The 57671-nt window shown below is 44.9% G+C and carries 53 protein-coding genes and 1 pseudogene (2 of these 54 cut by a window edge); 31 read left to right on the forward strand and 23 right to left on the reverse strand.

Annotated features, from left to right (window positions below; all coding sequences use genetic code 11):
• The 8 genes from tkt to L865_RS0106650 form a co-directional block, all read left to right on the forward strand.
• On the forward strand, positions 1-313 hold the 3' portion of the coding sequence (gene tkt / locus L865_RS0106615; protein ID WP_028772510.1) for a transketolase. Its footprint begins 1682 nt before the window's first position; 313 of the gene's 1995 nt are visible here — the last part of the coding sequence; the start codon falls outside the window, past its left edge; the stop codon is at positions 311-313.
• A gap of 130 nt (positions 314-443) precedes the next feature.
• Positions 444-1466, forward strand: a complete 1023-nt coding sequence (gene epd / locus L865_RS0106620) for an erythrose-4-phosphate dehydrogenase (protein WP_028772511.1) — start codon at positions 444-446, stop codon at positions 1464-1466.
• 94 nt (positions 1467-1560) lie between these two features.
• Entirely contained in the window at positions 1561-2736 is a 1176-nt protein-coding gene (locus tag L865_RS0106625; RefSeq protein ID WP_028772512.1) for a phosphoglycerate kinase, read from the forward strand.
• Between the two features lie 164 nt (positions 2737-2900).
• Positions 2901-3965 carry a class II fructose-bisphosphate aldolase gene (gene fba / locus L865_RS0106630; protein ID WP_028772513.1) on the forward strand — a complete coding sequence of 355 codons (1065 nt, stop codon included), beginning with the start codon at positions 2901-2903 and terminating at the stop codon, positions 3963-3965.
• Between the two features lie 262 nt (positions 3966-4227).
• Positions 4228-4968 (forward strand): DUF481 domain-containing protein, encoded by a 741-nt coding sequence (locus L865_RS0106635; protein WP_028772514.1) that lies wholly within the window; start codon positions 4228-4230, stop codon positions 4966-4968.
• A gap of 298 nt (positions 4969-5266) precedes the next feature.
• Positions 5267-6001, forward strand: a complete 735-nt coding sequence (locus tag L865_RS0106640) for a winged helix-turn-helix domain-containing protein (protein WP_028772515.1) — start codon at positions 5267-5269, stop codon at positions 5999-6001.
• A gap of 4 nt (positions 6002-6005) precedes the next feature.
• On the forward strand, positions 6006-6518 hold the full coding sequence (locus L865_RS0106645; RefSeq protein ID WP_028772516.1) for a hypothetical protein: 513 nt from the start codon (positions 6006-6008) through the stop codon (positions 6516-6518).
• Positions 6519-6663: 145 nt separating this feature from the next.
• A complete protein-coding gene (locus L865_RS0106650; protein WP_028772517.1) occupies positions 6664-8055 on the forward strand; it encodes a hypothetical protein in 1392 nt (463 codons plus the stop codon).
• A gap of 24 nt (positions 8056-8079) precedes the next feature.
• Here L865_RS0106650 and L865_RS0106655 read toward each other — a convergent pair whose 3' ends face one another.
• From L865_RS0106655 to L865_RS0106685, 7 genes are all read right to left on the reverse strand, one after another.
• Complete coding sequence (locus tag L865_RS0106655; protein WP_028772518.1) at positions 8080-8424, reverse strand: hypothetical protein; 345 nt, start codon at positions 8422-8424, stop codon at positions 8080-8082.
• 197 nt (positions 8425-8621) lie between these two features.
• A complete protein-coding gene (locus L865_RS0106660; protein ID WP_051484486.1) occupies positions 8622-10835 on the reverse strand; it encodes a diguanylate cyclase in 2214 nt (737 codons plus the stop codon).
• 171 nt (positions 10836-11006) lie between these two features.
• A complete protein-coding gene (locus L865_RS0106665) occupies positions 11007-11606 on the reverse strand; it encodes a TatD family nuclease-associated radical SAM protein (RefSeq protein WP_028772520.1) in 600 nt (199 codons plus the stop codon).
• Positions 11607-11707: 101 nt separating this feature from the next.
• Complete coding sequence (locus tag L865_RS0106670) at positions 11708-14842, reverse strand: efflux RND transporter permease subunit (RefSeq protein ID WP_028772521.1); 3135 nt, start codon at positions 14840-14842, stop codon at positions 11708-11710.
• Positions 14842-16044 carry an efflux RND transporter periplasmic adaptor subunit gene (locus L865_RS0106675; RefSeq protein WP_028772522.1) on the reverse strand — a complete coding sequence of 401 codons (1203 nt, stop codon included), beginning with the start codon at positions 16042-16044 and terminating at the stop codon, positions 14842-14844. Before L865_RS0106675 ends, L865_RS0106670 begins: the two co-directional genes overlap by 1 nt.
• A 465-nt stretch (positions 16045-16509) precedes the next feature.
• The gene (srmB, locus tag L865_RS0106680) at positions 16510-17742 is read right to left on the reverse strand and encodes an ATP-dependent RNA helicase SrmB (RefSeq protein ID WP_028772523.1); all 1233 of its coding nucleotides are present in this window, start codon (positions 17740-17742) and stop codon (positions 16510-16512) included.
• Positions 17743-17851: 109 nt separating this feature from the next.
• Positions 17852-18559, reverse strand: coding sequence for a tRNA1(Val) (adenine(37)-N6)-methyltransferase (locus L865_RS0106685; RefSeq protein WP_028772524.1), 708 nt, complete (start codon positions 18557-18559; stop codon positions 17852-17854).
• A 442-nt stretch (positions 18560-19001) separates the two neighbouring features.
• Here L865_RS0106685 and brnQ point away from each other — a divergent pair, with 442 nt between their 5' ends.
• From brnQ to recJ, 4 genes are all read left to right on the forward strand, one after another.
• Positions 19002-20342, forward strand: coding sequence for a branched-chain amino acid transport system II carrier protein (gene brnQ, locus L865_RS0106690; RefSeq protein ID WP_037470679.1), 1341 nt, complete (start codon positions 19002-19004; stop codon positions 20340-20342).
• A 97-nt stretch (positions 20343-20439) separates the two neighbouring features.
• The gene (xerD, locus tag L865_RS0106695) at positions 20440-21345 is read left to right on the forward strand and encodes a site-specific tyrosine recombinase XerD (protein WP_028772526.1); all 906 of its coding nucleotides are present in this window, start codon (positions 20440-20442) and stop codon (positions 21343-21345) included.
• 164 nt (positions 21346-21509) lie between these two features.
• A complete protein-coding gene (gene dsbC / locus L865_RS0106700; protein ID WP_028772527.1) occupies positions 21510-22241 on the forward strand; it encodes a bifunctional protein-disulfide isomerase/oxidoreductase DsbC in 732 nt (243 codons plus the stop codon).
• 624 nt (positions 22242-22865) lie between these two features.
• Entirely contained in the window at positions 22866-24590 is a 1725-nt protein-coding gene (recJ, locus tag L865_RS0106705) for a single-stranded-DNA-specific exonuclease RecJ (protein WP_028772528.1), read from the forward strand.
• A 73-nt stretch (positions 24591-24663) separates the two neighbouring features.
• On the opposite strand, the gene rpiA is transcribed toward recJ, so the two are convergent.
• Positions 24664-25320, reverse strand: a complete 657-nt coding sequence (gene rpiA, locus L865_RS0106710; RefSeq protein WP_028772529.1) for a ribose-5-phosphate isomerase RpiA — start codon at positions 25318-25320, stop codon at positions 24664-24666.
• 295 nt (positions 25321-25615) lie between these two features.
• Here rpiA and L865_RS0106715 point away from each other — a divergent pair, with 295 nt between their 5' ends.
• Positions 25616-26542, forward strand: coding sequence for a DUF808 domain-containing protein (locus L865_RS0106715; RefSeq protein ID WP_028772530.1), 927 nt, complete (start codon positions 25616-25618; stop codon positions 26540-26542).
• Positions 26543-26637: 95 nt separating this feature from the next.
• Entirely contained in the window at positions 26638-27282 is a 645-nt protein-coding gene (locus tag L865_RS0106720; RefSeq protein WP_028772531.1) for a peptidylprolyl isomerase, read from the forward strand.
• A 137-nt stretch (positions 27283-27419) separates the two neighbouring features.
• On the opposite strand, the gene L865_RS0106725 is transcribed toward L865_RS0106720, so the two are convergent.
• Positions 27420-27839: a CBS domain-containing protein gene (locus tag L865_RS0106725; RefSeq protein ID WP_028772532.1), complete on the reverse strand. Its 420-nt coding sequence runs from the start codon at positions 27837-27839 to the stop codon at positions 27420-27422.
• 320 nt (positions 27840-28159) lie between these two features.
• Here L865_RS0106725 and L865_RS0106730 point away from each other — a divergent pair, with 320 nt between their 5' ends.
• Together L865_RS0106730 and L865_RS0106735 are read left to right on the forward strand one after the other, a co-directional pair.
• Positions 28160-29932, forward strand: a complete 1773-nt coding sequence (locus L865_RS0106730; RefSeq protein ID WP_028772533.1) for an alkaline phosphatase D family protein — start codon at positions 28160-28162, stop codon at positions 29930-29932.
• 264 nt (positions 29933-30196) lie between these two features.
• Complete coding sequence (locus L865_RS0106735) at positions 30197-30757, forward strand: phosphoribosyltransferase (RefSeq protein ID WP_028772534.1); 561 nt, start codon at positions 30197-30199, stop codon at positions 30755-30757.
• A gap of 62 nt (positions 30758-30819) precedes the next feature.
• On the opposite strand, the gene L865_RS0106740 is transcribed toward L865_RS0106735, so the two are convergent.
• The 7 genes and pseudogenes from L865_RS0106740 to L865_RS0106770 all read right to left on the reverse strand — a co-directional run bounded on the left by L865_RS0106740 (position 30820) and on the right by L865_RS0106770 (position 37746).
• Positions 30820-31035, reverse strand: a complete 216-nt coding sequence (locus tag L865_RS0106740; RefSeq protein ID WP_028772535.1) for a coiled-coil domain-containing protein — start codon at positions 31033-31035, stop codon at positions 30820-30822.
• 211 nt (positions 31036-31246) lie between these two features.
• Positions 31247-33880 carry an aminopeptidase N gene (pepN, locus tag L865_RS0106745; protein WP_037470681.1) on the reverse strand — a complete coding sequence of 878 codons (2634 nt, stop codon included), beginning with the start codon at positions 33878-33880 and terminating at the stop codon, positions 31247-31249.
• 102 nt (positions 33881-33982) lie between these two features.
• The gene (gene lpoB / locus L865_RS0106750) at positions 33983-34576 is read right to left on the reverse strand and encodes a penicillin-binding protein activator LpoB (RefSeq protein WP_028772537.1); all 594 of its coding nucleotides are present in this window, start codon (positions 34574-34576) and stop codon (positions 33983-33985) included.
• Positions 34577-34690: 114 nt separating this feature from the next.
• Positions 34691-36057 (reverse strand): annotated as a pseudogene (locus L865_RS23265) (COG3014 family protein).
• Positions 36054-36539: a peptide deformylase gene (gene def, locus L865_RS0106760; protein WP_245608405.1), complete on the reverse strand. Its 486-nt coding sequence runs from the start codon at positions 36537-36539 to the stop codon at positions 36054-36056. Before def ends, L865_RS23265 begins: the two are co-directional and overlap by 4 nt.
• 29 nt (positions 36540-36568) lie before the next feature.
• Positions 36569-36781 (reverse strand): SlyX family protein, encoded by a 213-nt coding sequence (locus L865_RS0106765; protein ID WP_028772539.1) that lies wholly within the window; start codon positions 36779-36781, stop codon positions 36569-36571.
• 14 nt (positions 36782-36795) lie between these two features.
• Complete coding sequence (locus tag L865_RS0106770; RefSeq protein WP_028772540.1) at positions 36796-37746, reverse strand: WD40 repeat domain-containing protein; 951 nt, start codon at positions 37744-37746, stop codon at positions 36796-36798.
• Positions 37747-37970: 224 nt separating this feature from the next.
• Here L865_RS0106770 and fkpA point away from each other — a divergent pair, with 224 nt between their 5' ends.
• Positions 37971-38753 carry an FKBP-type peptidyl-prolyl cis-trans isomerase gene (fkpA, locus tag L865_RS0106775; RefSeq protein WP_028772541.1) on the forward strand — a complete coding sequence of 261 codons (783 nt, stop codon included), beginning with the start codon at positions 37971-37973 and terminating at the stop codon, positions 38751-38753.
• Positions 38754-38893: 140 nt separating this feature from the next.
• Complete coding sequence (locus tag L865_RS0106780) at positions 38894-39271, forward strand: YacL family protein (protein ID WP_028772542.1); 378 nt, start codon at positions 38894-38896, stop codon at positions 39269-39271.
• Positions 39272-39326: 55 nt separating this feature from the next.
• Here L865_RS0106780 and L865_RS0106785 read toward each other — a convergent pair whose 3' ends face one another.
• Positions 39327-39956, reverse strand: a complete 630-nt coding sequence (locus L865_RS0106785; RefSeq protein WP_028772543.1) for a response regulator — start codon at positions 39954-39956, stop codon at positions 39327-39329.
• Between the two features lie 138 nt (positions 39957-40094).
• The gene (gene narQ, locus L865_RS0106790) at positions 40095-41801 is read right to left on the reverse strand and encodes a nitrate/nitrite two-component system sensor histidine kinase NarQ (RefSeq protein ID WP_028772544.1); all 1707 of its coding nucleotides are present in this window, start codon (positions 41799-41801) and stop codon (positions 40095-40097) included.
• A gap of 246 nt (positions 41802-42047) precedes the next feature.
• On the opposite strand from narQ, the gene nrfA reads away from it, so the two are divergent.
• On the forward strand, positions 42048-43451 hold the full coding sequence (gene nrfA, locus L865_RS0106795; protein ID WP_028772545.1) for an ammonia-forming nitrite reductase cytochrome c552 subunit: 1404 nt from the start codon (positions 42048-42050) through the stop codon (positions 43449-43451).
• Between the two features lie 55 nt (positions 43452-43506).
• Here the strand turns inward: nrfA and L865_RS0106800 are convergent, their stop codons facing one another.
• Complete coding sequence (locus L865_RS0106800) at positions 43507-44049, reverse strand: isochorismatase family protein (RefSeq protein ID WP_028772546.1); 543 nt, start codon at positions 44047-44049, stop codon at positions 43507-43509.
• A 248-nt stretch (positions 44050-44297) separates the two neighbouring features.
• Here L865_RS0106800 and L865_RS0106805 point away from each other — a divergent pair, with 248 nt between their 5' ends.
• From L865_RS0106805 to aroG, 5 genes are all read left to right on the forward strand, one after another.
• Entirely contained in the window at positions 44298-44636 is a 339-nt protein-coding gene (locus L865_RS0106805; protein ID WP_028772547.1) for a P-II family nitrogen regulator, read from the forward strand.
• A gap of 11 nt (positions 44637-44647) precedes the next feature.
• Positions 44648-45898, forward strand: coding sequence for an ammonium transporter (locus L865_RS0106810; RefSeq protein ID WP_028772548.1), 1251 nt, complete (start codon positions 44648-44650; stop codon positions 45896-45898).
• Between the two features lie 92 nt (positions 45899-45990).
• The gene (locus L865_RS0106815) at positions 45991-46329 is read left to right on the forward strand and encodes a hypothetical protein (RefSeq protein WP_037470683.1); all 339 of its coding nucleotides are present in this window, start codon (positions 45991-45993) and stop codon (positions 46327-46329) included.
• 83 nt (positions 46330-46412) lie between these two features.
• Positions 46413-47576, forward strand: a complete 1164-nt coding sequence (locus L865_RS0106820) for a tetratricopeptide repeat protein (protein ID WP_157577479.1) — start codon at positions 46413-46415, stop codon at positions 47574-47576.
• 379 nt (positions 47577-47955) lie between these two features.
• Positions 47956-49008: a 3-deoxy-7-phosphoheptulonate synthase AroG gene (gene aroG, locus L865_RS0106825; protein ID WP_028772551.1), complete on the forward strand. Its 1053-nt coding sequence runs from the start codon at positions 47956-47958 to the stop codon at positions 49006-49008.
• A gap of 65 nt (positions 49009-49073) precedes the next feature.
• Here the strand turns inward: aroG and L865_RS25430 are convergent, their stop codons facing one another.
• On the reverse strand, positions 49074-49250 hold the full coding sequence (locus tag L865_RS25430; RefSeq protein ID WP_157577481.1) for a hypothetical protein: 177 nt from the start codon (positions 49248-49250) through the stop codon (positions 49074-49076).
• Between the two features lie 339 nt (positions 49251-49589).
• Between L865_RS25430 and L865_RS0106835 the strand changes: the two genes are divergently transcribed.
• Positions 49590-51365: an ABCB family ABC transporter ATP-binding protein/permease gene (locus L865_RS0106835; RefSeq protein WP_028772552.1), complete on the forward strand. Its 1776-nt coding sequence runs from the start codon at positions 49590-49592 to the stop codon at positions 51363-51365.
• Positions 51366-51455: 90 nt separating this feature from the next.
• The gene (locus L865_RS0106840; protein WP_028772553.1) at positions 51456-51719 is read left to right on the forward strand and encodes a hypothetical protein; all 264 of its coding nucleotides are present in this window, start codon (positions 51456-51458) and stop codon (positions 51717-51719) included.
• Between the two features lie 32 nt (positions 51720-51751).
• Here the strand turns inward: L865_RS0106840 and L865_RS0106845 are convergent, their stop codons facing one another.
• Entirely contained in the window at positions 51752-51955 is a 204-nt protein-coding gene (locus L865_RS0106845; protein ID WP_425423617.1) for a hypothetical protein, read from the reverse strand.
• A 118-nt stretch (positions 51956-52073) separates the two neighbouring features.
• Entirely contained in the window at positions 52074-52586 is a 513-nt protein-coding gene (locus L865_RS23270; protein ID WP_051484487.1) for a phosphoglycerate mutase family protein, read from the reverse strand.
• A gap of 174 nt (positions 52587-52760) precedes the next feature.
• On the opposite strand from L865_RS23270, the gene L865_RS23275 reads away from it, so the two are divergent.
• The 3 genes from L865_RS23275 to L865_RS0106865 all read left to right on the forward strand — a co-directional run bounded on the left by L865_RS23275 (position 52761) and on the right by L865_RS0106865 (position 54798).
• Entirely contained in the window at positions 52761-53360 is a 600-nt protein-coding gene (locus tag L865_RS23275; RefSeq protein ID WP_037470686.1) for a DUF5610 domain-containing protein, read from the forward strand.
• A gap of 90 nt (positions 53361-53450) precedes the next feature.
• Positions 53451-54197: a ferredoxin--NADP reductase gene (locus L865_RS0106860; protein WP_028772555.1), complete on the forward strand. Its 747-nt coding sequence runs from the start codon at positions 53451-53453 to the stop codon at positions 54195-54197.
• A gap of 10 nt (positions 54198-54207) precedes the next feature.
• Complete coding sequence (locus L865_RS0106865; protein ID WP_028772556.1) at positions 54208-54798, forward strand: glutathione S-transferase N-terminal domain-containing protein; 591 nt, start codon at positions 54208-54210, stop codon at positions 54796-54798.
• Here the strand turns inward: L865_RS0106865 and L865_RS25435 are convergent.
• Complete coding sequence (locus L865_RS25435; RefSeq protein ID WP_157577483.1) at positions 54795-55283, reverse strand: hypothetical protein; 489 nt, start codon at positions 55281-55283, stop codon at positions 54795-54797. The genes L865_RS0106865 and L865_RS25435 overlap by 4 nt on opposite strands.
• A 236-nt stretch (positions 55284-55519) precedes the next feature.
• Here L865_RS25435 and L865_RS0106875 point away from each other — a divergent pair, with 236 nt between their 5' ends.
• Complete coding sequence (locus L865_RS0106875) at positions 55520-56527, forward strand: Fe(3+) ABC transporter substrate-binding protein (RefSeq protein ID WP_028772557.1); 1008 nt, start codon at positions 55520-55522, stop codon at positions 56525-56527.
• A gap of 180 nt (positions 56528-56707) precedes the next feature.
• Positions 56708-57671, forward strand: the 5' portion of a protein-coding gene (locus L865_RS0106880) for an ABC transporter permease (protein ID WP_028772558.1). The gene runs 665 nt beyond the window's last position; 964 of the gene's 1629 nt are visible here — the first part of the coding sequence; the start codon lies at positions 56708-56710; its stop codon lies off the right edge, out of view.

A 57671-nucleotide genomic window follows, 5' to 3' on the forward strand; every position in this document is an offset into this window, starting at 1 on the left:
AGTGCAACTTGCACTTGATTCAGCGGCTACGCTTACTGAACAAGGCAAGCAGGTACGTGTTGTTTCTATGCCATCAACCAATGAGTTTGATAAGCAAGATGAGCAATATCGTCAATCAGTACTACCATCAAGTGTCACTAAGCGTGTTGCTATTGAAGCCGCTCACGTTGATTTCTGGCACAAGTATGTTGGTTTTGACGGCGCAGTCGTTGGTATGACAACCTTCGGTGAGTCTGCACCAGGTGGCGCATTGATGAAGCACTTTGGCTTCACCGTTGAAAACGTAGTAGCAAAAACTAACGCGATTTTATAAATCGGGTTAATATCGCATGGGCAACCTGAGTGTTGCCTATTGATAGAACGACTTATCAGCTATTTTGCTGATAAGTCGTTGTCATATTTTAAGTAAGCTCGATGGCTAACATAGAGGATATACGCCTTTAATGATCAGAGTTGCTATTAATGGATATGGCCGCATTGGCCGTTCAATTCTTCGAGCCCTGTATGAGTCGGGCAAACGCGATCAGATCCAGATCGTGGCCATTAATGAACTCGCTAAACCTGAAGCCATGTTACACCTGACTCAATACGATACTACCCATGGCCGTTTTCAATCTTCTGCCCAATTAGCCGGTAATAAGATGCTTGTTGGCGATGATAGCATTACCTTGTTGCATCAAGCCGACGCCAGTCAGTTACCTTGGGCTGACATGGATATTGATATTGTCTATGAAGCCACCGGCGCACTCAATGATCGCGCCGCATGTGAAGCACATATTCAAGCGGGCGCTAAGCAAGTACTTATTAGCCATCCATCATCAAGTGATGTCGATGCCACGATTGTTTACGGCGTGAATGATCATACTTTGCAGGCGCATCACAGTGTCATTTCCAACGCATCGTGTACGACTAACTGCATTGTGCCGGTGATTGAAGTACTCGATCGTGCATTTAGCGTAAAAAGTGGTGCAATAACCACGATTCATTCGGCAATGAATGACCAGCAGGTTATTGATGCCTATCATGATGATTTACGCCGTACCCGAGCGGCAGGGCAATCAATTATTCCCGTAGATACTAAGTTAGCGCGTGGCATTGAACGTATACTTCCAACAATGAAAGATAAGTTTGAGGCTATTTCAGTGCGCGTGCCCACGATTAATGTAACCGCAATCGATTTATCGGTGACATTAGCCAAGCGGGTCGATATCGACACCATTAATCAAGCGTTGTCCGGCGCAGCAGCGGGCCTGTATCAAGGTGTTGTTGGCTTTACTAATGCGCCATTGGTCTCTTGTGACTTTAACCATGATCCACGCTCTAGCATTGTCGATGGCACGCAAACCAGAGTCAGCGATGGTCACTTAGTTAAGTTACTTTTATGGTGCGACAACGAGTGGGGCTTCGCCAATCGTATGTTAGATACCAGTTTAGCGATGATAAAAGCCAAGCAACAACAGCTTTAGACACAAATTTTAGCCTGCAGTTGGTGTGTTGCCCTTACTGTAAGCCGTGGAGCCAGTTTTTAGTTTTAACATTAGCAAAGAGGAAATATCACAGATGGCAATTATCAATATGTCAGATATCGATCTTCAAGGTAAGCGAGTGCTTATTCGTGAAGACCTTAATGTGCCTGTCAGCGACGGTGTCGTGACGAGTGATGCACGATTACGCGCATCTCTGCCTACCATCAAGCTAGCGCTTGAAAAAGGGGCTGCGGTGATGGTGATGTCACATTTAGGGCGCCCGACTGAAGGAGAGTTTAACGCCGAGTTTTCAATGCAACCTGTTGTTGATTACTTGAACAAAGCCCTTGATTGCCCAGTAAGACTTGCTGCGGATTATCTTGATGGTGTGCAAGCCAACGTTGGTGAAGTGGTGGTGTTTGAGAACGTCCGCTTTAACGTCGGCGAAAAGAAAAATGATCCTGAGCTATCAAAGCAACTGGCAGCCCTTTGCGACGTTTATGTGATGGATGCATTTGGTACAGCACACCGTGCTCAAGCTTCAACCCATGGGGTTGGACAGTATGCACCAATTGCCTGCGCTGGCCCATTGCTAGCAGGTGAGTTGAGTGCTTTAGGTAAAGCGATGGACAATCCAGCTCGTCCATTAGTGGCGATTGTCGGTGGCTCAAAAGTATCGACTAAGCTTACGGTATTAGAAAGCCTATCAGGCATCGTCGATCAACTTGTCGTTGGTGGCGGTATTGCTAACACCTTTATTGCTGCAGCAGGCCACGAAGTAGGTAAGTCGCTTTATGAGGCTGACTTAATCGATGAAGCTAAGCGCTTAGTGGCTAATGCACAAAGCCGAGGTGGTGATATTCCTGTGCCAACTGATGTCGTGGTTGCCGGCGAGTTTAGCCCAACCGCTAGTGCCACGCTAAAAACGGTTGATGCTGTAGCGAGCGAAGATATGATATTTGATATTGGCACAGACAGTGCAGAAGCATTAGCGGATATTTTGCGTAACGCCGGTACCATTGTGTGGAATGGCCCTGTTGGCGTTTTCGAGTTTGATCAATTCGGTGAAGGTACCAAGCGCATCGCACAAGCCATTGCCGAGTCATCAGCATTCTCTATCGCTGGTGGTGGTGATACCTTGGCCGCGGTTGATAAGTATCAAATTGCTGACAAAGTGTCTTATATTTCAACCGGTGGTGGCGCTTTCTTAGAGTTTTTAGAAGGCAAAGAGTTACCAGCAGTTGCAATGCTTGAGAGCCGCGGTAGTTAAGCTGGCACCAAGCTCAAAGAATAATAATTAGTATTATAAAAAACCGCTGCAACTTAAGTGTTAACCACTTAAGTTGCAGTACAAAGATCAATCCAAGCGATAGTGACCTTGGTGTTCGCGTTCATATGGAATATGAATCGACCACCCTATTATTGGAGTAAAAAATGGCTTTAATTTCCCTACGTCAAATGTTAGATCATGCAGCAGAGCACGGTTATGGTGTTCCTGCTTTTAACGTCAACAACCTTGAGCAAATGCGTGCAATTATGCAGGCTGCTGAAGCAACCGATAGCCCAGTGATCGTACAGGCTTCTGCTGGTGCACGTAAGTATGCTCGTCCGCAGTTCTTGAAGTATTTGATGGCCGCTGCTCTTGAGCAGTACCCAGACATTCCAGTGTGTATTCATCAAGACCATGGTACCGATCCTGACATTTGTCAGCGCTCTATCCAGCTGGGTATGTCCTCAGTAATGATGGATGGCTCTTTGATGGCTGATGGTAAAACACCGGCATCTTATGAATACAATGTTGATGTTACCCGTCGTACCGTAGCATTTGCTCACGCTTGTGGCGTATCAGTAGAAGGTGAGATTGGCTGCCTAGGTAGCCTAGAAACCGGCATGGCTGGCGAAGAAGATGGTGTCGGTGCGGAAGGCGTGTTAAGCCACGATCAGCTGCTTACTACACCAGAAGAAGCGGCACGTTTTGTTGCTGATACTCACGTTGATGCTTTAGCCATCGCTATCGGTACAAGCCACGGTGCTTATAAGTTTAGCCGTAAGCCTACCGGTGATGTACTGCGTATTGACCGTATTAAGGAGATCCACGCACGTATCCCTAATACCCATCTTGTTATGCATGGTTCATCTTCTGTACCACAAGAGTGGCTAGAGATTATCAACCAATATGGTGGTGCCATCCCTGAAACTTATGGTGTGCCGCTAGAAGAGATTGTTGAAGGTATTAAGCACGGTGTACGTAAAGTGAACATCGATACCGATTTACGTTTAGCTTCAACTGGTGCTGTACGTAAATTCCTAGCAGAAAATCCAACAGAGTTCGATCCACGTAAATTCCTAAAAGCGTCAATGGAAGCGATGGCAGATATCTGTACTACCCGTTATGAAGCCTTCGGTTGTGCGGGTATGGGCTCGAAAATCAAGCCTAAGTCATTACAGGCTATGTATAAGGCTTACCAAGCCGGTGAGCTTGACCCACAAATCAACTAGTTATCGATTAACTGTTGGTAAATAAAGCCCTCGGTTGAGGGCTTTTTTGTGTCGAGCTGTACTGGGTTGCAGGCGTTGGCAGTGCAGTTGAATGTGTTAGCAGAACAACCGTAGTACCTGATTTAACGTGCTAACCCCGATCAATGAAAGTATGCAAACGGATATATTCGTCCAGATGTAGCGGATTCTTGCAATCTGTTGGCTGAGTGTTAATATTGCGCCAATTTTTTAGGGGAAGTGTTGATACTTAATGGGGTTAATAATGAAAAGATTGCTAATCGCGACGGCGATAACGTTAGCAGTGCCTTTTGGGGCGCAAGCTGGTGCGGATTTTGTTGAAGGTGACAAAATATTCGGTGGTGACGCTGAATTAGGTGCAACTTTAACTACCGGTAACACTGAAACGACCTCAGTAAAAGGGCGTTTAGATATGAAGCACGAATTAGGTAATTGGGAAAACCAATACCTTTTGGAAGCTTTATATAAAGAGGATTCAGGTGTTGAAACCGGTAAGCGTTATTTCGGTTTAATTCAGGCTGATTATAAGTTTGATGAGAAAAGTTATCTGTTCATCAATGCTAACCATGAAATTGACCCATTTACAGGTTTTGATTCTACCACGACCGCTTCTTCTGGTTATGGTTATAAGTTCATTGATACAGAAAGCACGCGTTTTAATGTCGAAATCGGTCCAGGTTATAAATACAAGCGTCTCGATGATGAAAATGCGGCTGATAAAGGCTATGACACCGAAGACAGTTGGGTTGCCCATGGCGTGTTAAATTTCGAAACTCAAATTACTGAAAGTTCGAAGTTTGGCCAGATGTTCGTTGCTGATGTTGGTGATACGTTTGAAGGTCGCTCTGAAACATTTATTACCGCTAATATTGTGGGCGCGTTAGCAATGAAGTTTGCTGTTATTGTGCGCTATAACGATACCCCACTTGATGGCAAAGAGAGTACCGATACCGAAACTAATATGACTTTGCTGTACTCATTCTAAGTCATACAGTTAATTTTTCTAAAAAGTGCCTTTAGGCACTTTTTTTATGCTTATAGATCGGTGTTTGCTTACTCAATTGACCACAATGGATACGCTTTGTTGCACTTGTTGTTCGATTTGGTTTTAACTTGTTTTTAGGTTAGCAGGTTGTTGCTTAAAGATTTTTTTGAGCGTAATGAACTGTGCAGCGCTTCACAAAACGTTATTTTGGGCCATCGATGTACATGTCGATCACAGACTCTATTGTCTAGGAAAGCTAGACTAGCTCTACGTTTATCTACTTTGAAGGTACCATACCATGCAGATAGGTTGTTGTTGGTTTGATACCTCTCAAACGACCCTGACCAATCACGAGAATGACACCAGCTGGAAAATGCCAGTGGTGGAGTTTAACGTTGTCACACTATTGACCCAGCACCGTGGCCAAGTGCTATCGATTCAGCAGCTAATGCAACAATTGCCAGAAAATGCCCAAACTAAAGAAGTACTCACGGCGGCAATTGAACGTATACGGTTTTTTCTTGGCAGTTCCTCTGAGTTGTTAGTGGCCGTTGATGATCAGGGCTTCATGCTACTTAAGCGTATCAATAAGGCAAAAGTTAACCTCAATGGCTTAGGCCCACACCGTACCATTAGCAATAAACAGTACGGTATTTTGATGGCGCAACTGATGCTATTGCTGATTTTTATCTACTCAATTTTTGAGCCGACACCGACTATTCAGCAAGTTGAAGGTTATCAAGTGGCGACTCCTAGTGGTCAGGTAGAATATTATCCAATCATGATTAATGCTGGTGAGCATGCCATCAACGCCAGTGTTAATAAGTTTGATTTGATGATGGCGCAATGCAAAAGGGTATTGTGGCAGGAGGTCTATGTCTCTCGCTCAACCAGTGACAAACTGATGAGTATTGTATTAACTCGCGATATTAATGGCCAAAGAGAGGTGAAAAATGTCAAAGCCTATTCTGATGAAAAGAGCTTTGCATTTATTGATACTCAGTGGTTAGTCCGTCAGGGTATTTGCAGCTAATATTATGCCTACCATTGCAGCTAAAAAGCGCCGCTATGCGCCGAGGTTTATTGTTCTTTTTTCAGTCGCTCTGATTGCATTTGGTCACTATGTTTATCTGTATGATAAAGACCAAATCTTTTTGCAGTGCCAGGCTGATGCCTATATCGCCGCCACAGAGACAGATTTGCAGATTGGTTTAGAGATTAAAAGCCTTGCGGATGAGTTCAGTATGGACTATCAATTTCTCACTGACGGGGAGGTGATAGGTGAAATCACCCTTGATGGGATGTTAACGCAGCTACAATATGGTGATATGACCTATAAAGCGACACTTAATGAGGGCCAGTTTAATATCGATTTGTCCTCTATGTATATACCACCATATATGAAAAATATTATCGATTTTAGTAGTGAACGTATGGTGGATGACAGTGAAATAGAGGTCGACATCAGGGTGCTAGTCACTGATCCTAAGCAGGGCTATAGCATCATTCAATTGTTGCCTGGTGAGTCAATCTGGGTATGTCATAATTAGTCTATGTTCACCGAGCAAGTCAAAAGTTAGCTCAATGGTGTTGCCGCTGCGAGCGCCCGAGATGACAAGTTCATTTTAAGGCTTAGTGAAATGCCTTTTTTGAGATAAAATAACTTTAAGTCGTTGGCTAATCGTTAGGAGGCCTGTGTCTAAAGTTACCGTCAAGCAAGAAGAGTCCTTATCTATCAAGTTTATCCATCAGATGAAGGTGGGTGACAATCGTCGTTTGGATTTATACCTATTTTTACCCAAAGAGATGGGAATTGGTCCGCATAGTATTGACGAAGAAGAGTATTATCACTCAGCGATAAGCGGCCGCCGCTCATACTATTCATCAGGTTTACATCTTCCCCTCGTACAAAGCCGTTTTATTAGCCAGAAAAAGCGTACCGTTGAAGAGTTTCGTCTTTATCTAAACTTGTTTGCATACCAGTTTGCGGTTGCTATCGAAACCGATAGCAAGGAGTTATCGCAGGTTGAAGATGTAAACGAGTTTTACCCTGCATTAGCTGAGCTGCGAGATATCATCGAGCAGTTAATGAAGAAGTTTCGCCGCAATGAACCGAGTGATGAAAAGTGGAAATCTTACTTTGAAAACGCAGATAATTACCTGTCTTGGCTGTGTGAGCAACGGCTACTGAAATTACTATCCCATGCGCCAAGAAGCAGTGACTACAGTGAAGTTACCGAAGCGGTTATTGCATTTTGTCGAAGTGAAAGTGAGCATAGACACAAGCTGAATTATAATTCGCAGCAAACCATCGACGAGCCCAATCGTATCTCTAACAAAATGTTGTTACTACGCCGGCTTATCCAGCAGGGTGTGGTATTAAAAGAAGACTTAAAAACGTTAGGCGTTGGGTTAAAGAAGCTCACCACAGGTTTTGCTACAGCGATGGTCATGCTGGTTGTTTCGGCATTGATCATCAAAGCGCAGGGTGTGTTTAGTGGACTGACGATAGCATTGGTACTCACACTGGCTGTGATATATGGTTTTCGTGAGATTTTTAAGGATGACATCCGCAATGCGCTGTGGCGCTGGATACAAAAGGGACGCCCGCGCTGGAGCCGGGTTTTGACCGATACCACCAGTCAAGCAACCGTTGCCAAGCAATTAATTTGGATTGAGTTTGTAAAGAGTAAAGAGTTACCAGCGGTAATACAGCGCATTCTAAAGCGTCGTCATCGGCAGAATAAGTTGGATGCTGAGGTGCTGCATTATGGTTTGCATACTCGGGTTGCCCACAAAGAGTTATTAGCGGGCTATTCAACCATTCAAGAGCAGGTCAACCTAAGCCTTGCACCGTTTGCCCGCTATTTGGAGCGGGGAAAAGCGAAGATTTATCGCGAGCATGAAGGCAGAATTGCCTCCGATTCGGTGGAGCGGCGTTATCAAATTAACCTGATTTTGTCCTTAAGAGAGGGCAAAGGTGAGCCGCAATATGCTCGCTACAAAATCACCATGAATCGTTCCACTATTGTCGATATTAGCCAAAGTGAACTGCCCAGTGGCGTTAACCCTATGGATGATATTTAGATTTATATAGCGCAATTAACGGCGCTAGATAAATTGTGCTGCTTGTTCATCAATGGCATTAAGCCAGTCATCGACCTGGGCAACGCTTAAATTAAGCGTGCTGGCATCATGGCGATGTACAATCAGCGCATTGTGCATAATTGGAATAATCCCTAGAATCTTAGTCCAGCCTTTTTCTAGGTGAGCGATAGAAGACAAGTGAACCTCAATGACTTGTTGTTGCCTGTCTTGGTGAAATACTTTTAGAATTAAACGTTGATCGGTGAGCTGTAAATCACCATTTTGAATGGGCACGCTGCCCGATACCGATTGCAGCCCTGCATTGGCCCGCTTTATCACTGCTTCATTTTGATTTAATTCTATCGACATACCTAAGCTCCATCTAGGTGAGATTGCACATCTCGATAGCATTAACGTTAGCACAGAATTTTTTAATTTGTATTTCTACTCTAATTTTTAGTATTAAAAGCAGAAAAGTAGCATCACTAACAGCGCATTTTAAGTACTTAGTGAGGCAAACAACACAAGAAGGTGATTGCGCCAGCTTTGTGCTGGCGCGGTCGCAATTAGCTTTGGCGAGTAAAGGCTTGGCAAATGTTCTGTTCGCCAATTTGTTTCGCGCGCTTAAGCGCGACTTCAGCATTACTTAAAAATAGCTCTAAGCTTTGCCCTTGTTGGTAAGCGGCAATCCCCATACAAATGCCACTGCCAAGACCAATGTCATTGAGATCATTAAGTGACTTTACTGCAAATTGATGGGCGTTATCGGCGCTGGTGTTAGGTAAGATAATAATCAGCTTACCGAGTTGCCAATGGGACATTTGATAAGGCATCGGCAGCCCTTTGAGGAGGTGCAGCTCAACTTCTTTTTGGCGACTTTCTAATTGACCAATATCACTCATGTGGCTAAGCATACCTTCAGCGGTAATATCCATTAGCACTAAACTTGAACTATCGCGGTTGAATGGCGACAAAGAGGTAAAGTAATTATCTAAGTCGCGTAAGTTGGTTAAAATTGTACTGCGATGAGGCTTAAGATTGCCTTGCTCAGCTTGCGGCTCCTTGTCTATCGCTCGCTCAAGTGTACAAACGATATACTCAATATCGCCCGCGTTATCTAAGTGCCCCTTGAGTGTGGCTTGTACGCAGTGATTGTCCAACTGGGGCGCTTCACATAGTAATTTACCCTGCCATTGACCTTGCAACATGATTTGCTGACAAATACTTGACCACTGTTCACCGAGGTCATTGTTGAGCAGTTTAATCAGATTAACTTGTTGTTCAGGTGTGATCGACATTAGTGATTGGAAGGCACCATTTGCCATCTCTAAGCTGCCATCGGCTTGGATAAGCGCTGTGGCAACGGCATTGTCGTTGAGTAATTCATTGAGATGAGCCTTGTGCTGGGTTTGCTTTAAAACCGTGATGTCTTCAAACGACACAAGTAAATAAGGGTTAAAATGGTTATCAGTTTCAGACTTTATCACCACGCGAAGCTTGGGCGCGTTGGCATCAGGATCGGCTAACTCAGAAGACCAATAACTGTGCTCCTTTAGATGAGACAATACTTGCTCAAATTGCTCATCCTCTAACTGCAAAATACGTTGCAGGCTGCGCTCTTTTAGCTCATCGATCGGACTTGAAAGTATATGGGCTGCTTGCTCATTGGCGCTAATGACCCGGTGGGTGTCATTGACAATCAAGCAGCCGCCATCTAGACCAAATAACCGGCTTGCTAATTGCGCACTGTATTGTCGTGAACGCTGCTCTAATCGGTAGAAATGGCTCAATAAAATCAACAATGAGGCTAATGTGGTGAGGGCGATACCTACCGTGATTAATATGTTACGCCACTCTGAAAAATTGGCGGCAATATCATCATTGCGCACATAAGACACGAGGAAATACTCTCTTCTTGCCTCATACTGGGTTGCCAGTTCAACTTTTAAATAGACAAAGGTGGCGTCATCACCATGGAACTGGCCAAAATTACTCATGGCCATTTTACGCCATAACGCTGGGTAAGTTTGTTTGAGACTGCCGCCCATGGTGTCAGGAATACGTTTGATTGTTGGTTTCTTTTCTGCGCCCGCATACAGCAAACCTTGGGTATCTAACATTAACAACGGCGATTCGGTACTGGAGTATGCAGGTTTAATGCTTTTTAACATCCGCGACATAGAGTTATACGTGACCAAATAACCACGGATACTTTGATCAGGATTTTCGAGCCAAGCGAGCTGATACATGTAAGGTTCAAGTTTGCCATTGATGGGGGTAAATTCCAGCGCAGAGGTATATATTTCATTGCCGCCCATATTGCGAGAACCACCGAGTAACGCTGGGGGCAGCGGCTCATGGCTAAAATTTTCGGTGGTTGAGAATTTAAATTTTCCTTGGGGGTCAAAGAGGGCGATATCCAATAGCTCTGGAATATTACTGGTTATCACATCCCAGTTTTGCTCAAGTTTCAGTTGTCTGACTTCGCTGGGGATATTGAGGTAGCGATTAAGCAGTTCAGACTTAGCGAACATTTGGGTGCGAAATTGTTGAAATGATACTTTATCGGCAATCAAACTGCCTACGGCTTGCAGTTCGCTATAACGCTGCGCAGCCCAGTCTTCTTGCAAGCGACGCTCACCCAGAGTGATAACCACATTACTTAATAAAATCATGGCAATGATTAGTATTGATATTTGGGTAACGACTGCCACAACGCGTTGAGTTGACCAATGAATGCCTTGGGCGGGGATCAGTTGTGGTATTTTTGGGGTTAACATGCAGCGTACATTCAATTGCCTATATGAATCATGGGCGTATGTTAGCACGAATTATACCCAACAACACCGTTAGTTACAGCTGACTAACCTATTGCTAACTTAGGGATTGTCTTGGTCAGTTGAGATAATTAGCTGCGCGAGTTTCGACCCGTTTGTACTCGCAGCTATTTATTAACCCACAATACCGAGGGTTCTGGGTTTAAAGTCTGCGCCTGCGGCTTCAACTTGGGTTTGGCAGGCGTTGATATCTACCCCTTCAAGACCGTCAATGGCTGAAACTTGCACCTGTTTAATATAGCGCGGCGCGAGGGCGATAAACTGATGCAGTGCTTGGTAAGCTCCTTTTAACTTAGGTTGGCAATGGTGGTTATACCAAGTTTCGGTATCGGCATTAAGTGAAATAGACAAGGCATCGACTACCTCGGCCAGCTCAGGCAAGATATTGCGCCGATGAAACAGATTACCGAGCCCGTCGGTATTGACCCTGACCTTACCGCCTCGGTGTTTTATCTCGGCAGCTACCTTGAGTAAGGTTGTTAAGTTAAGAGTGGGTTCACCATAGCCACAAAATACGTATTCGTCATAGTCTTTAACCTCACCAAGTAAGGCAATGACTTCCTCTGCTGTGGGCTGATGTTTTAGATCAAGCTGGTATTGATGTACTTGCTTACTGCCGTTGTGTTTTGGGCAAAACTGGCAGCGTAGCGTGCATCGTCCGGTGATATTGAGATAGCGTGATTGACGAATGTCGTAAACTAAGGTGGCAGTCATAGTCGCAGTCCAAAAGAAGCTTGCGCTTAGTTTACGTCAAAGTGGTCAATGAAAATGTTGCTTAGATCAAAAAGGGAGGCTAGGCCTCCCTTTTACAGATGCTACTTCGAGCTAACTGCGCTCTTAGGCTGCCACCACCAGTGGAAGAAGCGGCTTGCGGTACGCCTAAAGTCATCCAAGATGATATACAGCAGCGGGACTAAAATCAGTGTCACTACGGTTGAGAATACAATACCAAATGCCAGTGATGTTGCCATGGGAATCACAATTTGTGCTTGTAAGCTCTTTTCCATAATGATCGGCACTAGGCCTACAAAGGTGGTCATCGAAGTCAGAATGATTGCCCTAAAACGATGACAACCAGAATCGATTGCAGCTTGGGTGATTGAGTGTCCCTCAGCCCGTGCTTTGTTGACAAAGTCGACTAAAATCAATGAGTCATTGACGACAACTCCTGCTAGCGCGACGATACCACACAAGCTCAGCACGCTCATCGATAAGCCCAAGATGAAGTGGCCAAATAAGGCGCCAATCATACCAAACGGAATAACCGACATGATAATCAGTGGCTGACTGTAGCTCTTTAACGGAATCGCCATTAGTGCATAAATGGTGAACATGGCAAAGAAGAAGCCTTGAATAAGCCCCACCATTGCCGTTTGTTCATCAGCGCTGCCGCCATCTAAGCTGGTTGAAATCTGTGGATATTGCGCTTCTAAGTAAGGCAAGAAATCTTCTTGAATTTCAGCAACGACTTTAGAGGGCTCAACAATGTTGGTGTTCGCTGTCGCCGATATAGTGATAGCACGGCGACCGTCTACACGAGTAATGGAGGAGTATGAATCGCCCATCTCAATACTGGCCACACTAGAGAAGGGTACAGACACGCCTTGTGGCGTGCGGATCATCATATTTTCGAGATGACCAATGGTACGGCGCTGTTCTAGCGGGTAGCGTACCATCACTTTGACTTCTTCTTTATTGCGCAATATGCGTTGTGCTTCAAAGCCGTAAAAACCATAGCGAACTTGGCTAGCAAGATCGGATAAGGTTAAGCCTAATGCTTCGGCCTCAGGCTTAATATCCAATCTAATTTCATGACTTCCAGATGAGAAGTTATCGGAAATGTCATATACACCTTCATAGGTTTTTAGTTTTTGCTTTAGCTCTGTTGAGGCTTGGCTTAATTGCTCTAGGTTGCCTGAGGTCAATCTAAAGGAGATGTCACCGCCACCCTCATTGGTACTGGAGTTAATGTTGAGTTTTTTTACTGCAATCAATTCCGGCAGGGCTTCGCGCCATGCCGTAGCGATAGTATTACCATCAACTTCTCGATCTTCGCCCTTAGTTAGCTCGGCAAATATAAAGGCTGATGTACGCGAACCCATATTAATAAAGCTGTGCTGTACCACTGGTGCACCGTATTTCTGCTCCATATCATTGTTCATGGTATACAGCGCATCTTCAATTTCTTTAACGGTTTTGAGGGTATTGGCCTCAGAACTGCCCACATCCATTTCAAGATTGACTTGAATAAAGTCTGACGGAATATCCGGGAAAAATACCCAGCGAACTTTACCACTCATCACTAAAGCGATGGACAAAATTAGGACGCCAATAAAAGTGGCCACCACGTTGTAGCGCTGCTTTATGCAATACTGCAAAAACTGCCGATACTGATTGTGGATAAAGTGCTGCAGTTTAGCGTTGAGCGCAATTTTAAAACGTACAAATGCATTGGGATTGGGATTAGGTTGCTTAGGACGCATATGAGCCAAATGGGCAGGCAAAATAAGTTTGGACTCAACGAGTGAAAAGGCCAAACACAGAATGACCACCAAACCGATAGATTTCCAGATAATTGCCATCGGCCCTGAAACCATGAGCATGGGCATAAAGGCCGCAATGGTCGTCAGTACCCCAAAGGTGGCCGGCATGGCGACCTTTTTGGCGCCTTTAACGACATTTTCCAATGAGTGACCATGGCGTTCTATTTCACTATAAGCGCTTTCACCAATAACAATGGCGTCATCGACCACTATCCCCAGCACCAGAATAAAGGCAAATAGGGTTAACATGTTTATCGACAACGAAAACGGTTCCATAGGCATGAGCAACATGGCGCCTAAGAAACAAACCGGTAGGCCTACCATCACCCAGAACGCCAGCTTCAGTTCAAGGAACAATGCCAGAATAATAAAGACTAATAGGGCGCCGTAGAACATGTTAGACAGCATCATGTTCAGTCGACCTTTAAGGTAGTGAGTTAAATCCCCCCAAGTATCGAGCTTAGCACCCGTTGGTAAAAACTCTTGCTGATTAGCAATATAGTCTTTGACCTCTTCGGAGATGGCTAACGCGTTTTGATCGTCCACACTTAAAACTTCAATGATCGCTGCAGGGTGACCATTAAAGCGGGTGTATTCAAGCCGTTCCTCAAAATCATCCTTAATGGTGGCGACCTGCGGCAGCATAATACGACTACCGTCAGGACGAGTACTGACCACTATTTGCGAGAAGTCATCACCAGTGTAGGCTTGGCCTTTGGTACGCAGCAGTATGTCGCCATCTTGGGCGCGAATTGAACCACCGGGTAAGTCAATAGATGAGGCGCGCACTGCTTGGGCTACTTGCTCGAACGACAATCCATATTCACGTAATTTATCTTCCGATAGTTCAATGCCAATTTCATATTCGCGTACACCAGTTACTTGCGCGCGGGTCACAGACGGAAGCTGGGTAAGATCTTCGCGAATATCTTTTGCCAGTTCTTTCATCTCATACAGACTGATATCACCGTACACAGAGACCCAAACTACGTTGTTCTCGGGCTTGATGCGAAAGATATTGGGCTTTTCAATGTTATCTGGGAAGGTAGATATAGCATCAATGCGCAGCTTAACTTCATCGAGAATATCTTGAGGATCAAAGCCATCTTCCACTTCTATGGTGACATTGCCAAAGCCTTCACTCGCGACAGAGGTGACTTTCTTAATGCCACTAATGTCTTGAATGGATTCTTCAATTTTAATGGTAATGCCTTCCTCAATCTCTTGCGGTGCGGCGCCAGGGTAGGCGACCGAAATACGTAAGTAGTTGAGCTCGAAGGTGGGGAAAACCTCTTTGTTTATCATGAAGGTGCTAAATAAGCCGCCTACCAAAATCAGCCACATTAGTAGATTAGAAGCGACGTTATTGCGGGCGAACCAGGCAATGATTCCTGTTTGTTTCTCCATTACTGCTCACCTGCTGCGACTAAGGTGCCAGTTGATGTGTCGTCTTGACTTTGACTTGAAGTCTCACCAATCACTTTGACTAACTGACCATTGGTAATGGTATTGATGTTGGTAACTGAAATTCGCTCACCATCTTTAAGGCTGTCTTTAATATAGACAAACTCGATGTCAGTGCGAACCACATTGACTGGACGTATTTCCACTGTGCTGTCAGCACCAACGACAGCGACATTGCCATTGCGGACGATGTGGCGAGGTAACTTGACGATTCCATCAACCGTACGACCTTTAATCACTGCGGTGACAAAGCTGCCATATTTGAGTGGCAATTGGCCATCGACTTTGTTGTTTCTTAAATAGGGGTCTTTAATTTCTGCGACCAGATACACCATACGGTTTTCGGCATCAATGACGCCTTCGCTGCGAATGATATTCCCTTGCCAAGTGACCACTTTACCGGCGAGCTCTGCACTGAGGGTCACTTGAGTATCGGGATTATCAACCGACTCTAAGTAAGCGAGATCATTGTTTGCTAGTGGTAAGCGTATTTCTGCGATATGGGTATCATACAGTTCACCGAGGTTGGTACCTAAGGTGACATATTGGCCTAAATCGACATTGCGAGACTTAATAATGCCATCAAATGGTGCGCGGATAGTGGTGCGCTCTAAATTACGTTGTGCACGAGCCAGCGCAGCTTGGGCAAATTTAACATTGGCTTGTTCTTTTTTAAGTTGCGGTACCCGCAAACCGAGTTCTGGTGGCACGCCACCGTCATATCCCTGCCAGTCGATTTTAGCGACTTCGCCTTTGGCCATCTCTTCTTCAAGTGACGCTTGTGCTTGGGCTAAGCTGGCCTCAGCTTGCATAAAATCGGCCTCGTAGTCTGACGGCTCAATGACTGCCAAAACATCACCTTGCTTTACCACGCCGCCAGCGACAAACTTATTGGAAATTTCTAACATACGGCCTTGGACTTCGGTGACCAATTGAGTTTTATATTTTGGAGTCACGACACCGTATGAGGGTAAGTTTAATGAGAGTGTTTGGGCACTGACTTGAGTCACATCAACAATCGGTACTGGGGTTTGCTGCTCTTTTTGTTCAGGTGCTTGTTGAGTACTAAGCAAAGCGCTAGCTAAACCGATAAATACCACAAGAATGAGAAGAGGTGAGATTCTACGTAGGATTTTTTTTAACATTATATTCACGCAAGTCCATGCTTAATTTTTCTACCCTATAAATTACCAGAGTGTTGCAGGCTGTGAAAACTATTTTTGTAAATAAAATGTTTCTGAATTACTTATTTAATTGAGATGGCGAATAATTAATATTCTTAAGTAATGCTCACTAGTATAAAGACTTTGTGACTTTGCGTGAGGAGAGTTGTTCATAGAACAGGCTGCATAGGAGCTGATTCAACTGAGCCAGCTGCGCATATTGGGGCTAAAACGCGCTTTTGGGGGTGACTTATGACAACTGGCTTCCTCTTGAAAAGCTTAAAAAAGAGTAATGCTTGTGCTCATTGTTAGGGTAGAGTCAGCGTGCTAGAAATCACGTTGAGTTGATCCATTTTTAATTCTAATGGATATATGTCGACGGCTTAAAATAACAAAGCCACCGAGTGATGGGTGGCTTTGTTTGAATTTTAATCAGCAATGACAGAACTATTTTTTCTTTTTCTTCGCTTTAAACTTCTTGTTAACCTTTTTACTGTCTGATGCTTTCACTTTCTTTTTTGAAGGCGGACGGGCTTCTTTGTGTTTTGGACGTAGCTCTTCAATAATACGACGTTTAAGCGGCTGTTCGATATAACGCTCAATTTTTGCAACGATGCGCATATCATGCGCTTCAGCTAGAGAGATGGCGGTGCCTTTGTTACCAGCACGACCTGTACGGCCAATACGATGGACATAAGCATCGGCAGAGCGAGGCATATCGTAATTGATCACATGGGTAATATCGTCAACATCGATACCACGGGCCGCGACATCTGTGGCTAACAACACGCTCACTTCGCCTTTGGTGAATCGACCTAACGCCTGAAAACGCGCTTTTTGTTCCATATCTCCACGCATGAATGCACAGCTGATACCGGCCTTATTGAGCTGTCCCTCCAAGCTGGCAACCACTTCGCGGGTTTTGACAAACACGACTGCACGTTTGACTTCTTCACGGCGCAAAATATGACAAAGCAAGGCATACTTGTGGTTTTTGTCATCGGCTAAATGGATCCACTGATGGATTTTAGCTTTTTCGCTGCGAGGAGGCTGAGTTTCAATAGTCACAGGATCGGTTAACAACTCTTTGGCAAATCGCGTGACTCCACCGCCTTCAAGGGTGGCAGAAAATAACATGTTTTGCTTGCGGCCCTGAGCTTGAATCGCAATCGCTTGTACCACAGATGAGAAGCCCATATCTAGCATGCGATCAGCTTCATCAATAATGAGCATTTCAACCGATTGTGCATCAAACAGGTCTTTGTCTAGGTATTCCATCAAACGTCCAGGTGTTGCCACCAAGATATCGATGTTTTCTTTCAAGGCTTTCTCTTGCGGTGCGTATGGGACGCCGCCAGTAACAATGCCTATATCTAAATTGAGTCCCGTTGCCAGATGGGAAGCATAACGGTGTACCTGGCTGGCAAGTTCGCGAGTGGGGGTTAATATCAACACTCTTGCATGGCCAGAAAATCGACGTGGGAAGTCAATGATGTGTTGCAGCGCTGGTAGCAAGAAGCTGGCTGTCTTGCCTGTTCCTGTCGGCGCTCTAGCGAGAATATCTTGTTGCTCCATCGCCAATGGAATTGTTTGTTGCTGAATCGAGGTTGGGGTTTTGTGCCCCATCGCTTTTAACGATTCAAGTAGCGTTGGATCAAGTTGAAAATCTTCAAATAGCATGCGCTGCATCTCAGTAAAAAATAGCGCGACATTATAGCGCTTCATCACTATAAGCGCTAGGCGCTTGCGCGCTTTTGCGTGTCACGTAAAAACTAAAGTATAGCGAGGATCAAAGATTTAAATAGAAAGCCTTGGTTAGGGCGACCATCGCTGCCGTGTACTGGTTGTTGTTATCGCGGATAACTAATGTCTCTGGCGTGCTGTCTGGCACAGTGTTGCAGAAAGATTTGCTTAGCATCAGCAAGTGGCGAGCTGCGGGTTTATTTAAGGTACTGGCAACATCGGTGCGTAACCTTATGTGTAACTGACGTTGTTTTGCTGCTTGTTCAAAGTCGATCAAACTTTGGCTTGGAATGATGACTGAGGCATTACCTGTGGGCTGTAGTCGTTGCTCTATGTGTTGGCAAAGATCATTAAATGACAATGTCTGAGTGTGGCGCGCTTGGGCTCGCTTGTCGCATTGTGCTCGTGGACCATGATTAAAATAGGGTGGATTACAGATGATGTGATCAAATAAAAGTGAATATGGCAATGTAGAAATACAGCCATGGTGGACCTTTAACCTGTTTTGCCATGGCGATTGGCTGAAATTTGACTGACAAGCTTTGGCCGCTACGCTATCAATTTCAACGGCGGTAATTTGCCCCTGACTGCGCTGAGCCGCCATTAAACTGAGTAAGCCTGAGCCGGCGCCAATATCAAGAATATGTTTAGCATTCACTAGCTTTGCCCAGGCACCTAAAATCACGCCGTCGGTGCTAACGGGCATACCACACCCGTGATCATCAATATGAAACTGTTGGAAAGTAAATGCCATAACGCGCTACACAAAGTTAAGAGTTAACAACCGGCTCAGTGTACTGCATTGTGGCTCGTGCTGTTAGCTGTTGTTTCGATGTTGTCTAGATGATGCTGCTACTGTGTATTGTGCTTGGTTGTAATAATTGTAGGGGTTGTGTTTTTTGTCTGTAAGATTTTTGGTGTTGATTGGGCGGAATGCTACGCCCTTGCTTGTTAAATTTTTACCAGTTTGCTAATAGTAGGGGCGCATTTGCCAGTTTGAAGCGCAAATGTAATAGGTAAAGCAGTTTGAGAGCATGGTTAGCGTTGGTTAATTCTGCTGTAGTTCAAAAAGTCGCCGTTATCAGGCCATGTTTACCAGAGAAAAGTGTAATTCTAAATTTACACGCCGTTATAATAATCTCTTTTATGGTGCCATAAGGCGAAATAATACAGAGCAAAACACACAAGCAGAAATAATGGGGCAGCGCGTGCAGAATAATAAGATGGGCTTGGCAGATACCGTAGGGTTAGGGTTTATGACCTTTGCCTTTTTTCTTGGTGCGGGTAATTTAATTTTTCCACCTTTAGCCGGCTATTTAGCTGGCGAAAATATCACTTTAGCCATGATTGGCTTTCTTATTACCGCGGTGACATTACCGTTAATCACTTTGATTGCCGTGGCAAAGGCCAATGGTAAAGTGATGGCGTTGTTGCCCGCTTTCGCTGCAACAGCGTTAGCCGTCGCTATCTATATTATTATTGGCCCAGCGTTTGCTGCGCCTCGTGCCGGGCTGGTTGCCTACGAAATGGGCTTTAAACCATTTATAGATGGCAGTGCGACTTTTGCCATTGGGGCCATTGAGCTCAATACCTCGCAATTGATTTATACCTTAGCCTTTTTTGGCATTGCGTTAGTCTTGTCGCTTTATCCTGGCAAGCTACTTGATAACGTCGGTAAAGTGCTGACACCAGTATTGATATTCCTATTGGTAGGTCTTGCGGTTTCAGTTGTGTTAGTGCCAGGTTCTGGCGTGAGTGATGCGGTGGGTGATTATCAAACTAGCCCGCTAACCAAAGGTATTTTGGAAGGCTATAACACCATGGATACCTTGGCTTCATTGATTTTCGGTATGTTGATTATCGATATCTTGCGTAAGAAAGGCGTCAATGAACCTAAAGAGCAAACTAAGTACCTCATTCGTGCCGCGTTAATTGCTGCCGGTGGATTGGCTTTCGTTTATGTGTCGCTATTCTACTTAGGCTCGACAGCGGGAGATTTTGCTGCGGGTGCAGATAATGGCGGAGTGATTTTAACTAACTATGTCAATCATGAGTTTGGTGCTGCAGGCCAAGTATTGCTGGCAATGGTAGTGACACTGGCTTGTTTGACCACAGTTGTCGGCCTAGTGACAGCTTGTGCTGAGTATTTCAATGAGCTTATCCCGACCCTATCTTATAAATTGTTGGTTGTGGTAATGAGTGTGATTTGTGCCACGGTGGCGAACGTGGGACTTGCACAGCTAATTAGTATCAGTATTCCTGTGTTAGTGACCATTTACCCTGTTGCTATCGCACTAGTAGCGGTGACTTACTTAACGGAGAAGTTTCCTAAACCTGCATTTTCACATCGACTCGTGCTCAGTGTCGCATTGGTATTTGGTATCATTGATGGACTGAAAGCTGCGGGTGCCGACATGAGTTTGTTTGAGTTTATGCCACTGCATAATGAAGGCATGGCATGGTTGCTTCCGACAGCAGTAACCATAGTGGTGTGTTTATTTATAAAACCTAATAATGCCCAAGTTGCCGCGAGTTAACATTCGAGCATATTGAAGCGAGCGATTAAGCTAAGTTAGTATAACGGCGCAGACTCATAGCAGTTTGCGCCGTTTTTTATATGGGAAACTAGCGTCCATGGACAAATCAGCTTATCAAGCCGACCCCCTTATTGAGATTTTTTTGGACCAGTTATGGGCGCAAAAAGGGCTCAGCGATAACACGCTTGCCGCCTATCGCACTGACTTACAAGGCTATGACCTATACGGGCAGAAGCATGGAGTATTGATGCGCGACGCAGACCAAAGCCATGTTAGAGATTATCTCGGTTATCGGGTTGAGCACGGCATTGCAAAAAGCAGTAGCGCAAGATTACTCAGTAGTTTACGACGATTTTACGCGTTCTTAATCATGGACAAGCGTATTCAAGTTGACCCCACCGCATTGATAAAAGCCCCTAAGCTTGCCCGTCATCTGCCAGACTCGCTCAGTGAGCAAGATGTCGATACATTACTGGCTGAGCCACAGGTAGCCGATCCTATCGAATGCCGCGATAAAGCCATGATGGAATTACTCTACGCCAGTGGACTACGGGTGTCTGAACTTGTTGGGCTAACAATGGATCAAATTAGCTTGCGTCAAGGTTTAGTGCGGATTGTTGGTAAAGGGGGCAAAGAGCGCCTAGTGCCGATTGGAGAGTTAGCGGTAACGGAAGTTGAAGCCTATTTAGGTGAAGCTAGAAATGAACTGCTAAAAGGCAAGTTAAGTGATGTTGTGTTCCCTTCTAAACGCGGCACCATGATGACTCGGCAAACTTTTTGGCACCGCATCAAGCTGTATGCACTGCGGGCCGGTATCAATAGCCACTTGTCGCCGCACACATTGCGACATGCATTTGCTACTCATTTACTCAATCATGGTGCAGATTTACGCGTGGTGCAGTTGTTGTTGGGCCACAGTGATTTATCGACCACTCAAATTTATACCCATGTTGCTAAAGCTCGCTTGGCGCAGATGCACAGCGAGCATCATCCGCGGGGTTGATTTTGTGGTTTAGGTCATGAATTATCTGATTTGATTTTTTAAATATTCTCAAAGCCGGGGCAAATGGTTGCTTTAACGGCGTTGACGCTGTAACTTTTCTGCCACTTGTCGGGTCTAATGCTATGTGGATTAGATTTTTGGCCTATTGAATAACAGGAAATAAGATGAAGTTTACCCGAACATTTTCGCTATTGGTCAGTTTGATGGTCGCGCCATTAGCAAGTGCTGCGTCAAGCAGTGCAGGCGATGACACGCAAGCGTTAAAACAGAAGCTAACAGATACACTAAGTGTTGATGTACATAGCATCGCACCGTCGGCCATTCCAGGTTTGTATGAAGCGCTGACTAATCGTGGTGTGCTTTATATCTCTAAAGATGGTTCAAAGCTTTTGCACGGCAACATGTATGACATGGATAAAGGCATGAAAAATCTAACCGAGGCGGCAATGGCCGGGCCTCGCGTTGAGATGATGAAGCCACTTGAAGAGCATATGTTGGTTTACAAAGCCAAGAATGAAAAGCATGTCGTGACGATTTTTACCGACGTGAGTTGCGGTTATTGTCGTAAGCTGCATCAAGAGATGGATGAGTACAACGATCTCGGCATTACCGTGCGCTATTTAGCATTCCCACGTGCAGGTGTGCCATCAGCAAACGCTGATGAGATGGAAGCTGTGTGGTGTGCGAAAGACCCGTTAAAAGCGATGACAGAAGCAAAAACTGGCGGCAACGTGCAACGAGCGAGTTGTGATGCCAAAATTGCTGAGCAATACAATCTTGGTCAAAGCTTCGGTGTGAGTGGCACGCCAGCCATTATTCTAGAAGACGGCACTATGGTGCCAGGCTACCAGCCGCCAGCGGCTTTATTAAGAACCGTTGAGTCAATCACTAACTAGTGATTACATCCATAAAAAAGGCGAGCTTAGCTCGCCTTTTTTATGACTTATATTGGCCTAATGAACCAGTAGCTACAAAAATTAGTTTTAGGTCCAAACAGGGTCTTCATCTCCGTTATAGCATCTTATACCAATCAGTATAAACATTTAGTCACTCAGCGAGAGTTTAGCGGTTCTGAGGTAAGGTCCTTAAATGCTCCTCGGTAACTGCTCCTGCGTTACCCTACCTCCTATATCCCTATAGTCGAGCATTAATGACATTCACCACATCTGACCTCCAAGGATGGAGGAAATGTCTTATGACTGTCAGGAACAGTCAAGACCCTGTGGTTTGCAACGAGTGAAGAGCATAGTTATTCTACGGTTAAGCTCGTTAACACAGCATCAGAATCGCTAAAACTCGCCATTCTGGCGCGTTTTAGGCTGCCTACTTCTGCGTTGAATAATTTCACAAGGGAACAACCATTGTTTCAATCATTCGCCTCGAATTAGTTTGCCCAAAGCGCGCTGAGTAGATCAAATTCTTATGCTGATTGGTATTAAAGGGATTGGTTTAAGGGGTGAGTTATCGCGATGGCGATGCTATTCTACGGGCCAATGATTAGTTAACTGAGTTCAGCATCTGTGATTCGAAATATTCGCCGCCGCGCCCCTGTAAATGACAGTCATTTACCTCATCACCTACCTGGGCTGATTAAGCAAATTTATGCGGTACGCGGCTGCCAACCTCATGATTGTGAGTTATCACTCGCTAACCTGCTAACCCCTGATGAAATGGCAGGTTTGAGCGAAGCGAGCGAGATTATCTGTCAAGCGCTGATGCACAATCGTAAAATCCTGATCATGGGCGACTTTGACGCTGATGGGGCGACATCGACGACCGTGTGTATGTTAGCTTTACGGCAGATGGGAGCCACTCAGGTCAGTTATTTGATTCCCAATCGTTTTGATTTTGGCTATGGCCTCAGCCCTGAGATAGTCGATGTAGCTTACCAGCAAGGTGCTGAGTTATTGATCACCGTCGACAATGGTATCTCATCGATTGAAGGTGTTAAAGCTGCCAAAGCATTGGGCATGCAGGTAGTGATCACCGACCATCATTTACCGGGGAAAACCCTGCCAGATGCCGATGCGATAGTGAACCCCAATATTGACACTTGTGGCTTTAGTAGCAAATCGATTGCCGGTGTGGGTGTGGCTTTTTATCTTATGTCGGCTGTGCGGGCTAAGTTGCAGCAATACAACTGGTATCAACAACAGGGGATTGCCAAGCCCAATTTGGGCCAGTTGTTGGATGTGGTTGCCCTAGGCACTGTTGCCGATGTGGTCGCGCTGGATGGTAACAATCGGATTTTGGTGCAAGCTGGGTTAAAACGAGTTCGCTCTGGGCAATGCCGTCCAGGTATTACGGCGTTGCTGGAAGTGGCTAAACGCAACCCGCAGCGTATTATTGCAGCCGACTTTGGTTTTGCGGTTGGACCCAGACTCAATGCCGCTGGACGTCTCGATGAGATGGCGCTAGGCGTTGAAACACTGCTGTGTGACGATATGATGCAAGCAAGACGCATGGCTGCTGAGTTAGATGGACTCAATGCCGAGCGACGGGATTTAGAAGCGGATATGCAGCAAGAAGCATTGAAGAGCTTGCAAGCATTGTCCCTAGACGAGCAAGCGCTACCTTGGGCCATTGCGCTTTATCAAAGTGATTGGCATCAAGGGGTGATTGGTATTTTGGCCTCAAGGATCAAAGACAAATATCACCGCCCGGTTATTGCTTTTGCACAGGCCAGTGATGATGAAATCAAAGGCTCTGCGCGCTCGATTAAAGGTTTGCATATGCGCGATGCCTTGGAGCTGATTAATAGTCGTCATCCAGGGATGATCACTAAGTTTGGTGGTCATGCTATGGCGGCGGGTTTATCACTGAAAAAAGGCCAGTTTGACCGCTTTGCCCAAGCGTTTGATGAAGTCGTGAGAGAGTTACTTGATGAAGCGGACTTGACCGGTGAATTGCTCAGCGATGGTGAGCTAACAGCTAGCGATCTCAGCATTGAAATGGCTGAGCTGATAAGAGAAGCAGGGCCATGGGGGCAAGCATTCCCAGAACCATTATTTGATGGCCATTTCAGAGTCGTGCAGCAGCGAATTGTGGGTGAGAAACACTTGAAGCTGGTGTTAGAAACGGAGTGTAGTCGAGTAATGGTCGATGCTATTGCGTTTAATGTTGACCTCAACACTTGGCCAGATGCGACCGTGCAGCATGCTCAAGTGGTGTATAAGCTCGATGTGAATGAGTTTCGTGGTAAACAAACACTGCAGTTGATGATCGAGCAGATCGTGCCTATGTAGCTTGCGAGCTGTTAATTGTAAAAAAGCGCCGTTGTTGTGACACAGCGGCGCTTTTTATTGAGCTTCAAGCGGCTTACTTAACGGTTTTAACGCCGTCTGGGCTGCCAACAAGCAGTACATCTGCACCACGTTGGGCAAACAAACCATTGGTGACTACACCAACAATCTGATTGATTTGCTCTTCAGTTTGTTTGGGATTGATGATTTTCATGTTGTGCACATCAAGAATGATGTTGCCGTTATCGGTCACAACGCCTTCACGGTACACAGGGTCGCCACCAAGCTTAACTAGCTGTCTTGCAACGTAAGAGCGAGCCATTGGGATCACTTCTACCGGAAGGGGGAGCTCACCTAAAATGTCGACCTGTTTGGTATTGTCTACAATACAAACGAACTTTTCAGCTACAGCAGCGACAATTTTTTCTCGGGTTAGGGCCGCACCACCGCCTTTAATCATGTCCATATGAGCATTAATTTCGTCGGCGCCATCAACGTATACCGACAGCTCATCAACGGAGTTAAGATCAAAAACTGGGATGCCCAATGCTTTCATCTTCTCGGTAGAGGCTTCTGAACTCGATACCGCGCCTTCAATATCCGCTTTCATTGTCGCCAGCGCGTCAATGAAGTGATTTACTGTGGAGCCAGTGCCTACACCAACAATGCTGTCTTTTTCTACATAATCTAAAGCAGCCCATCCAGCGGCTTTTTTCATTTCATCTTGAGTCATGCTTGTGTCCTAACGAGAAGTATCGCTCTATTATAACCTGAGTTACCTCTACCGTGGTGTGATTTTATGCCAAATAGGGTCACAAAATCAGCGATTCACAGTTGCCAACGCGCCAGTAGAAATTGATTGTGCTTAGAGTAAGTTTACGGCTTTGCTTACGGCGAGTCTGAATAATCGTGAGCCAACCGACGGCAAAGCTTAACTGGTAATAGATGAATACGGGGAGTAACTTAGGCATTAATTAGATCGACAAGGACTGCGCTGTAATTTGCAGCACAACTAAAAGGACAAAGCGATGGCTGGTGTGAGTCTATTAGCGCTGCTCGATGATATTGCAGCGATACTCGATGATGTGGCGTTAATGAGCAAAGTGGCCGCGAAGAAGACGGCAGGGGTGCTCGGTGATGATCTCGCGCTCAATGCTCAACAGGTATCGGGCGTGTCAGCCGATAGGGAGTTACCTGTGGTGTGGGCGGTAGCTAAGGGCTCATTCAAGAATAAGTGCATACTTGTACCCGGTGCGTTATTAATCAGTGCATTTATCCCATGGGCTATCACTCCGCTATTGATGTTTGGTGGGCTGTTTCTATGTTATGAAGGCTTTGAAAAAGTTTATCACTCCTATAAGCATCGAAATACCAAAGCTGAGATAGACCCAGAGAAGCTCGCCGAAGCAGTGGCAGATTTGCAAGCGTTCGAGAAAAAGAAAATTGCCGGTGCGATACGCACCGATTTCGTGCTGTCGGCAGAGATTATTGCTATCACATTAGGTGTGGTGGCACAGAGTAGTTTTGCGACACAGGTCTTTACCCTCAGTGCCATTGCGATATTGATGACCATAGGTGTCTATGGCCTAGTGGCCGCAATCGTTAAGCTAGACGATTTTGGTTTGTTTCTCACCCGTCGTGAGGGGGTCAGTGTTGGTGTGCGCTTCGGCCATTGGCTTGGAGCCAAACTGGTCAATGCCGCTCCCTACTTAATGCGCGGTTTAACGGTTATTGGCACGATTGCAATGTTTATGGTGGGCGGCGGCATTTTAACACACGGATTACATCTTGTGAGTGAAGTGATTAATCATATAGCCGCCCTAGTTGAAGGTTTAGTCGTAGTGGGTCCCGTGCTGGCATTTATTACGCCGAGTTTGTTAAATACCCTATTTGGCTTAATGGCTGGCGCAGTGGCATTAATGGCGATGAATATGCTGCAGCGTGTTAAAAATTAACCGATAGTGACAACTTGTAACATTGGTTGGTTAAATAGTTGTTATATTAATTACTTGGGATTAACATCTGCTCATTGAGAAGTTAAGGACCCAATATGATTAAACCGACTACAGCCGGCTTTGTTGCGCTGATATTATCTGGATTGACCGCCTGTGGTGGAGGAAGTAGCGACTCTGGAACCACACCCACCCCACCACCGACGCCTACTCCGCCATCATTAAGTGCTGATCAGTGTTTCGTGATGAGTATTGATGCCGAAGGGGAGGAACTCGGACAGTTAACACTTGCTATTGATACCACCAATACACCGGTTACTGGTGAAAACTTTATTAAGTATGTGGAAGAAGGGTTTTACGACGGTACTTTGTTCCATCGAGTCATCAATAATTTCGTGGTGCAAGCGGGTGGCTTTACTGCCGGTTTAGTGGCGAAAGAAAGTCGCGATCCCATTATTAATGAGGCTAATGTTGGACTTAGCAATGAGCGTGGAACATTGGCAATGGCGCGAACTAATGACCCCAATTCAGCTACGTCGCAGTTTTTCATTAATACCTTAGACAATCCACATCTTGACTACAGTGCCAGCGCAGATGGTTACGCAGTATTTGGACAAGTGGTCGAAGGTATGGAAGTGGTTGATCAAATTAGTATCGTTAACACCCACACCGTTGGCAATTTTGCCGATGTACCAATTATTGATATAGAAATAACCAGTGTTGTTGCAACAAATTGCCCTTAATTAAGGTCTGATTGTCAACAGCACTGTAAACCGTGTTGTGCTCCAAGATCGCCCCTAATTCAATGGATGAATTAGGGGCGATCGATTTTAAGCGACAGCTGAGTGACTATTTAGCTAGAAATGTTGGCTAAACCTGGTTATCGATTAAGGATTTTTGCGCACAGTTTTACAAAATCTGATGAGGTGATAATCCCTATTACGTTATGTTCGTCATCAATGACTGGCAAACACCCCAATTTATTATTAATAAAATACTGCGCCACAATAGCGAGCGGTTCATCGACAGTTAGCTTTTGAAAATCGCTGTCCATAATGTCATGTACAAACGTCTTCCTTTCTTTACGATCTAGCGCACCAGCACCATATTGGTTGAGCATATTAATCACGGTGGCGATCATCTTTTTATGGGTGAGCACCCCAACCAGTTTGCCTGAGGTTTCTGATATCACGGGGAGGTGACGGACGCTTCGATTTTGCATCAGTAAGTGGGCATCTTTAATGGTGGCCATATCGCTAATACTGACCACTTCGCCACTCATAATATCGCTAACTTTCATAATCCACTCCGTTGATATTGTTTGATTTCATTATAACGACAGTTGTTAGATATCGCGTCAATTTTGTTGATTATGGCTCGATTGTCAGTGTTTTAGACCAATAAGGTGCCCGGCATAATGTCAGCTTAATTGACAGAAATTGCCTACAAGATGCTGCATTTAAATTGCGAGGCAATTCATCTCGCTGAAATATACCGACTTTACACTTGATAGGTAAGAGCTCTTACCAGTTGATTAATAACCTGCTAATGTAGCAAGTTAGCATCTCTAAAAGGCGGTAAGAGAGGCTTTATAGGAGTTTTTCAATTGAAGGAGTCAAAATGAAAACAATAATAACTCGTCGCGATTTTTTAGCTATGTCGGCCAAAGGTGCAGGTGCTGCGGTAATATCTTATGGCTTGATGGGCTGCTCAAGCAGTGACAGTGACGATGAGCAAGTTAGCGCTAGTGCCTCATTTTTGCACGGTGTTGCCAGCGGTGACCCGAGTCATAGTGCGATTATCTTATGGACTCGTGTTACCCCTGAGCAGGCAGCAGACGTTACAGTGAGCTGGGAAGTGGCGACAGACGCCGAATTTACCGATTTGGTCACCAATGGTGAAATGACGACGACTGCAGCGCGTGATTACACTGTCAAAGTAGATGCCATTGGGCTCAATGCTGGAACAACCTACTATTATCGCTTTAAAGTTGCAGAGGTGCTGTCACCCACAGGCATTACTTCAACTTTGCCTGAAGGGCAGGTAGAGCAAGTGAAGTTAGCGGTCTTTTCCTGTGCAAACTATCCAGCAGGGCATTTCAATGTCTACGATTTGGCACTGCAACATGATGATATTGATGCAGTTGTGCACTTAGGGGACTACTTGTATGAGTACGCTAGGGGAGAGTATGCCAGCGAAAACGCCGAGCAACTAAATCGCCAAGTGCTGCCAGAAGGTGAATTACTGGAACTAGCAGACTATCGTACTCGCTATGGTCAATACCGAAGTGATGCAGCATTGCAGCAACTGCATGGCAAATTACCTTTTATTACCGTTTGGGATGACCATGAAGTTTGCAACGATGCTTGGCTCGATGGCGCTGAAAATCATAATGAAGGCGAAGGGGATTATCAGTCACGTAAGAGCCAAGCTTTACAAGCCTATTTTGAGTGGTTGCCCATCCGACCATGGCAAGAAGGCAATCACCAAGAAATATACCGCTCGTTCAGTTTTGGCGATCTTGTCGACCTGCATATGCTAGATACCCGTTTGTTAGGCGGAGATAAGCAGCTAGACTACGCTGATTATCTAGACCCGAATACTGGCGCTATTGATGCGGCGCGTTTTGGCCAAGATGTCACCAGTAATGACAGAACGATGTTAGGGGCAGAGCAGTTACAGTGGCTACAAGCACAGCTGTTAACTTCAACGGCAAAATGGCAATTACTGGGTCAGCAGGTATTGATGGGGCAAATGCTATTGCCCGCTGCTATCGCGACCCAACAACTGTCGGTCACTGAGTTTGGCGAACTCGTCGCCTTAATGCAGATAGCACAGCGCCTAGAGCAGAATGATCCAACAGTCACCACTTTTGAATACACATTTTATGTTGAAAATCAGCACCGATTGACTCCTGAAGCAATAGCTTTAGTGCAGATGCCGGCCATACCTTACAACTTGGATGCTTGGGATGGTTATGCCTATGAGCGAGAGGTGATTTTAGCTACCGCTAAGTCGCAGCAGAAAAATTTGGTGGTGATTGCTGGCGATACGCACAATGCGTGGGCAAATGAGTTAACTGATAGTCATGGTGATAAGGTGGCGGTCGAGTTTGCTACTAGTTCGGTTTCCTCCCCAGGCCTAGAATATTATCTGGGTATTGAGGCTGAAGCTCAAGCACAGACAGAAGCCGGTATTGTCGGCTTAGTTGATGGGCTTAAATATACTAATTTGCGCGATCGTGGCTTTATGGTGGTGACTTTTACTGACGTACAAGTCTCTGCTGATTGGCACTATGTTGATACTGTATTGGCCACTGACTATCGCGAGGCGATGGACAAGCAAGTCACTGCGGTCACGCAAGCCGGAGATCCAAGTATTACACTGCTTTAACCCGATCCAGCTCACGATATGCGATTGTTGATATCGTGAGCTAGCTAACAATTCCCCGCATAAGTTTTTCATAAAATCTGCAGCATCTATACTTGTTTTAGTATAAAATTGCGCCCCAAAATCCAGTAGGTACAAGATATGTCGCATTTGCATTTCGCAAGTGGCATATAGTGCTAGGTTGAATTTTGCGGCCGGTACTTACTCTCGCTTTACGCTAAAACAACTCGCTTTGACCAAAATATAAAATAAGATGGGGACGGTCCAATGTCAGACAAACGCTTTATTACCGCACAGGAATTACTTGAAGATTCTTTTCGATTAGCAGCTCAAGTATACGACAGTGGTTTTCGCCCTGAGTTTATTGTTGGTATTTGGCGTGGTGGGGCGCCGATAGGTATTGCGGTACAAGAGTTTTTTGATTTTAAGAAAGTTGAGACCGATCATATTGCCGTGCGTACTTCTTCTTATTATGGAATCAATCAGCAAAGCAAGAAAATCAAAGTCCATGGTTTGCACTATATTATCGAAAATGCCAATGCGACAGATGGCTTATTGATTGTCGATGATGTGTTCGATTCTGGTCGTAGCATTCAAGCATTAATCGCCAAGCTCGAAGAGCAAATGCGCCTTAATATGCCGCAAGATGTACGTATTGCTTGTCCGTATTACAAGCCGAAGAATACCGCGGTACCAATGACTCCAGATTACTTTATTCACGAATCTGAAGAGTGGTTGGTATTCCCTCATGAGGTATCAGGGTTATCAGCTGAAGAAATTGCTCAAGGTAAGGGCGATTTGAAAAACATTAAAGAGCTATTTGTTTAACCACAACAGGTAACAAACAGTCTCTATTGAAAAAGCCAGCATTTGCTGGCTTTTTACTATGATTATAAGCGGTCTATCTCTTTACCAAGTTGATAAGATTTGTCGGTCACAATGGTTTCTAGCGTGGCAACCCGTTGTTTTACCTGTTCGAGTTCAGCTTGTAGTGCTTCAACCTCTGCATTGGTTGCACTGTGGGCGTGGCGTTTATTATATTCCTTGTAAGCACTGACAGAAAAAGCGCCGATAATGGCAATTGCCGCGATCTCAAATGGTCCCATAGTTTTCCCTCTCTATTCTTATAAACTCATATCAAACTCATTCTGATATGCCGTTAACTTTGTTTGTTGTGGTTATCTTAAGCTATAGCAAAGACTATACCAGTTACAAAAGTCACTAATTTTCATCTACTTAAAAAAATCTGTGACAAATCAACCTTTAACGTTAGGTTGCTTTGACCAACGAATGGCTTTTTTCACCATCGTCTTTACCCTAAGTGCCATGCTTTAGCATCCGCTCACTGATACTAATGCACTGCTGTTCGGCTTGGATGGCTAACTTGAGTCCACGCTGACTAACGGTTGATAATTGTGCTTGTTGCGTCAACGTATTTTGTAACCGCTGTTTGCCATTATAACTGCAGCTCATTGGCAGTAAGTATTGGCTATACAGTGCCATAAATTTCTCATCTCTATGGCTATCTAATTGTTCAAGTTGTGCCAATCTTTCTTCTGCTGTTGCTTGGCTGAGGGCTTTTTGCTCACTAGGGTAAAGATGCTGCATTACCGTCGCCAGTTGCGCAAATTGAGTTGGTGTTGTGGGCGCCGTTTGTTGCATGACTTTGTTTAGCCAGCGACGTTTTTGTTGGGATTGCCGCTGTGAAGCTTTAGCGGCCAATAAGTAATTTGCACCGCTATCACTGTTATCTCGTTGACTCTCTTGGTTCAGTAGTCGATTAATGTTGGGGTAATCGTAGCGGCTCAAATGAATCAAGATACCCCAACGCTGCTGCTGGGGTAATTGCAGCCGCTCAAATCCCTCTTTTCCGTTAAGCAGTTTAGCGAGATGGTGCTGGGCACTTAGGCTCGTTGCGAAATGGATATACTGTTCAAACCACAGGTCACGCAGGGTCGTGTTGGCGCTATTTTGCATGGCTAAACGTAAACTCATCTGCTCAACCCCATTGAGGGCTTGGCGAGCATAGCGTTGATGCAAAGGCTGCACCTGTTCTAGATACACTTTGGCTTGTTTTAGCTGGTTTAGTACTTGGGCCAATACTTGCGGCTCAGTTTCGCTAGGCAAGTTGACAAATATGGCGCCAAAATACTGCTGTAAGCTCAACTGCCCTTGAAGCACACTGTTCCACAACCCTTGCCACAACATGCTTCTGAGTTGATCATCTTGCAGCTTACCAATTTCAAACAACGCCGTTTGCAGCGACTTGTTGTCTAGTTCTACATTGACGTAACCCCAGTCTTGATAATTGGGATAAACCAGATCTGGGCAGCGGCTGCCAACTAAGCGCTTAACATCTGTTGTGGCGCCATCATAGGTAACAACCACGGTTGAATTGCGGTGCAGTGCATTGCGCCCTTTGGTGAATAGACCAATTTTAACGGTTTGACTCTTAAAGTTATCTTGCGGCGAGTCAAGGCCACTTTGATGTAGTACAAATCGGCTGATACGGTTGTTGTTGCATTGAAATTCAGCCTTGAGGGTATTCAAGCCGCTGGAAAGGACCCATTGTTGATACCAAGGCGTTAAGTCTGTTTTAGCGGCTTTTGCTAGAGTGTCGAGAAAGGATTCACTCGGCGTGCTTTGAAATCGATATTGGGTGAGAAAATCTTGTATTCCCTGATAGAAAGCCCGATCGCCTATCAAGTGGTTTAACTGCTTTAAGCTCGACAGCCCTTTTTGCTGGGTAATGGCATCAACATGTTGAAGTGGTGAGTTAGGGTTGATGGCACTAGGCTGCAATGCATGGCTCGATACCAGTAGGTCTTCGTTGTAGGCCTGTTGTTTATCAAAAGTATGCTGTGGTACCGCAGATTGATGAGCATCATCAGTTAGCTGCTGCGATATATATAACGCCATACTTTCATTGAGCCATTGTTGGTCCCACCATTTTATTGCCACCAAATTACCGAACCACTGGCGGGTTAGATCGCTCAATATAGGTTGCTGCGACTGCTGTTGTTGTTGCTGCCAGAAGTCGCGTTCGTTGACTAAGTTAGTTGCACTACTTTCCGTCGCAAATGGAATAGAGACCGGCACTAGCACTTGGTTGTATTGGCCAAAGGGATAATCAACCCCTAAACGTTGTGCTAGCTTTTCAATGCTGGCTTGAGTGCGGCTGAAAAACTGTTGTGGCTCAACCTGCTGCATCTGCGATTGTCTGACATATAGGCCTAAACTGGGTTGACCTTGTTGCTGCCAAAAATGAAATGGCCCCGCATGCAGCGAAAACTGGTAAGGGCTAATGGTTTCTGTCTGGGCAAATTGCCAGCGCCTAGCTTGTTGCTCTTCAACAACTTCAACCGCGGCAGTGGTGCTGATGACTTGCCATGAACTGGGCGCGGTAACTTGCAATGAGAAGGTGGCTCGAATATCAAGTTGGTCGAACAGGGGAAACAGTTTCTTAGCCGATGACGGTTTGAGAAACGAAAACAAGTAGTCTTGACCATCTATTGGATCTTGCAGTCGATATAAGCCATCAGGCTCTGAGCTATAGGGGCGTTGATAGTGAAGGGTAATTTGATTGCGGCCGCTATTAAGTAACCTAGCCGGTAAGGTAAATACCTGATTGTCATAGTTGGGATATAGTGGCCTACCATTCAGGGTAAATTGACTCACCTGTGCCGTCGCTAGATCAATTTTGATTGGCTCGCGATTGTCCGTTAATGAAAAGCTGAGCTGGGCGTGGCCACGAAGTTGCTGCGGGTCGGTAATATCCAATTGATATTGGTAACTCACATCGCTAATTCTGGCTTGACGTGCTTGGGCTTGTTGCTGCGTGAGTCCACTGTTTATCGTGGGGGTAGGTTGGTCTATCACAGTTTTGGTAGCATTACAGGCATTTAAAACAAAGCAACCCAATACCACTAAGCCAATACGCAAACAGTTCAAGTGCAGCAATCCCCAAAATGACTAATTATTAGGGGCACTATTTTTAACATTTAGCCATAAAAAAACCAGCGATTTCGCTGGTTTTTTTATCAATGGCTAAGATTACAAGCCTAAAAACGATTTTGACTTAGTTTTACGGATCTCTTTTTCGTCAGACCATTCAATTAAGCCCGTCTCTAAATCCATTAAACGCATGGTCATTTTGTAGTACACATCTTTAGTACTGCCATCTTGTTTGACAATACTTGATAGGTTGCCATACAGCATATATTGCGCACCAATTTGGCGACCAAAGCTTATCGCCGTTGATGGGTCAACCATGCCGGAGTTATTTTGGTAGTCTAACTGTTTGCGTACTGAGTCGACCTTGGTCATGTCGATAAAACGGAACTTACCAGAGCGTAGCAACTTGTTGCTGATTGAGTCAGTGACTGACTCGGTATCGATATGCTCAGAAGTTTTGTTCTTTATCTTGTCAACAAAGATAATTGGACGGTCATTGGCAGTCATTGCCACCACAGGTGGGAAGGTGAGCATGCTATCAACCATTTTAGCGGTGATCGCTTGTAGGTCGGTAGAGCCAAAGTTTTCATTGACGGTTTCAACTTCAGTCGCATCACCATATTGGACTTTCGATTGGCAACCCGCAAGGCCGATGGCCACTGCAATGATAAATATTAGATTGAACTTTTTCATAAAATACCGATTCCTGTATGGTTGATTCGGAACTGTGTCAGTTGTCAGCCTATGTATTTTTGAACCGATAGAATACCAAGCTCAAACTGTGCGACTAAGACTATTAAACAGTACCTATATAATTATTGAATAAAAACGGGTGTAATTTCCAGTATCAATTGCCCAAACCAGTGTCGTGCGTCCAGTTTCAATAGTAATTTCTGCTGTTGAGCGGCTGTCGAGGCCGACATTATATTGGCCAGCATCGACATAACTTCGGGCTATTTGTGCTTGCTGTGGCAAGGTCAACCAACTGCGGCGATCGGCTTGTTCGCTGACCACATTAAAGATTTGCATCGCGATAGCACCATAATCAGTTTCATTATGCCGGCGCTTAGAGTCACTTCTGACGCTGCTGGCCATTTCAGCTTTGGCATAGACTCGCGCCGCTTGGCGTACCAGCGCCATGGGTAGCTCTTCTTTTAATGCTGTCACCGCTAAGGCGTCGATGTTAGCAATGGTTTGCGCTTTTAGGGGGCTAGGAAGCCCAGTTATATTTGCCGCTTTAGCGCGAGGAGGCATAAACGAGTAGGTTGCTAATGAAGCTGTTTGCCAGTTGCCATCAATACGAAAAGGCACACTGAAGCTCTGCTTTTCAGGCACAAACCCCGCTCTACAATGAAAACAACTTGGCCTTGGTCTTTACCTCGTTGCGGGGCTTTGCCCCAACGTTGCTGAAATTCTTGCGCTTGAGGCATGGAAAGTTGCTGAGCTAATCTGACTAAATCTTGTTGTAAAAATCGATTTTTAGGTGCCATTTGTGCGGCTTTTCGATAGTCAATAAAGGCATCATTGGGTTCGCCGAGCAACTCATACAGCAACCCAGTGGTGTAATAACTATAAGCATTTAGGAACGAGCTCGTCACGTCTCCGGCAGCAGTCTCTAAACGGTTAATTTCCGCATCAACTGTCCCATTGGCCATTGCCTGAACGGATTTTTCTGACTTTTGGTAGCGGCGTTGCTCGTCACTTTGAAGTTGGTTAGCTCGGCGGACTTCAACGAGTGCCCCTTGGCTGTCACCGCTAAAGAGGTAGTTCAGCGCTTGATACTGATGCAACATGATGCGCTCATACCCAGGGCCTCGATAGGGGATAACATTGTCATTAATAAACACACTACTTGCGGTGGCCCCCAAATCACTGACAGAGAGCGTGGCTTGGTCATCAAACTGCTTATATCCCTGCTCCGCCGCTTCAAAATATTGGCGGCTAGTGGCAAAATCGCCACTTATTTGCGCGACACGCCCTGCTTCTTGGGCGTAGAGTAGCCCATCGGCGCCATCAATTTTACCACTTATCTCTTGGATACCCGCACTTGGGGTCGCGCTATTAAGCTGGGCTTTCACCGGGTGTAGCTGTGAAGGGTAGTTGATAAAAATACTATTCAGTGCGCAGCCTGATAAAGATAAACACAGTAAAGCAATCACTAGCGCTTGTTTCATTGTGCAAGCTCCATCTGTATGCGCTGGCGTTCAACTAAGGTGATGCCTTGCAGGTGATCATGCTCGTGCTGAAAGATACGAGCAATAAAATCGTCCATTATTTGTTGTTGCCATTGGCCCGTTAGGGTTTGAAAGCGTACGGCAATTTTAGTGTATCTGGCAATACTAATGCGTTGTTTGCCTAACGACAAGCAGCCTTCTTCTCCCCACTGGCGTTGTGGCTCTATGGCTTTAAAGCTAGGGTTACACATAACCGTAGGCTGCATCATTGGTGCTTCTGGATAACGCGGGTTAGGTTGTGATGCAACAATAAACATCGCCACAGACTGTCCCACCTGTGGTGCAGCGATGCCGACCCCAGAGTGACTTAGCATTAGCGCCATCATCTCATTACTCAGCTGTTGTAGTGATGAGTCAAAGTGAACCACAGGCTTTGCCGGTTGCAGTAGCTTAGGGTCACCATGTTGAATAATGCTTAGCATTGTCATCCTTTATTGTCACTTCAGGCTCACTAGTAATGCGGTGGCGGTGTTTCTTTGGCTTGTGATGCGACGTTGCTTGGCTCGGCTGCACGCAGCTTGCTGACTAATAAACGTATCGTTTCTTGCTGCTTTTCTATGCATTCATTTAGCGTAATGACCTGTTGATTGAGCGCTTCAATCGTATCATCTTGAAAAGCCTGCTTCATTTCTAATTCGGCGACGCGTTGTTCTAGTTGTTGCATGTTGTTCTCTAATTTTAGGGGACGGCCCAAGTTTCCAATAAACCGTTACTGCTAAAGCTGATCAAGTGTTGATTAGCCATGTTTGCAACAGAGTATACTACGGCACCCTTAATTTGCGCATGTTCGGTACGGTTTACCCGCCAGTTGGCGATTTTTTTACCATTTTCCACTTGCCACAATATGACCTCTCTAGCGGGAGTGCCAGTCATTAGCCATTGACTGTCATTGGTAAAGCGGGCGGTTGAAAAGTTCATCGTTCGGCGTTTGATATTAAGCTCACTAATCAAGTTACCATCGCTAACCTGCCATATTTTAGCCATATTGGTACTGTCTCCTGCAAATGCGAGACTGGCATCGTGGTTAAGCGCGACTTGGGTCACTCTTGAATCCAATGTCCATTGCTGCAGTGGTTGCCCAGTATCTGTGCGCCAGACAATGGTTTGGTTGTCATTCGCGCCGCTAATGGCGATGTCACCATTAGCCGATATGGCCACTCGGTTAATTTTTTCACTGTGGCCGAGAAACTGGATCAAACGGTTTTGCTGCGGATCGAGTGACATCACGCTAGCGTCACTTAATCCTACCAATAAATTACCCCGGTTAGAGATGGCCACAGATTGACCGGAAGCCGGCAGAGACCACCAACCTAAAGATTGACCATTACTAATTTGCCACAGGGCAACTGACTGTTTGCTTAACGAGGCTGCGAAACGACCATTGGGCGAAATTGCGGTATCAATGGCGTCGCTGTTGTTTTCGGCTCCATGTACCCAGTGGTATTTTTGTTGTTTTGTATTGAGATCCCACAGCTGTAAATCTGCGTTGCTGGTACTGATTAAGGCTAACTGTGCATCTTCTGAAATAGTGGCACTATAACTTGGTTGGCTAATGAGCTGCTGATCGGCAGTTTTTGGCTGACAGGCGCTCAAACAGGTTAAGAAAATAAGTAAAAAGACTTTTTTCATGAGCTTCTCCCCGTTGATGATGTCGATAGCCCATAAGCTATTTTATGCCATTTAACATTGTTACACACCAGTTTGACAGATTTTACTCAGATTGCTTATCGCACTTAACTGAAAAACATGTTAGCAAGAATGTAATTGGTATATGTTAATTAACTAGTATAAAGTGGTTCGCCTTAGATAAGTAAGGTGAGAGCCACTAAAAGAAATTTGCTGAGGAAGCTTGAATGAAATCTATTTATAAATATTCATTGGTCGCACTAGCCGTAGTTGGTTTAACTGCTTGTAATCAAGAGCAGTCAGTTGCAGAAACAGTGAAAACCGTTGAACTGACCACAGAAGCACAGAAAGAAGCGTATAGCGTGGGTGCATCAATTGGTAAATACATGTCAGGTCACATTAAAGAGCAAGAAGATTTAGGTTTCAATGTCGACCGTGATCTTATCATCACTGGTTTCAGCAATGGATTAAATGACGAGCTAAAGCTTACCGAAGAAGAGATGCAAACTGTATTGCAAGCACTTGACGGCAAGTTAAATGAAAAGCGTCAAGCGCAAGCCACAGCATTAGCTGAAAAAGCACTTGCAGAAAGCCAAGCCTATCTAGATGAAAACAAAGCTAAAGAAGGCGTGACGACAACTGAGTCTGGTCTTCAGTATGAAGTATTGACTGAAGGTTCTGGTGAAAAGCCAGCTGCTGAAGATACAGTAGAAGTGCACTATGTTGGCACACTGACCGATGGTACTGAGTTCGATAGCTCTGTTGCTCGTGGTGAAAGTGCTAAGTTCCCACTAAACCGTGTGATTCCAGGTTGGACGGAAGGCGTACAATTGATGTCTGTAGGCTCTAAGTATAAGTTCGTTATCCCATCAGAACTTGCTTATGGTGACCGTGATACTGGAACGATTCCTGCCAATTCTACGCTAATTTTTGAAGTAGAATTACTGTCTATCGAAAAGGCAGCAGCGCCAACAGCAGAAGCTGAAGGTGACCATGGCCACGCTCACTAAGCGTTGAGCACATGATGTTAAAAAGGGCGCCTTAGGCGCCCTTTTTATTGCTTGGCGGATTAATCGTCATGCCTCACTGGCAGGGCAGGCTATAATAGGGTTTCACTATTACTTATTCAGCAAAGATGTAGGTTGTAACCATGGAATATGATTTTCGCCGCAATACCATGACAGGAACGTTAGTGGCCAACTTTAGTATGGACCATGAGATTCTTGGTTTTTGGTTTGTTGAAGAACTCGGTGAAGATAAGCAGAAACTGCAGCAGATTTTGACGGCAATCGCCCAGTTGCAACAGGGGAGTCTTCATAGCTGGTCGTTGGTGGGGCGAGGGGTATCGGTCAGTATGGATCAAGAGCAAGTCAGAGTGTTTGCCAATGAAATGGATATGGAAGAAGAGCCACAATTTGACGAAGCTTTTTCATTGTACACTGGGGAGTCAGAGGCCCACTGTGGCTTAGAAGATTATTTATATGCGTTACAAAGCTGGCAAGAGTTTGTCAGTGGTCAGCCTAGTTAGCCATGCGGCTCAGGCCGTGACTTAACGTGCACGGCCGAGACGTTGAATCAAGCGATTATTGGTTTAAATAGCGTACCGCCATTTCTGTGCGAGATTTGGCATTGGCTTTTCGCAGTAGATTTTTAACGTGTACCTTTACAGTGCCTTCACTGATATGCAGCTGCTCAGAGATGACACGGTTACTTTTTCCTTCTGCTAGCTGCTCTAAGATTTGCAATTCGCGTGGGGTTAAATTGCTCACCCACTCTTGCTCATCGGCTGCATCTTTAAGCTCATACAGGTAATCTTCAACTGATTCTGAAATCACCCGGTGGCCTTGCATGGTATTTTTTAGTTTCTCAAGCAGCAAATCGGGCTCAGTATCTTTTAGCAAATAGCCATCAGCGCCAGCACGGACTAATCGAATCACATCTTGCTTTGCATCACTGACGGTCAAAATCACGATGCGAGATGTCACCCCTTCTTGACGCAGAGCATTAAGTGTATCCAGTCCAGTCATGCCTTTCATATTAAGATCAAGCAGCACAATATCGGGTTCATCTTCGGCAACGGCCGATAATGCATCCAATCCGGTACCTGCTTCACCAAATAGGGTGAAATCGGAATCCGAAGTGATTAACTGGCAGATGCCTCGACGAAGTAATGGGTGATCGTCAACGACGAGTACGGAATAGGGTTTACCCATGGATTATTGTACCTCCAACTGAAGTCTTATTAATTGACTGTAGTGTCTTGGTGTATGCGCTCAAGCTTACTCTGTCTGCTAGTGAATGCAAGCCTACAGGGCGGGTGTCATACTGATCTTTCGGTAGGCGATTTATCATTAATGACTAGGCTCTGCTTGAGGTGGAAAAGTTAAGGTGACGGTGGTGCCGCCCGTTGGGTTACTGCTAAAGCTGACATTGCCACCGAGGCGACTGGCCCGCTCATGCATAATGCCAATACCAAAGTGTTGGTCACGCTCTTTGACTTTATCTAGGCCAATACCATCATCGCTAATGCTAACGCTGACATCGGTCCCATCTGTTTTGGTGCAACTAATCAAAATTCGCTTAGCCTTAGCGTGTTTTATGGCATTGAGGGTTGCTTCGCGGGTGAGCTGTAAAACATGGATGTGCTGATGTGCCCCAAGTAACTGCAGCGGCAGTTTATAGTCGAGTTCTATCACAGTGTCAGTTTGGCAGCGCAATTGCGTGAGCATGACATCAATCGCATGGTTTAAATTAGGATCATCGATGGTTAATCTGAAGGTCGATAATAGTTCGCGCAGTTGCACATAGGCAGTCGTGACTCCTTCGTTAATTTCAGCGAGTTGTTGTTCGACTTCAGGGCTACGACAATTGCCATCTAACTGCTTCGATAACAAGTTAACTTGAATTTTAAGGAATGATAAAAGCTGCCCAAGTGAGTCATGTAACTCACGGGCAATTACCCCGCGCTCTTCCATTAATGCCAGTTGTTGACGCTGTTCTCCCGCGTTGTAAATAACAATTGAGCGCGCCAGCATAATGGCGAAGTTCTCAAACATGGGGTTATTTTCGGTTTCTGGGTTAGCAACTTCTAAGTAGCCGAGTTCATTACTTTCAAAGCTCAGTGGGTAACGGGTGACGCTTAGATTATCAGTTGGCCAACCGCCATCGGCTTCAATGACTTGTTTGTCTTCATTGTCTTCAGCAATGACCAAACGTAGGTGGCTTTGTGGTTCGTGGGCTTTGAGCTGATTAAGGGCACTTTGCAATGAGTTGATGTCGAGCTTACCTGAGTGCAGCATCACCAACGTGTCATACAACAACTTGAGTTCGTTATTGGCCTTAGTCAGTGCGATGGTTTTCTCTTCAACTTGGGCTTCTAAATCACCATAAAGACGGCTTAATTCCTTGGCACTACTTTCAAGTGCATGACTAAGTGCCGCTAGTTCAATATAACCTGTTTTAGGTACTTCTACATTAAAGTCGCCTTTAGAGATAGTATTCGCCGACTCCATTAATTGATGCAGAGGTTTAACGACTTTTCTTTGGGTAAAACGCACAGCCAGCATGGCAATTAGCAACATGATTGCAAGGCCGGTTATCTGGCTTGCGGCAAGCAATCTGAGTTTAAAGGCCGCGTGGTGCTCAGTCTCTAGCACTAACAAGTCAATGGTGTCGACAAAGTCTTTTAGCGAGGCGACGTATAATCGTGAATTCTCCTCGATGATGTAGGTCTTCATGACTCGCCACTTTTGGATCACTAGCTGATATTGATCTTTGAGTGCCTTGGGAGTCGACCATTCCATAGAGCGCCTAAGCGCTGGGGAATAAAGTGTATTTTCAAATTCACTTATTTTGCTTTCCGCTTCTTTGCTGCCGGAATTAGCATAAAAGAGTAGTCGGTAACTTTGCATTCGCAAGGACCCTGAAGCGTTGATCGCGCGCGCATCACCTAAGCTGTATGCCAAGTTGACTAGGGCAAAAGTGGCGAGGCCACTGGACACCAATATGAGCACTAGCATCAATCCAAGAATGGTGGAGGTTAAACTGCCTTTTTTCATTATAAAAACTCGTTAATTACGTCTATACAGTGACAACTAATTCACCATGTTCTACATTAGGTTAGTGGTGAAGAATTTAACAAACTAGTAAAAATGTGAGCAACAACACGTTTACAAATTGATCTACCGCAAATTTCTATTCGGATACCCCATTGGGGGTATATTTTTACTAGGGGTTTGCAGCTAACTTTGGCCTTGGAGATGTTGTGGTTAATAAGACTACTATAAAAGTAACATGGAGATGAGATGGTGAGAACATTAAACAAAAAATCCTTTGCACTGAGTGCATTGGTAGCTGCGAGCCTAATGGCCTCGGGCGCGTTCGCACAAACAAGCGAAACAGACCCACGTAATGAAGTATATAAAGATAAATTTTCTAAGCAATATGACAGCTGGCACGCGACTTCTGAAAGTGTTGAAGTGATTGATGCACTAGAAGCTGATCCTAACCTAGTTATCCTATGGGCAGGTTACGGGTTTGCTAAAGATTATAACAAAGCACGTGGTCACCACTATGCTGTTACTGATCTACGTGCAACATTACGTACGGGTGCACCAAAATCGGCTGAAGACGGCCCAATGCCTATGGCATGTTGGTCTTGTAAGAGCCCAGATGTACCTCGCGTAATTGAAGAGCAAGGTGAAGACGGTTACTTTAGCGGCAAGTGGGCTAAAGGTGGTGCAGAAATCGTTAATACTATTGGTTGTGGTGACTGTCACGAAAAAGGCAAGTCAAAGCTACGTATCTCGCGTCCTTTTGCTGAGCGCGGCTTTGAAGCGATTGGTACTCCGTTTGACGAAGCATCACGTAAAGACAAGCAGTCTATGGTTTGTGCTCAGTGTCACGTAGAGTACTACTTTGAGAAAAACAAAGATCGCAAAGGTTTTGTTAAGTTCCCTTGGGACGGTGGTACTACCGTTGAAGCGATGGAAACTTACTACGATGCATTAGATTTTGCAGATTGGACTCACGCTGTATCTAAAACACCAATGCTAAAAGCGCAGCACCCAGGTTATGAAACTTGGAAGCTAGGCATGCACGGTAAGAACAACGTTAGCTGTACTGACTGCCATATGCCACGCGTGAAAAGCCCAGAAGGTCGTAAGTTTACTGACCATAAAGTGGGTAACCCGTTCGATCGCTTTGAAGAAACTTGTGGCACTTGTCACGAGCAAAGCAAAGAGTTCATGGTTAACCTAGATAAAGAGCGTAAAGCTAAGGTTAAAGAGATTCAGCTAAAAGCTGAGAAGCAGTTAGTTCATGCTCATTTCGAAGCGGGTGCCGCTTGGAAAGCAGGTGCGACTGAAGCTGAAATGAAGCCTATTTTGACTGATATCCGTCATGCGCAATGGCGCTGGGATTATGCAATCGCTTCACACGGTGTTGCATCTCACGCTCCTGATGAAGCACTACGTGTACTAGGCACAGCAGTAAGCAAAGCCGCTGATGCGCGTATTAAGCTTGCACACTTACTAACAGCTAAAGGTGTTAAACAACCTGTAGCACTTCCTGATATCTCTACTAAAGCTAAAGCACAAGCTGCGCTTGGTATGGATATGAAGAAGATGAACGCTGATAAGAAAGAGTTCTTAGAAACTGTTGTGCCTAAGTGGGACGAAGAAGCTAAGAAACGCGAAGCAACTTATTAATGACGTTTTAGAGTGACAAAAGCCCCGATTAAATCGGGGCTTTTTTTTGAATAATTTATTTGATTAGTTTTAAAAGCGCTTTAAAACGTTCACCCGAGGCGCACTGCTGTAATTCAAACAGCAAGGATTCTACATTTGTCAGTTGCGCACCACTTTGTTGCATCATGGTCAGGCCGAGCTGTTTGTTTGCAGCGGTGCGCGATGACACACCATCGGCAACAACATGGACATGGTAGCCGGCATCGATCAGTCCGCGATGAGTTTGGTAAACACAGATGTGGGTTTCAATGCCAACTAAGAGTACATGTTGCCGCTTTAAGGCTGATAACTGAGTGGCAAACTGCTCACAATCCATGGCACTAAAGGTCGACTTAGCAATGGGCGAGCACAATGGACTTAGCTGCTGCTGTAAAATGTCACTGGTGCTTCCAAGCTTCTCAGGAAGCTGTTCAACCCATAGGATGGGGATATCAAACAGTGCGACCCCACTAATTAGCGTGGCAAGGCTTTGTTCAAGCTCTGCAGGCTCGATAACGGTTTGAGCTAATTTCCCCTGTACATCCACGAAAACTAATACGCATTCCTCTGCTTTTAACATCATCCTCTCCTCAGGTTACTTGCCGGTCTTGATAGTAACCTAGCAGCAACTTGTGCCAATTAGTATTTGGTCGAATAGTGTGCGCCGTGATTGTGCATGGCTGATATCGTCGCACTAATTTGGTGCGAATAGCGAATGTGGTTTCATGGCTGATTTTATTATATTGTTGTTTTTGTTGACTATTTAAAATTGGCCTGATGATTGAATTGATATCTACAGCAAAAATAACAAAGCACTTGGAGGCTGGGATGAAATTAGTCAGCGCAATTATTAAACCATTTAAATTAGACGATGTTCGTGAAGCAATTGCTAGCGTTGGCATTGAAGGGATGACGGTAACAGAAGTAAAAGGCTTCGGGCGCCAAAAAGGCCATACCGAGCTATACCGCGGTGCGGAATATCAAGTGGACTTTTTGCCTAAGGTCAAACTTGATATCGCCACCAAGTCTGAGAATGTCGAACTATTAATAGAATCAATTACCGCAGCTGCTCGTACCGGCAAAATTGGTGACGGTAAAATTTTTGTCACTGACCTCGAGCAAGTCACCCGTATTCGTACCGGTGAACTTGATAACGAAGCACTGTAAGGAGAATAATAATGGAAGAGTTAGCAAGCTTAGGTGCAACGGTCACTGAATTGCGTTTCGCTTTAGATACGTTTTACTTTTTGATTTCTGGCGTTCTGGTGATGTGGATGGCTGCGGGATTTGCCATGTTAGAAGCGGGATTAGTTCGCTCTAAAAACACCACTGAGATTTTGACTAAAAACGTTTGTCTTTATTCGATTGCCTGTGTGATGTATCTAGTTTTAGGCTACAACATCATGTATGTCGACAACGTTGAAGGGGGATGGTTACCGTCTTTTGGCGCCATCATTGGTAGCCAAGCCGCTGACGCTGATCATGCATTGGAATCTGATTTCTTTTTCCAAGTCGTCTTCGTAGCAACAGCTATGTCAATTGTGTCAGGTGCAGTTGCTGAGCGTATGAAACTTTGGGCTTTCTTAGCATTCTCAATCGTCCTTACTGGGGTTATCTATCCTATTGAAGGTTACTGGACATGGGGTGGCGGTTTCCTTTCTGAAGCGGGCTTTGTTGATTTCGCTGGTAGTGGCATTGTTCACATGGCGGGTGCAGCCGCAGCGATTGCAGGTGTGCTATTACTTGGTGCACGAAAAGGCAAGTACAGTGCAAATGGTCAAGTGAATCCAATTCCTGGTTCTAATCTGCCTATGGCTACTTTAGGTATGTTCATCTTGTGGATGGGCTGGTTTGGCTTTAACGGTGGGTCGCAACTGCTGGTTTCTGATGCAGAAAATGCGTCTGCTGTGGCTAAGATTTTCGTCAACACTAACTCTGCCGCGGCTTTCGGTGCGATTTCAGCATTAATCGTTTGTAAAATGGTATGGGGCAAAGCTGACCTAACGATGATCCTTAATGGTGCGTTAGCAGGCTTAGTCGCCATTACCGCTGACCCATTATCTCCATCACTTACCATGGCTGGTGTGATTGGTCTGGTTGCTGGTGGTCTTGTGGTGTTCTCGATTGTTAGTTTTGATCGCATTAAAATTGATGATCCAGTGGGTGCTATCTCTGTACATGGTGTTGCAGGTTTCTACGGCTTGATGTTAGTGCCGCTATCAAATCCTGATGCTACCTTTATTGGTCAGATATATGGTGCAGCAGTGATTTTTGCTTGGGTATTCTCTGCCTCATTCTGTGTATGGTATGTGCTGAAGAAAACAGTCGGTATCCGTGTTACTGAAGAGGAAGAATACAAAGGTATGGATGCATCAGACTGCGGCATTGATGCTTACCCAGAGTTTGTCTCGGTAAAAAGTGCTAGATAGTTTCTAACTTTAAGTTGCACAAATAATAAACAGGGCATTAAGCCCTGTTTTTTTATATCATCACTTTACTGGTTACTGTTTTTGGTGATGTGATGAATCGATGTATTAAAGTATGCCTGTTGGTTTTGATGTTGCTTTCAAGCACTTTTGCTGCGCATGCAGGTCAAGTGGTGGTGCGTAAATCGAGTGAGCCCTTTGATGCCTTTGCTGTGCGCGATCAAGTTAAACAGCAGCATGAATGGCGGGAGGCACTGCGTTATCAGCAGCAAATCCAAATCCTTCAGTCCTTACCCTTAGGCTGTGTCTTTTTGCCTACTCGGTATTATCGATGTGGCCATATATACTATCGCCCTTATCAATACCAACAGCAAGATGTGTATATTCAGGTTGATCCACCGCAACACAATGAGTTGCCCGTAGATGAGCGTTAGTCACTTTTTGTAACCCTTTTGTCTGCTAACACGGCATTGTTCTATTATGCTTAATAGGTGTCTATTGCATAGGAGTGCTGATTATGAAGTGGATAATAAGATTACCAAGCATATTCACCGCCTTAATTCTGTGTGCGTGTACCTCTACCTCGGCGCCCAAACAAGCCAATGTTGAGCCTTATTTTTATGATGAGTATTTTCAAGAGGTTGATGGGTTAGTTCAGCCGGATGAATTGTTTCAGTTGCCGGATGAAGCGCGCAAGTCCTTACTATCAGCCTATCAATTAAGTCGTTTGACCCGTGGAAATAATCTCGATACCCACAAATGGTTGGCAAACTATATTAATGCCGATGACGGGGGTTTTACCTACTATGACAATATGACCAAGATTGCCAGTGAGACGTTTGATACTCGGATGGGAAACTGTTTGTCTTTGGTGTTGTTGACGGGGTCATTGGCTGATGTCATGGGGGTCAAAGTCGTTTTCCAAGATATCGCCGTTCCGCCCGTGTGGGATAAACAAGGCAGTTTTTTCCTCGTTAATGGCCATATCAATTTAAAGCTAACTCCAAAGCGCGAAGCAAATACCGTTAACTTGTTATCCAGCTCTGTGCAGATCGATTTTATGCCAGAACGTGCAGTAAGAGCTTATGGCAAAGAGGTGATTGATAGAGAGACCGTGATGGCGATGTTTTATAATAATGTTGCTGCTGAATCTTTAGTCGTCGGCGATTATGATAAAGCTTACGGATTACTGAAAATTGGTTTGAGATTGAAACCAGATTATGTGCCTACCTTAAATACCTTGGCGGTCCTTTATCGCTATAAGAAGCTACAGCCCCAGGCTGAATCAGTTTATAAGCTTGCTTTAACCTATGATGACGAGGATATGCATACCCTGTATAACTACGCTATTTTACTGGCATCGCAGGACCGGCTAACTGAGTGGGCTGAAGTTCACAAGGTATTAGAGTTAGCACGTATTAGAAACCCCTATTATTACTACGATATGGCGCAGCAAGCGTATTTCGAAATGCAATATGAAGAAGCCGTGGTGTGGTATGAACGTGCCGTAGAAAAAGCGGATTATCGCCATGAGTTTTATTTTGGCTTGTCTCGAGCTTACTGGGCAACAGGAGATGAGAGAAGAGCCAAAAATAGCTTAGAAAAAGCGTTGGCTTTAACAGCTGATGATGGCAGTAAACAGCGTTATCAAGCTAAATTGCATGCTATGCAAGGTCATTAGCCATTGTGAACTGTTGTGAGGCGCTGCCTGCGAGTGGCTTTATACCGCTTGCGGCGGTGCCTCCCAAGGTTCAAATTCGTAAGCGTCATTGTTTGAGTCGGTTGTCATAAAATTGTTATTTTATCTTTCACAGCCATAATTTCCCCCAAACTTGGCTTCATTGTCAGTTTTAATTTTGTCTTCCCTAAGTCAAAGCGCTTGCTGCCGTTATAGTAAATTGGCAGTAAGCCTTTTTATTGTTTTTAAAAACATCAGGTTATTAATAATTTATTATTATTATTAGTTCTTGCTTGCAAATGGAGGGATTACTGATAAATTGGAGTCAGTATTGCAAGAGAGAGATGTTATTTTTTAGCTGTTTTTTCGGAGTTTAAACACCATGTATTACCAGAATGATGATGTACGCATTAATAAAATTAAAGAGTTATTGCCACCAGTGGCGATCCTCGAGCGATTTCCAGCGTCAGAGCGTGCATCAGCAACGGTTTTTAATGGTCGTCAAAACATTCATAAAATACTGCAAAAACAAGATGATCGCTTGCTAGTTGTGATTGGTCCATGTTCAATCCATGACCCCAAGGCCGCGTTAGAGTATGGTCAGCGTTTAGTACAGCTTAGAGAAAAGTATCAAGACCAGCTAGAAGTGGTCATGCGAGTCTACTTTGAAAAGCCGCGCACGACTGTGGGATGGAAAGGCTTGATTAACGATCCCTACATGGACAACAGTTTTAAGCTTAATGATGGTTTGCGTACTGCGCGTAAGTTGCTATTAGATCTTAATGATCTTGGCATTCCAACAGCGGGTGAGTTTCTCGATATGATCACGCCCCAATATGTCGCTGATTTAATGTGCTGGGGTGCTATTGGTGCACGTACCACGGAATCTCAAGTCCATAGAGAGCTTTCGTCTGGACTGTCTTGTCCGGTGGGCTTTAAAAATGGTACTGACGGTACGATTAAGATCGCGATTGATGCGATAGGGGCTGCCAGTGCACCGCACCATTTCCTATCGGTCACTAAGTATGGCCATTCAGCGATTGTAGAGACTAAAGGTAACCCTGATTGCCATATCATTTTACGTGGTGGCAAACAGCCCAACTACAGTGCAGAAGATGTGGCGGAAATTACCTCACAGCTTAATGCGGCCAAGCTGGCCAATAATATTATGATCGATTTTAGCCATGCTAATAGCAGCAAGCAGTTTAAAAGACAGTTAGTTGTGGCTGAGGATGTATCGGCACAAATTAGCGCTGGTGATAAAGCCATTTTCGGTGTGATGGTGGAGAGTAACCTAGTAGAAGGTCGCCAAGATTACATTGAAGGGCAACCGTTATGCTATGGCCAAAGTATTACCGATGCTTGTATTGGCTGGGATGACACAGAGCAGATGTTAGCAATGCTAAATCAGAGCGTGATAAACCGTCGCGGTTAACGGTGTTAAACCGCTTAAAATAACGAATAAAAAAGGAGGCTAAAGCCTCCTTTTTCTGTTTGGTGCTAGCGCTTTAGATTGTTGATAATGTACTCATTAGCTTTAGCTAGACTACCAAAAGAAGCAATTAAATTGCTCTGGCCCTTTTGTTGGATCTCGGGATTGCCGGACTCGGTCATCATCCATACCCAAGTTTGAATGAGCGGTAGTGGAGGATATTGAACGTCAGACGATTCCTGCATAGTTATTTCCTTCATTGTTATTATTGAGCTTGTACTCACACCAAGTACCCAAGCTTAGTGATTGAACAGACGGTTCAAGAGTATCAAATTCTTTTTCTTTAGATAACAATAAAGCCGATTAACTAGACTTTGCTACTATTAAACTTACCATTTTTTGCAACTTTAGCGTTACTTTCTGATAGTAATGCTGCGAGTGTAGCAAAAAACTCGATTTTGTACCGAATAAAATCACACAAATAGTGTAAATCTCTACGATTACGCTTTAATGACGTATAGTGAGAGCTATCAATACAAAAATGATTTATATTAAGTCATTCAAGCAGTTGTTCGGAATTCGCTATGCGCCCCTCTTTGTATTTTGATGGCCCAATCGACAAACTAAACTGGCATGTACTTAAGCTACTGTGGCCTTATTTACTGGAATTCAAATCGCGAGTTGCGTTGGCGCTCCTGTGTCTTGTGGTGGCCAAAATCGCCAGCGTGTCACTGCCATTCGTACTTAAAGATTTAGTTGACTCATTAAGTGATGGCCCGGAGAAGCTATTAGCAGTTCCCATTGGTTTAGTGGCTGCCTATGGTGCGCTACGACTACTGAACACCATTATTTCTGAAGTAAGGGACACTTTATTTGGCCGCGTTACAGAGCGAGCTATCCGCCGTTTAGGTTTGTTGGTATTTGAGCACTTACACCGATTAGATTTAGCCTTCCATTTAGAGCGTCGCACTGGCGGTTTGTCACGGGATATTGAGCGGGGCACGAGTGGCATTAATTTCCTGATGCGTTTCATGGTATTTAACATTGTGCCTACGGTGATTGAAATAGCCTTAGTCGTGGGGATCTTGTTTTATAACTATGGCTGGCCATTCGCGCTGATAACGCTGTTAGCGGTGTTTGCCTATGGCGCTTTTTCGGTGGTGGCCACAGAGTGGCGCACTGAATTTGTCCGTGAAGCAGCCAAAGCGGATTCACAATCTAATACTCGCGCAATAGATAGCCTACTTAACTACGAAACCGTGAAGTACTTTAACAACGAAGCTTACGAGGCCAAGCATTACGATCAAGCACTCACCTATTGGGAGCAGGCTAAGCGTAAGAATAGGTTATCGCTGTTTGCCCTCAATGCAGGGCAGGCTTTAATCATTTCTGTTGCCATGACATTGATGCTTGGACTGGCGGCAAAAAATGTGGTCGATGGTCAAATGACCATAGGTGATTTCGTGTTAGTGAATGCATTTATGATGCAATTGTTCATTCCGCTGAATTTTCTTGGTTTTGTTTACCGAGAGATCCGGGGGGCGTTGGCTAATATTGAGCGAATGTTCTCTCTACTTGATACCGAGCCTAAAATTGAAGATAAAGCAAACGCGACATCACCGGCATTAACACGGGGGCACTTGCAGTTTGATGGGGTTCGGTTCCAATATGATGAGCGTCCTATCATTAATGATATTAGTTTTGAGGTGAAACCAGGACAAAAGGTTGCCATCGTTGGTGATAGTGGGGCAGGCAAGTCGACTATAGTGAAATTACTGTTTCGATTTTACGATACGGCAGCCGGTAAAATCAGTATCGATGGTCATGATATTAGTGAGATTTCCCAACATGCACTCCGTCAGTCTATTGCTATTGTCCCGCAAGATACGGTGTTGTTTAACGATACTTTGCTCGAAAATATTCGCTATGGCAGACCCGATGCCAGTGACGAGCAGATCCAACAAGCGATTGAAATGGCTCACCTAGCAGACTTTATAAAGCGTTTACCACAGGGAACAGACACTAAAGTGGGCGAGCGAGGTATGAAGCTCTCAGGTGGAGAAAAACAGCGGGTTGCGATAGCCAGAGCGATATTAAAAGGCTCACCTATCTTGGTGTTTGATGAGGCAACTTCGTCGCTCGATTCACACTCTGAGAAAGCCATACTGACAGCGCTAAAAGAGGTTGCTAAGGGGCACACCTCGCTGGTGATTGCGCATCGCTTATCAACGGTTGTCGATGCGGATCAAATTATTGTACTAAGTAAGGGCAATATTGTTGAACGTGGCAGCCATAGTGATTTATTGGCGCAAAATGGCTTATATACTCGATTATGGCGGGTACAAAATAGTGATCTATAGCAAATGTTGAAATTCGTTGTTGCTAATTCAGGCTTTATTCAGGTTAATTCTGCATAATTAAGCTTATTAAATAGCCACAGCGAGATTGTGATGAAAAATATTCCCCTACAAGTGAACATTGAAGGTCAGGCGAGTGTTGTCAATACAGATTGGCTAGCGATTATGGCTACGCTAAAAAAACGCGGTCTAGAACATGATGAATTGATGAATGTTTACTTTGAAATTTCATCGGGTCTGCGAGTGACAACTCGCGGCTTGAGCTTAGCAAAAATTAACCCCTCAACAGAATTAACGGGTATCACGCGTGATGTCAGTTTATCTAAACAAGAATATGCATCAATAATGGTTGCATAAATAATCTAGCTGTTAGCAAGCAATAACTAAAGTTATTGCTTGCTGTCGTCGATCTTCCAGTTATCACAAAGCAAGTTAAGTTGGCTCAAGTCTTGGCTCAAAGGCGTGAGGCGAAAAATTTCCCCACTTTTAAAGCACACACTTTCACCTTCAATCACGGTTAACCGATCACAACTCTTACAGCTAACTGATAATGGGGTGCTTTTACTGCCACTTGCAAACATAGAGTCACTCACTACTTAATCCCTCCCTGATAATATCTACTTTTAGATATAGTAGATATCACTAACATTGCAAGGCTATTAAACCGTTAAGTTAGCGAATGCGAAATTATACCTAAGTATAGTGAATTTACTAATGATATTCGGCGTCTATAAAAGAAACTTCGTTGTTTGGTGCAATAGACAATATATACAACTTACTAAATTCAGTCTCTGGGAGACTGGGTAAAGTCGGGCCGCCTAAGGCCGTGACAATCAGTGGCACGGTATTGGAGTGACCGGCAATGATGACGTTACCCGACTGTTGGCGAGCCAATTTTGCCACGGCTTGGATGTGGTCGTCTAATGGTGATTTGGCCACTGTAATGAGGTGGTTAAGCTTTTGCTTATTGATGATGGGCGCCAAGGTGGCCTGAGTGCGTTTAAACTGTGTTGTTAATGCGGTTGTAAATACCACATGGGATAAGCGCTCGGCCAGATGTTGTGCACGCTGCTGCCCTTGCTCGGTAAGTGTGGGATCCTTAACGTCAGACATTTTCTCTGCATGGCGCACAATAACAATGATTTGACCTGCTTGAGTCGCCATCACATCCGTTGGCGAGATAAGTGTTAGGCCCAATAAAAATACACACATTAGCCGTGTCATTGCTTAGATCCTTCTGTGAGTGATAGCGCATCATATCAAACAGTTGGCGTGAGCGGTGGCGGTTTTTTATTGAGGTGGTGTGTCCGGTAGACTGCTAACCGTAAAATTCTTCTTATGTTGTATGAAATTTGGCCGATAATATAGAGATAGCCATAGTTAACATTTGAGGTCGTTATGGAAGTCCATAATCACGGTTCGCAAGTATCTAATGTTGCAAAAAATAAGTCAGACACAGGTGCTAATCACGGTCAGTCAGTGTCAGAGGTCGCATCAAACAAAACAGCCCATGCTACCAGTAAGCAATTAATGAATACCGCGATATTGTCTGCGCAGCATGATGCCCAGCTTAGTGCTGGCGATGAGCCAATGCGGTTGCTCTATAAAGCAGCCATTGAAGCGATAAACGAAGAGTTGGCGCCAACAATGGGGGAGCGAGCCATTGAAACGGCGGTAGAGGAGGGAGTGGATACTTCTCCACAAGCCACGGCTGATCGCATAGTGAGTTTTGCCACCCAATTTTTTAGCATTTATCAACAGCAGAATTCGGGAATGGAATTTGAAGAGCAACTCGACTCTTTTATGGACGTGATTGGCGGGGCGATAGATCAAGGCTTTGACGAAGCAAAAGAGATCCTCACCAATCTAAAAGTGCTCGAAGGTGACATTGCTTTAGGTGTGGATGAGACCTACTCTATTGTGCAAGCCGGGTTACTCGAATTTAGGCAAAGTATGATGCCGACTCCGGAAGAACCTGCACCAGAGCAATCAGAATAATACACAATAATCTAATAGGTTAACTTGACTCTAGCGGGCTAAATGGCAATGATAATTTCATATCATTGCCCTTTTCCTGTGAGGTGTTAAATGTGGATAACCGCGACAGTTGTAGAAAAAATTGTTTGGAATGACAACCTATTTTCGTTAAAGCTAGACGCCGAGGTTGCCCCATTTATTGCTGGTCAGTTTATCAAGTTGTCACAACAAATTGATGGTAAGCGTGTCGCGCGCGCCTATTCTTTAGTTAACTCCCCAGAAAGTGAGTTCCTAGAAGTGTTAGCTATTGCGGTGGAAGATGGGCAACTGTCGCCGCAACTGCAATCACTGGTTGTGGGTGACCAAATCGATATCTCGCCAAAGGCCACAGGTTTTATGACTTTAGAAGAGTTGCCCGCTATCAGTACTGAGAGCTGTTTATGGCTATTAGCAACCGGCACCGCAGTAGGGCCTTTTTTATCGATGCTGCGCACTGCAGCGATATGGCAGACCTATCCACATATCGCCTTGGTGTACAGCGTTCGCCAGCAACAAGACTTAGCCTACTTGGCTGACATTGAAGCCCTAAAGCAACAATATGGCGAGCAATTTAGTTTTGTCGCTTCGGTAACCCGCGAAAAAGTTGACGGTGCTTTGACTGAAAGAATAAGTGATGCCATCACATCGGGGGCACTCGAGCAAGCGGTGGGGCATCAACTCACCAGCCGTGATGCGCAAGTGATGATGTGTGGTAATCCTCAGATGATAACCGATGTGACTGAAATACTAAAAGCACGTGGTCTGGAAAAGAATTTACGTCGTAAACCCGGGCAAATCACCGTCGAAAAATACTGGTAACGGAGTCACTATGCGACTGTATTATTCTGATGCTTCACCCTATGCGCGCTGTGTGCGTGTCGCCATTCGACATCTCGCTATTAAAGGTGTCAAAGAACAAGCTATAAACCCACTACTGAATGATGAAGCCTTTGTGTCCGCTAACCCACTGGCTAAAATTCCCTGCTTAATCTTGAATGATGGCGCCGCGCTGTTTGATAGTGAGGTGATACTCAGGTTCTTAGATAGCGAGTTTGGTGAGCATTTATTGTTTGGCTTGGCTCCAACTTGGCACCAACAAACGCAATTTTCATTGCTTAAAGGTTTGCTTGATAGTGCTGTTGGGCTACGTCAGGAACAAATGCGTGAAGAAGAGGGAGTACGCTCGCCATTTTGGACCGCGCGTTTTGAGCAAGCGCTATTGCGAGGGTTACAGCATATTGAGCACCATGGCGAACAGCGTACTCAAGTACTAACGGCCCACAACATTATGCTGGCCTGTTTGTTAAGCTATATCGACTTTCGTCATGGTGATATTGCTTGGCAACATGTGGCACCGAGCGTTGCTATTTGGTATCGCAGCTTCTCGGGGCATCCGGAAATGCGCGATACGCAACCTTAATCTGTTTCTCGTCTGCCTTTTTTATAGACTCGGCGATTCTGTTCGCCAAATGCACCATATAAATCTTGAGTCACGCCATAATCTATGAGGCGGTCACTGTCAGGTTGCCGCCGGTCCTCAAAATGTTGGTAATGACAATGGCAATCGGCTTTGTCACAGCCTTTTATAGGGATGGTTGGCGCGTCAGCAGACAGGTAGCGTTTATGCTTGATTTGTTGCATAGCTTCACAGCAATCCAAGCCTCCTTCTAACGTGACCGAGTGATACGGGTGGATTGATGTACCGTTGTTGGTGACTGCTGGCGATTTTTCGATAGGGGGCTGTTCAAGTGATGATGTTAGAGGCCTAGTAGTGGAGCAAACTTTATCGTTTTGTGACTTACGGTGATGTCTTAGACGTTTAATTGTGCTGCTTGGCAGAAACATTCGTACAACGAAAACAGCAGCGATAGCCAGTAAGACGATAAGAGATGTTTTCAATAACATAAATTATTTACCTATGTGCATCAGCACTCAATTTAATTTAGTAGATACTTATAGATAGGTGGTTGCTCGGTACTAATTTTAGTCGGCTTGTGTCGCTTTAGTGAAAATGCGTGATCTAGGTTGTTTTTTTTGTCAATAACCTTGCTCAAATGTTGAAGTTTTATTATCCTTTTTGCGATTGATAATAATTATCATTATTCAGAGGCGAACACAGTGTCGCTGTACGGAGAGCAAGAATGAAGATCACTACTGGCCTAGCTGTATTAGGATTAGCATGCGCAGCATCAGTCGCTAATGCGGCAGACAACCTGACTGTTTACTCATATCGTCAAGCATTTCTAATTGACCCCATTTTAGCGGACTTTACCAAAGAAACGGGTATTAAGGTCGATGTGGTGTTTTCCAAAAAAGGCATTGCCGAGCGGATGATGCGTGAAGGGCGTTTATCGCCAGCCGATGTGGTACTGACTTCTGACTTCTCTCGTTTAATGGAGTTAGCCGATAAGAACCTCGTCGCGCCTGTCGCCAGTGATGCGTTAAGCGCGAATATTCCGCAAGAGTATCGCTCTCCAGAAAATGACTGGTACGCGTTGACCATGCGTGTACGTAATGTCTACTCTTCTAAAGACCGCCTTGGGAAGCTAGATCTCGATTATGAAGATCTTGCTGATCCTAAGTATGCAGGCAAAATTTGTACGCGTTCCGGTAAGCACCCATACAACATCTCTCTTGTGGCCTCGATGATTGCGCATCACGGTGAAGCTGATGCCAAAGCATGGTTACAAGGCCTAAAGAGTAATTTGGCGCGTAAGCCACAAGGTAATGACCGTGCTCAAGTTAAAGCAGTGAAAGAAGGCTTATGTGATATTGCTATCGGTAATAGCTACTACTTAGGTAAAATGTTGCAAGACCCTAAGCAAGTACCTTGGGCTGAAGCAGTGTATATTAACTTCCCCAACCAAGATAACCGCGGTTCACATATCAACGTTTCTGGTATGGCGTTAGCTAAACACTCACCAAATAAAGATAATGCTATCAAACTGATGGAGTATTTGTCCGGTGATAAAGCGCAGCAAGCCTACGCTGAAATTAATTTTGAATATCCTATTAAAGCTGATGTTGCACCTTCAGAGTTAGTGGCCTCATGGGGTGAGTTCAAAGCGGACAAACTGCCGGTATTTAAGCTGGCTGAATATCATGAAGCTGCAGTTAAGTTATTAGACGAAGTGAAATTCGATCTATAACCGCTTGCTAGTAAGCTCGCAGTCATTGCCTGCAATTGAGAAAATAGCCTTCAAAATGAAGGCTATTTTTGATTTAGCATAATACCTATCACAACAATGTGAGTTATAATCGTTCTTATTTAAGCTTAGATTTAGGTTAGTACATCATACTCGCCGCCATCGCCCTTATTGGAACATTGGATGATTTTAGGTTTCTCCCGCAGTTGGTCTGTCTCTAGCTACCTGTTAGCTGGTTTAGTGGTTTTGCCGTTGGTGGCCATTATTGTTCAAGCGATGGTGCCCGATGAAGCGATTTTCTCGCACCTTTTCAATACCGTACTTCCCACTTATATTTCTAATACCGTGCTGCTCATGCTTTGGGTATGTATTGGGGCGTTATTTGTTGCTGTTCCAGCGGCTTGGTTAGTCGCCCGCTGCCATTTTCGTGGTCGCTCAGTATTTCAGTGGGCATTACTGCTGCCTTTAGCTATGCCCGCTTACGTGGTTGCCTATGTCTATACGGATTTACTCGATTATGCCGGTCCGGTTCAACGAGTTTTACGTGGTTTTTTTGGCTGGCAGTCACCGCAAGACTACTACTTCCCTGAAGTCCGCTCTTTAGGCGGCGCTTCAGTGATGCTGGCATTGGTGTTGTTTCCCTATATTTACCTGTTGGCACGAACCGCATTCATGGAACAGTCTTCCAGTTTGCAGCATGCATCGAGAGTGATGGGGTGTGGCCCTTGGCGCAGTTTTTGGCGTTTGAGTTTACCAATGGCTCGTCCGGCATTAGCGGTAGGGGCGTCATTAGTTGCAATGGAAACCGTGGCAGATTTTGCCACTGTAAGCTACTTTGCGGTGCCAACGTTGACTACAGCCGTTTATGATACTTGGCTCGGCTACGGTAGCTTAGCAGCCGCTGCTAAGTTGTCTGCCATTATGTTGTTAGTGGTATTTTCTATGATTGGCTTCGAGCGCTTTGCTCGACGTAAGCAAAAGTTGTTTCAAAAGCAGACTGAAATTAATCGCGCCGACCTATACGAACTGAAGGGCATAAAAGGGGCTTTGGCAACCGCCTATTGCGGACTGTTACTGGTGTTTTCCTTCTTGTTACCGTTTATTATTTTGTTGCAGTACGCCATAAACTATTTTGATCAGAGTTGGC

The sequence above is a fragment of the Shewanella waksmanii ATCC BAA-643 genome, assembly GCF_000518805.1.
In the GTDB taxonomy this organism is placed as follows: Bacteria; Pseudomonadota; Gammaproteobacteria; order Enterobacterales; family Shewanellaceae; genus Shewanella; species Shewanella waksmanii.

What these genes read in the sequence shown, in the direction of transcription:
- epd (WP_028772511.1), top strand. Translation starts at nt 444, where the DNA reads ATGATCAGAGTTGCTATTAATGGATATGGCCGCATTGGCCGTTCAATT.
- L865_RS0106625 (WP_028772512.1), top strand. Translation starts at nt 1,561, where the DNA reads ATGGCAATTATCAATATGTCAGATATCGATCTTCAAGGTAAGCGAGTG.
- fba (WP_028772513.1), top strand. Translation starts at nt 2,901, where the DNA reads ATGGCTTTAATTTCCCTACGTCAAATGTTAGATCATGCAGCAGAGCAC.
- L865_RS0106635 (WP_028772514.1), top strand. Translation starts at nt 4,228, where the DNA reads ATGAAAAGATTGCTAATCGCGACGGCGATAACGTTAGCAGTGCCTTTT.
- L865_RS0106640 (WP_028772515.1), top strand. Translation starts at nt 5,267, where the DNA reads ATGCAGATAGGTTGTTGTTGGTTTGATACCTCTCAAACGACCCTGACC.
- L865_RS0106645 (WP_028772516.1), top strand. Translation starts at nt 6,006, where the DNA reads ATGCCTACCATTGCAGCTAAAAAGCGCCGCTATGCGCCGAGGTTTATT.
- L865_RS0106655 (WP_028772518.1), bottom strand. Translation starts at nt 8,424, where the DNA reads ATGTCGATAGAATTAAATCAAAATGAAGCAGTGATAAAGCGGGCCAAT.
- L865_RS0106660 (WP_051484486.1), bottom strand. Translation starts at nt 10,835, where the DNA reads ATGTTAACCCCAAAAATACCACAACTGATCCCCGCCCAAGGCATTCAT.
- L865_RS0106665 (WP_028772520.1), bottom strand. Translation starts at nt 11,606, where the DNA reads ATGACTGCCACCTTAGTTTACGACATTCGTCAATCACGCTATCTCAAT.
- L865_RS0106670 (WP_028772521.1), bottom strand. Translation starts at nt 14,842, where the DNA reads ATGGAGAAACAAACAGGAATCATTGCCTGGTTCGCCCGCAATAACGTC.
- L865_RS0106675 (WP_028772522.1), bottom strand. Translation starts at nt 16,044, where the DNA reads ATGTTAAAAAAAATCCTACGTAGAATCTCACCTCTTCTCATTCTTGTG.
- srmB (WP_028772523.1), bottom strand. Translation starts at nt 17,742, where the DNA reads ATGCTATTTGAAGATTTTCAACTTGATCCAACGCTACTTGAATCGTTA.
- L865_RS0106685 (WP_028772524.1), bottom strand. Translation starts at nt 18,559, where the DNA reads ATGGCATTTACTTTCCAACAGTTTCATATTGATGATCACGGGTGTGGT.
- brnQ (WP_037470679.1), top strand. Translation starts at nt 19,002, where the DNA reads ATGGGGCAGCGCGTGCAGAATAATAAGATGGGCTTGGCAGATACCGTA.
- xerD (WP_028772526.1), top strand. Translation starts at nt 20,440, where the DNA reads ATGGACAAATCAGCTTATCAAGCCGACCCCCTTATTGAGATTTTTTTG.
- dsbC (WP_028772527.1), top strand. Translation starts at nt 21,510, where the DNA reads ATGAAGTTTACCCGAACATTTTCGCTATTGGTCAGTTTGATGGTCGCG.
- rpiA (WP_028772529.1), bottom strand. Translation starts at nt 25,320, where the DNA reads ATGACTCAAGATGAAATGAAAAAAGCCGCTGGATGGGCTGCTTTAGAT.
- L865_RS0106715 (WP_028772530.1), top strand. Translation starts at nt 25,616, where the DNA reads ATGGCTGGTGTGAGTCTATTAGCGCTGCTCGATGATATTGCAGCGATA.
- L865_RS0106720 (WP_028772531.1), top strand. Translation starts at nt 26,638, where the DNA reads ATGATTAAACCGACTACAGCCGGCTTTGTTGCGCTGATATTATCTGGA.
- L865_RS0106725 (WP_028772532.1), bottom strand. Translation starts at nt 27,839, where the DNA reads ATGAAAGTTAGCGATATTATGAGTGGCGAAGTGGTCAGTATTAGCGAT.
- L865_RS0106730 (WP_028772533.1), top strand. Translation starts at nt 28,160, where the DNA reads ATGAAAACAATAATAACTCGTCGCGATTTTTTAGCTATGTCGGCCAAA.
- L865_RS0106735 (WP_028772534.1), top strand. Translation starts at nt 30,197, where the DNA reads ATGTCAGACAAACGCTTTATTACCGCACAGGAATTACTTGAAGATTCT.
- L865_RS0106740 (WP_028772535.1), bottom strand. Translation starts at nt 31,035, where the DNA reads ATGGGACCATTTGAGATCGCGGCAATTGCCATTATCGGCGCTTTTTCT.
- lpoB (WP_028772537.1), bottom strand. Translation starts at nt 34,576, where the DNA reads ATGAAAAAGTTCAATCTAATATTTATCATTGCAGTGGCCATCGGCCTT.
- def (WP_245608405.1), bottom strand. Translation starts at nt 36,539, where the DNA reads ATGCTAAGCATTATTCAACATGGTGACCCTAAGCTACTGCAACCGGCA.
- L865_RS0106765 (WP_028772539.1), bottom strand. Translation starts at nt 36,781, where the DNA reads ATGCAACAACTAGAACAACGCGTCGCCGAATTAGAAATGAAGCAGGCT.
- L865_RS0106770 (WP_028772540.1), bottom strand. Translation starts at nt 37,746, where the DNA reads ATGAAAAAAGTCTTTTTACTTATTTTCTTAACCTGTTTGAGCGCCTGT.
- fkpA (WP_028772541.1), top strand. Translation starts at nt 37,971, where the DNA reads ATGAAATCTATTTATAAATATTCATTGGTCGCACTAGCCGTAGTTGGT.
- L865_RS0106780 (WP_028772542.1), top strand. Translation starts at nt 38,894, where the DNA reads ATGGAATATGATTTTCGCCGCAATACCATGACAGGAACGTTAGTGGCC.
- L865_RS0106785 (WP_028772543.1), bottom strand. Translation starts at nt 39,956, where the DNA reads ATGGGTAAACCCTATTCCGTACTCGTCGTTGACGATCACCCATTACTT.
- narQ (WP_028772544.1), bottom strand. Translation starts at nt 41,801, where the DNA reads ATGAAAAAAGGCAGTTTAACCTCCACCATTCTTGGATTGATGCTAGTG.
- nrfA (WP_028772545.1), top strand. Translation starts at nt 42,048, where the DNA reads ATGGTGAGAACATTAAACAAAAAATCCTTTGCACTGAGTGCATTGGTA.
- L865_RS0106800 (WP_028772546.1), bottom strand. Translation starts at nt 44,049, where the DNA reads ATGTTAAAAGCAGAGGAATGCGTATTAGTTTTCGTGGATGTACAGGGG.
- L865_RS0106805 (WP_028772547.1), top strand. Translation starts at nt 44,298, where the DNA reads ATGAAATTAGTCAGCGCAATTATTAAACCATTTAAATTAGACGATGTT.
- L865_RS0106810 (WP_028772548.1), top strand. Translation starts at nt 44,648, where the DNA reads ATGGAAGAGTTAGCAAGCTTAGGTGCAACGGTCACTGAATTGCGTTTC.
- L865_RS0106815 (WP_037470683.1), top strand. Translation starts at nt 45,991, where the DNA reads ATGAATCGATGTATTAAAGTATGCCTGTTGGTTTTGATGTTGCTTTCA.
- L865_RS0106820 (WP_157577479.1), top strand. Translation starts at nt 46,413, where the DNA reads ATGAAGTGGATAATAAGATTACCAAGCATATTCACCGCCTTAATTCTG.
- aroG (WP_028772551.1), top strand. Translation starts at nt 47,956, where the DNA reads ATGTATTACCAGAATGATGATGTACGCATTAATAAAATTAAAGAGTTA.
- L865_RS25430 (WP_157577481.1), bottom strand. Translation starts at nt 49,250, where the DNA reads ATGCAGGAATCGTCTGACGTTCAATATCCTCCACTACCGCTCATTCAA.
- L865_RS0106835 (WP_028772552.1), top strand. Translation starts at nt 49,590, where the DNA reads ATGCGCCCCTCTTTGTATTTTGATGGCCCAATCGACAAACTAAACTGG.
- L865_RS0106840 (WP_028772553.1), top strand. Translation starts at nt 51,456, where the DNA reads ATGAAAAATATTCCCCTACAAGTGAACATTGAAGGTCAGGCGAGTGTT.
- L865_RS23270 (WP_051484487.1), bottom strand. Translation starts at nt 52,586, where the DNA reads ATGACACGGCTAATGTGTGTATTTTTATTGGGCCTAACACTTATCTCG.
- L865_RS23275 (WP_037470686.1), top strand. Translation starts at nt 52,761, where the DNA reads ATGGAAGTCCATAATCACGGTTCGCAAGTATCTAATGTTGCAAAAAAT.
- L865_RS0106860 (WP_028772555.1), top strand. Translation starts at nt 53,451, where the DNA reads ATGTGGATAACCGCGACAGTTGTAGAAAAAATTGTTTGGAATGACAAC.
- L865_RS0106865 (WP_028772556.1), top strand. Translation starts at nt 54,208, where the DNA reads ATGCGACTGTATTATTCTGATGCTTCACCCTATGCGCGCTGTGTGCGT.
- L865_RS25435 (WP_157577483.1), bottom strand. Translation starts at nt 55,283, where the DNA reads ATGTTATTGAAAACATCTCTTATCGTCTTACTGGCTATCGCTGCTGTT.
- L865_RS0106875 (WP_028772557.1), top strand. Translation starts at nt 55,520, where the DNA reads ATGAAGATCACTACTGGCCTAGCTGTATTAGGATTAGCATGCGCAGCA.